Genomic DNA, 55,058 nt, shown 5'->3' with positions numbered 1-55,058 from the left:
TTGACGAGGGCGTCGAGCACGCGCTGGGTGGCGTCGATATCGACCGAGAAATCTTCATGGAATTGAGTCGTTGCGGCGGGGAAAACGCCGTGCCAGCCGGTGGTCATGGGAAGCTCCTTTTGATGTGGTGACATCACAGTATACAGTTTGTCGACAAAATCAAGCAACGTCATTCAACACCCGCTGAAATGGGCGTGACAGGACTTCAGATGTCGGGAAGTTCGGCGGCAGCGGCGATGTTGCGGGCCACGTAGTCCTGGATCTGGCGGACGATCTGGTCGGCATGGGCGACCGAAAGCCGGTCGGCCTCCTCGATATCGCCTGAACGGATCGCCTCGATGATCTTCTCGTGCTCCTCGACATAGCGGCGCGGCAGGCGGTCATCGAAGGTCTGATAATAGAGCCGGAGAATGCGCCGCCCCTCGTCGAGGAGCCGGGCGAAGAAGGTCGTGTAATAGGGATTGCCGGCGCGTTCGGCGATCGCGACGTGGAATTCCCTGTTGGCCTCGATCATGGCGAAGGCGTCCTGGGCTTCGACGGCACGGGCAAAGGCCTGCTGCTGCCTTATGATCTCGGCCATCCAGGCATCGCCGGAACGCTTTGCTGCGCCACGGGTCGTCACCCGATACATCAGGCAGAGTGCTTCGAAATAGGTGGGCAGGCTGGAGAAATCGATGACCGCGACGATCGTGTTGCGGTTGGGCAGGCTGGTGACCAGGCCATCCGAGGTCAGCCGCAGCAGGGCCTCGCGAATCGGGGTGCGCGACATGCCGAAATGTTCGGAGAGGCGCGTCTCATCGAGCGGGCTGCCCGGTGCGCGCTCCATGGTCAGGATTTCGTGGCGCAGCGCCTTGTAGACCGATTCGGAGCCGGAGCCGCGGGTGCGTGCCCCCTCGCCCTTGCCATTGTCGGCATCCGTGCCGCCCGTCTCGTTCACGCCCATGCATCGACCTGTATGCTGCCTCGGTTGCAGGCCAGCACAGCGACGAACGGCGGGCAAAGTCAAGTCCGGCCGGAAAACCTCGAAGGTCGGTCAGTGGTCAGGCGAGCTGGCCCGTCGGTGTCTCGTCGCCTCAAAGCAGCGGGTTCCAGGCCAGTTCGGGCGGAACGGCATGGAAAAGGGTGCGCGCCGGATAGGCCGAGCGGGGACGCTTGCCGAGCGGCACGAGTTGGAAGCCGTGGCCGATCATCTCGTCTTCGTCGAAGACATTGCGCAGATCGACCACGACCGGCGATTTCATCAGATCTTTCAGGCGCGGCAGATCGAGTGACTTGAACTGATCCCATTCGGTCACGAGGACGATGGCATCAGCACCTTCGGCGACCTCGTAGGCGTTGCGCCGGTATTTGACCGCGCCGAGAACCGCCCTTGCCGCCTCCATGCCTGCGGGATCGTAGACATGCACATCCGCGCCGCCATCGAGCAGGGTTCTGATGATAGCGATCGAGGGCGCCTCGCGCATGTCGTCGGTATTGGGCTTGAAGGTCAGGCCGAGGACACCGATTCGCTTGCCGCGCACGCTGCCGTCACAGGCGGCAATGACCCGGCGGCCCATGGCCCGCTTGCGGTTTTCGTTGATCGCGACCGTGGTCTCGATCAGTTTCAAGGGCCGATCGTAATCCTGGGCCGTCTTTACCAGCGCCAGCGTATCCTTCGGGAAGCAGGAGCCACCGAACCCCGGACCGGCCTGTAGGAACTTGTCGCCGATACGGCGATCCATGCCCATGCCCTTGGCGACCTTCTGCACGTCGGCACCGAGTTCCTCGCAGAGATCGGCCATTTCGTTGATGAAGGTGATCTTCATCGCGAGGAAGGCGTTCGAAGCATATTTTATCAGTTCGGCTGTGCGGCGCTCGCAGAAATAGAGCGGCATCTCCTTGAGATCGAGGGCCTCATAGATGTCGCGCATGAGCTCGGTGGAGCGTTCGTCATCGGAGCCCACCACGATTCGGTCCGGGCGGCGGAAATCGGAAATGGCCGCACCTTCCCGCAGGAATTCGGGATTGGAGACGACGGCGATGTCCTTTTGCGGGAATTCCTCCCGGAAGATGCGTTCGATCTCGTCGCCCGTGCCGACGGGCACGGTGGACTTGGTGACCACGACGGTGAAACCGGTGGCAGCGGCAGCAATCTCGCGGGCGGCGGCATAGACGTGGCTGAGGTCGGCGTGACCATCGACCAGACGCGACGGCGTGCCGACCGCGATGAAGACGGCATCCGCGGCCGCCACGGGCCCCACGAGATCGCCGGAGAAGCTCAGGCGACCAGCCGCACAATTGTCGGCGATAACCATTTCAAGGCCGGGCTCGTAGATCGGAACCTTCCCCGCCTGCAGCGCCTCGATCTTGTCGCGGCTCTTGTCGACGCAGACCACGTCATGACCCAGCGCCGCGAGGCAAGCCCCGGAGACAAGACCCACATATCCCGAACCGATCATCACAATGCGCATCCGTGACCCTTCCCGAAGAGAATCGCGCTTGAACTTCACGCCGTCACATTTGACCGAAAGAGACGACGACTGGATGACAGCCTCTCGCCAGGTCGCAGCGACGGGTGGTCGGATAGCGGATCGTCTTTCTTCAGGCGCCGAGGCTTGCGCGCAATTTCTGATGGGCCGCCTCGTCGAGGGAGAAGTTCCACATGAGCGCGATGGCTGCGAGCTTGGGGAGGATCGGCAGGAAGGCGTAGAGGGCAGAAAGTGCGGTCAGCGCCTCCGGGGACTGGCTGGCCGTCTGACTGCCGATGAAGCCGGCGAGATCGAGGAGCGGGAAGACAACGCCTGCAGAGAGTGCCACTGCAAGCTTTGTCGTGAAGCTCCAGGCGGCGAAGTAAAGGCCGGAGCGCTGCTCACCGGATGAAACCGTGTCGTTGTCGATCACGTCGGCCTGGATCGCGGGCGGAAGGGTGAGATCGAAGCCGAGCAGCAGGCCGGTGACGACACAGACGACGGTGAAGGCGAGCACATCGCCCTCCCGCAGAAAGCCGGCTACCGAGAAGACGGCACAGGCGAGCATCATCGCGTAGCACCAGGCGCGATGCTTGCCGAGGCGCTTGGCGGTGGCAACCGCCAGCGGAACGCCGGCGATGGCGCAGAGGAAATAGGTGAAGAGCAGCGGCCCCTGCATGGCGGGCGCATCGAGACGCTGGCCGACGAAATAGATGAAGAGCGAGGCGGGGATCGCATTCGCGAAGCTGTTCAAGAGGAAGGCGCTGACCAGTCGCAGGAAGGGACCGTTGGCGCGCAGATGGCGGAAGCCTTCCCGCAGAGAGAGCTTGCGTTGCGAGAGATCGACCGGTTCCGGCACCACGGCCACCGCCAGCAAGCCCGCGAGCGGTAGCGCGACGGCAATGAAGACGGCAACCCAGGCAAGGCCGTGAAAACCGGCTGCCGTGTCCAAGCCGCCGACGAATGGCAGGGTGATCGCGATCAGCGAGCCGATCAGGGTGGCGCCCTCGCGCCAGGCCGACAGCTTGACCCGCGCCTGATAACCGGTCGCGAGCTCCGCACCCCAGGCGGTATAGGGCAGAAGCGACCAGGTGGCGCCGATCGAGAGCGCCACGCCCCAGAAGGCGAGATAGCCGACACCGGCATCTTCCGGTGGCCAGAAGAGCATGAAGGCGGCGAGCGCCGTCAGCGGCGTGGAGATGACGAAGAAGAAGCGGCGGCGGCCATAGCGGGAGCGAACGCGGTCGGACAGCCAGCCGAACAGAGGATCGGTGATCGCGTCGATCAGCCGGATGGCCAGCAGAAGCGTGCCGATGGTCGCAAGCGACAGGGCGAAGTGATCGGCGTAGAAAGTCGGCACCACGATGTAGAAGGGCAGCGCGACGGCGGCCATCGGGATTGCGGGAAGCGCGTAGAATGCAAGGCGCTTCGACGACGGGGCCTGGTCTGTCATGGGGATCCGATCACTTAACTCTCTGAAAAGGTCTACGGCTTGTCGGCGTTAGCGGTTTTGCCCGTGCGACGGCAGCGCTCCGAACAGTAGATGACATTGTCCCAGTCCCGCTCCCACTTCTTGCGCCAGGCAAAGGGTTTGCGGCAGACGGGGCAGGTCTTTTGAGGCAGATCGCCCTTGCGGATCATCTTCGGCATGCGGGGGCTCTTGGCTGATTTCACCTCCCACTTCGCATGGGCGGTGACCGTGGATCACTTCGAGGCGGCGAGGCAGTTGAAGCTTGCCACCCCCTGCCCCACTTGCTAGCTCGAAACCGCAATCACGGGAGAGACATGACGATGCGAGAACATAAATTCGGCCGGACGGAATTCACCGTCAGCGATATCGGCTTTGGCGCCTGGCAGATCGGCGGATCCTGGGGCGAAGTATCGGAGGCCGACGGCCGGGCGGCGCTCAATGCAGCCCTTGATGCCGGCATGACCTTCATCGATACGGCGGACGTCTATGGCGACGGTCGTTCGGAAAAGATCATCGCCGAGGTTCTGAAGGCGCGCGGCGGCGCGCGGCCGATGGTGGCGTCCAAGGCCGGTCGGAGGCTCAACCCGCATGTGGCCGATGGTTACACCAAGGCCAACATCGAAGCTTTCATCGACCGTTCCTTGAAGAACCTCGAGATCGACAGCCTCGATCTCGTGCAGCTGCATTGCCCGCCAACTGAGGTCTACTATCGTCAGGAGATGTTCGAGGGGCTTGCGGAGATCCGCAAGGCCGGCAAGATCAAGCATTACGGCGTGTCGGTCGAAAAGGTTGAGGAAGCGCTGAAGGCGATCGAGTATCCGGGCGTCGTCTCGGTCCAGATCATCTTCAATATGTTCCGCCAGCGCCCGGCTGCCCTCTTCTTCCAGGAAGCCAAGCGCCGTAACGTCGCGGTCATCGCGCGCGTGCCGCTGGCAAGCGGCCTGCTTTCGGGCAAGATCACCGCGAGCACCCAGTTTGCTGCCGAAGACCACCGCAACTTCAACCGCAATGGCGAGGCCTTCGACGTGGGCGAGACCTTTGCCGGCGTGCCTTTCGAGACGGGTCTCGCAGCCGTCGAGGAAGTTCGCAAGCTGGTGCCGGCAGGTGCCTCCATGGCGCAATTCGCACTGCGCTGGATCCTGATGCATGAGGCGGTCACGGTCGTCATTCCCGGTGCCCGCAATGGCGAGCAGGCCAAGGCAAACGCTGCGGCGTCTGATCTCGCGGCGCTGTCGGCGGACGTCATGGCGGCATCGCGCGAGGTTTACGAGCGGCTGATCGCGCCGCATGTGCATCATCGCTGGTAATCCGCACCAGTGACGATATGAAAAAGAGGCCGGGTGATCGCTCATCCGGCCTCTTCTGTTTCGGCTGCCCTGATCTTTCGATCAGTTGGTGCCCTGCAGGTTGACTTCCCAGAACAGGGTCTCGCCAGATGAGTCATCCACGCCGTCGTTGTCGGTGACGGCGAAGGCCTTGCCCGAGGCGTCGAAGGCGAAGCCTTCGAGCTTGTCGACGACGTAGCCGTTTGTGGCGGCCTTCAGGTCCGGGATGAAGTCATGGACTTCTTCCTTGACGACAGTCGGAAGTTCTTCGCCGAGCTTGGCGGGCTTCAGATCGGCGATGGCAACGCGGTAGAGCTTCTTCAGCTTGGCATTGTCACCGACCTGGTTGTCGCGCTCGACGATGTAGACATGGTCGCCATGGGCGGTGATTTCGGAAAGACCGACCCAGCCGGCATCCGCCTTTTCGAGCGGATAACGAACGGCACCCCATTCCTTGGACTTCGGGTTGTAGGAGAGGAGCTTGACCGAGCCCTTTTCGTCATCGCCCCATTCGCGCTGCACAGCCATCCAGAGCGTCATGTCGTCACCGGTGCCGACACTGGTGATGCCTTCGAGACCGAAGCGGGTCTGGCCGGCGAGGAGTTCCACGGGGAAGCCGACTTCAGCCTTGATCTCGCCCTTGGCATCGACATTGTAGAGGCCATGGCCGACGAGCTTGGCCGGATCGCCTTCGGAGGCGACCCAGAAGCCGCCCTTGCCGTCCAGCGTGATACCTTCCAGGTCGAGCTTCTGAGCTGCAGCGCCGCCACGGGTGATCGGCAGGGCCGTGGTGATGACGGCCGGCTTCTGCGTTGCGTCGATCGTGAAGATCGTCGGCTGCATGGCGTAGAAGCTGTCGTTGACGGCATAGAGGGTGCCAGCCTTTTCGGCATCGCCGACGAGACCGGAAAGCGCGCCCCAACCGATCGGTGCCCCATCGACCATTGCCGACTGGATCATCGGATAGGCCGGCGTGCCTTCAGCCAGTTCGTAGAGCATGACATGCGAGCGGGGGCCGCCGTCTTCGCCCAGATCTACCTCGTTGGCGGTGGCCAGAAGGTTGCGCGAGGGAATGGCAACTGCGCCTTCCGGTGACACGCCAGACGGCAGAAGCTGCGTCAGTTCAGGCTCGGCACCGGTGTCCTTGTAGACGCCAACCACCGAGGCGCGCTCGGCGAGCACGAAGAAGTAGTCCTGGTCGCCAAAGGTCGCGGCTTCCAGGCCTTCCGGCTCGACGCCCTTTGAGCGGGCACGCTTGTCGGGGAAATGACCGATCTGGGCGATGGCCTGCTCGAGCGAAGCACCCGATTCGTAAGCCACCTTGCCGGTCTTGTCGAAGATGGTGAAGCCACGAGAACCGCCGTTCCAGTCGCCTTCATTGGCGATGACGAGACGGTTGTCGTCCAGCCACTTGACGGCGTCAGGCTCGCGCAGCACGCCTTCCTTGGTACCGGTGAACTTGAGCGCCCCGTCCGACTTGGTGTCGATGCCGGTGAGGTCGACCGTGCCGGCGGAGAAGTGGCTCTTCACTTCGCCGGTCTTGCCGTCGACGATGGCGATGTGGTTGTTTTCCTGCAGCGTGACGGCGATCTCGCCGAGGCTGTTGATCGCAACGAATTCAGGCTCCGGATCTTCGGGCGCGATCTCTGCCAGACCGGTCAGGGCCACGCGCTTGATCGAACCGCAATCCGCAACGCCGTTGTTCAGGGACAGGATGACGAGATCGCCGGCCGGCATCTGCGGCAGGGCGCCATCGTTGACGTCCTCGTCACGCTCGTTCTCGATGGCGATTGCGACGAAGGAGTTGTCCTTGGCCACGGCAACGGAGTCAGGCTGACCGCCGATGTCGCAGGTCGCCTCGATGGCCTTGGTGGCGATGTCGACGACGGCGAGCTTGCCCGACGGGCTGGTGAAGCTTTCCGACGTGTTGACGCCGACGAGAACCTTGGCGCCGGCAACCGCAACCGAGGTGGGCTCGCCGTCCATCATCAGGGCGCCTGCAGCTTTCGGCGCCTTGGCGTCGGTGATGTCAATGAAACCGATGCCACCGAGCGGGCTGTCGGAATAGATCAGCGTGTTGCCGTCTTCCGAGGCCGTGATGATTTCGGCAGAGGTAGTGGAAAGCTTATCCTTGTCGGCCGGAAGGTTGGTGGCGACCGGGAAAGTGGCGATGCGATTGAAAACCTGTTCGGCCGTGGCCGGCAGGGCCACGGATGCAAAGAGCGCCGCCGTGAGGGCGACGCGGGAGAGACCATGGGTCATCGGGAAACCTCCAGTATCCTGAAATGGAACAAGAGGGTTCTGAGGCAGTCCGGTGACAGTCGGATGACAGTTTCCGAACTCTTCCCCATTCAAGCGATCAGGATGCCACTGTTGTTTCCTTGCCTGCTTCTCGCAGCATCAGGAAGAGCGATGCGCCGAGGATGAGAAGAGCACCAAGCCAGAGATAACCGCTCGGCGCGTAGCCGAAGACGAGCCAGCCGGCAAAGACGTTGAGCGGCAGTTTGAGGTCGTCGAAGGGCTGCACATAGGCGGCATCCGCCGCATTGTAGGCGAGCGTCAGCAGATACTGGCCGATGGCCGTCAGAAGCCCGGCTGCGAGCAGCAGCCACAGGGCCAGCCCCTCCGGAACAATGAAGCCGCCGGCAACCGCGAGACCGGCATTGATCGGCGTCAGCAGCACGAGGAGCCAAACGGTTACCGTCTCCGGCGCCTCATAGTGGGTGAGGTTCTTCATGATCAGCGACGAGCCACCCCAGAGCAGCGCTGAGAGCACCGGCAAAAGGGCCGCGAGCGTGAAGCTGTCCGACCAGGGCTGCAGGATGATCATCGCGCCGACGAAGCCGGTGAGCGTTGCGAACCAGCGATCACGGCCGACGGTTTCACCGAGGAAGAGGCGCGCGCCGATGATGATGAAGAAGGGCGAGGTCATGACGAGCGCGATCGCCTGCCAGATCGGAACGGTGGCCAATCCGGTGATCCAGGCCTGAACGCCGAAGGCGGCGAGCAGGACGCGCAGGATGTGGCGGACCGGATAGGCGGTCTTCATGGCGCGGAGGCCAAGACGGAAGAGCAGCGGCAGCGAGAGGATGAGGGCAAAGCCATATTGCCAGAAGGCGGTCGATGCCGGCGGGAAGCCGAGCGTCATGGCAAGCCATTGGGTGACGACATTGAGGATGGCAAAGGCAATACCTGCCAAGACCATAAAACCGGCACCGACAACGGCCCGGGAGCGCAGAACTGAAACGGAGCTCTGATTCATGTCATGTTTCCTTGTCCAAAGGACCAACACAAATCAGGACAGATGAGGACGACGAAAAGCCGCTCCAGGACGGAGACGGCACCGCGCAGCCGCGCCGCCCGATCCGCGTCAAACGGACAGAAGCGCAGCCTGACCTCATTCTCTTTCATCCGGACTTTAACCGTCGGCTCCGGAGTTACACCGGATCTGCTGACCCTGCCCTCCCCTTCGGAAGACCAGGCGCTCGCGGGCTTGGAGTTTCCTCCTTACCGCCGGTGGGGAGTTTCACCCCGCCCTGAGAACGAATGCCGGACATCCGGCACAACAGAAATATGACAGGTTTTGCTGCAGCGCAAGATGGACAAAAAGAAAGCCCGGCACAGAGGCCGGGCTAACCAGGGTGTCAGCTGACCATCGGCACCGAAGGGTGGCGACGGTCACGACGGATCAGCTGTTGACAGCGTCCTTCAGGCCCTTGCCGGCCGTGAACTTCGGTACGTTGCGAGCCGGGATATCGACTTCAGCGCCGGTGGACGGGTTGCGGCCCTTGGAGGCTTCGCGACGGGCGACGGTGAAGGCGCCGAAGCCAGCGAGACGAATGTCGCCGCCGTTCTTCAGTTCAGCCTGGACCGTTTCAAAAACGGCATCAACGGCAGAGGCAGCGTCAGCCTTGGTGAGGCCAGCCTTCTCGGCGACCGCGGATACGAGTTCGTTCTTGTTCATGTTTCCACCCTTTCTGATTGGTATGAAACGACTCAAAAGATTAAGTCGGGCGGAGAATACGAAAGCTTCTGCCCTTCGCAACTCAAAAGCACCCGAAAGCCCCGGAAAACAAGCCTTTTAAGCGGCTTTTCACAAAAAAGGCTGGCAAAAATGCCAGCCTTTTTGTCGGTTTTGGAGCTTTGTGGCTCACTTATGGCAGAATTGCCTCAGTGAGCGATGGTTGCACCGGTTTCATCGGCCCCATCGACGACGCCGATGGCCGGCGTTTCAACGGTTCCATCCCACTCGATCGGCTCCGGCACGCGCACCAGAGCATGTCTGATGACCTCGCCCATGCGGGACACCGGAACGATCTCCATGTTGTTCTTCACGTTGTCCGGAATGTCGGCCAGATCCTTGGCGTTCTCTTCCGGAATGAGCACCTTCTTGATGCCGCCGCGAAGTGCTGCGAGCAGCTTTTCCTTCAGGCCACCGATCGGCAGGACGCGACCACGCAGGGTCACTTCGCCCGTCATCGCGATATCCTTCGAGACCGGAATGCCGGTCATGATGGAGACGATGGCGGTTGCCATGGCGATACCGGCAGACGGACCGTCCTTCGGGGTAGCGCCCTCGGGAACGTGGACGTGGATGTCGGACTTGTCGAAGCGCGGCGGCTCGACGCCGAAATCGACGGCTCTGCTGCGGACGTAGGACGCCGCGGCCGAAATCGATTCCTTCATCACTTCCTTCAGGTTGCCCGTGACGGTCATGCGGCCCTTGCCGGGCATCATCACGCCTTCGATGGTCAGCAGTTCGCCACCGACTTCCGTCCAGGCCAATCCCGTGACAACGCCGACCTGGTCCTCGCCCTCGGCTTCGCCGTGGCGGAAGCGCGGGACGCCCAGGTATTCGTTGATGTTCTCACCGGTCACGGCGACCGAGGTCACCTTGCCCTTGATGATTTCGGTCACGGCCTTGCGGGCGAGCTTCATCAGTTCGCGTTCAAAGGAGCGCACACCGGCTTCGCGGGTATACTGCTGAATGATCGCCAGGATCGCCGAGTCTGCCACGGAGAACTCCTCCGGACGCAGGGCATGTTCCTTGATCGCCTTCGGCAGCAGGTGCCGCTTGGCGATTTCAAGCTTCTCATCCTCGGTATAGCCGGCGATCCGGATGATCTCCATGCGGTCCATCAGCGGACCCGGGATGTTCAGCGTGTTGGCGGTCGTCACGAACATGACGTTCGACAGATCATATTCCACTTCGAGATAGTGGTCCATGAAGGTCGAGTTCTGTTCGGGATCGAGCACCTCAAGCAGAGCCGAAGACGGATCGCCGCGGAAATCCATGCCCATCTTGTCGATCTCGTCGAGCAGGAAGAGCGGGTTGGACTTCTTGGCCTTCTTCATCGACTGGACGATCTTGCCAGGCATGGAGCCGATATAGGTGCGGCGGTGACCGCGGATTTCCGCTTCGTCACGCACACCACCGAGTGCCATGCGCACGTATTCGCGGCCGGTCGCCTTTGCGATCGACTTGGCAAGCGAAGTCTTGCCGACGCCCGGAGGGCCGACGAGGCAGAGGATCGGGCCTTTCAGCTTCGTCGCGCGTGCCTGGACGGCGAGATATTCGACGATGCGCTCCTTGACCTTGTCGAGGCCGAAATGATCCTCGTCGAGAACCTTCTCCGCCGCGTTCAGGTCGATCTTGACCTTGGACTTCTTGCCCCAGGGCAGACCGAGCAGCCAGTCGAGATAGTTGCGCACGACGGTGGCTTCTGCCGACATCGGGCTCATGTGGCGCAGCTTCTTCAGCTCCGCATCGGCCTTTTCCTTGGCTTCCTTGGAAAGCTTGGTCTTGGCGATGCGCTCTTCCAGTTCGGCCATCTCGTCACGGCCGTCTTCGCCGTCGCCGAGTTCCTTCTGGATCGCCTTCATCTGTTCGTTAAGATAATACTCGCGCTGGGTCTTCTCCATCTGGCGTTTGACGCGCGAACGGATACGCTTCTCGACCTGGAGAACCGAAATCTCGCCTTCCATGAAGCCGAGCGCCTTTTCGAGGCGCGTCTTCACGCTCACCGTTTCCAGCATTTCCTGCTTTTCGGTGATCTTGATGGAGAGGTGCGACGCGACCGTATCTGCCAGCTTCGAGTAATCCTCGATCTGGCTTGCGGCGCCGACAACCTCGGGCGAGATCTTCTTGTTCAGCTTGACGTAGTTTTCAAACTCGGAAACCACGGAGCGCGACAGAGCCTCGATCTCGACGGCATCTTCCGCCGGCTCGGCCAGAATGCTGGCCTTGGCTTCGTAGTAGTCTTCGCGGCCGGTATAGCTTTCGACCTTGGCGCGCGCACGGCCTTCGATCAGCACCTTCACGGTGCCGTCGGGCAGCTTCAGGAGCTGGAGGACATTGGCGACGGTGCCGACTTCGTAGATGGCATCCGGGGCCGGATCGTCATCACTCGCATTGATCTGCGTGGCCAGCATGATCTGCTTGTCGGAACCCATCACCTCTTCCAGAGCGCGAATGGACTTCTCACGACCGACGAACAGCGGAACGATCATGTGAGGAAACACCACGATGTCGCGCAGAGGAAGCACCGGATAGGTGTTTACCTCGTTTGCAGCTGACGTATTCGTCATTTCACTTCCTTTCAAACGTCCCGGGGAAACCGGGACTCCATGCCGACCCAAAAGAGGCATCAGGCATATTTTTCGATCCTCCAACAAGTGGAGTGGCGCTCCCGCCAATTCAAGCCTGCCGCCTGTGCCCGCACCGAATCTGTGACATCAGCATGACACACCCTGCCCGCTTTGACAGTAGATTGCGGACCTGATGCGAACCATGCGCGTCACTTCGTCGCCCGAGGGGCAGCCGGTCGTCGCATGGATGATCGGGGGACGCGGATACGCGGTAACGGCGACGCAGCACTCGAGCGTTCACTCGCCTCTGTTCTAGCCCAATCGACGGGCCTGACAACAGCTGAATACGGTAAATGGACAAGGGCTCCGGAGATAACCACAGGCAGCACCAAAAAAGATCGCCTGAAACGGAAAAGCCCGCCACAAGGGCGGGCTCTTCGCAGCAATCGATCCGAGCCGGTCAGGCGGAGGCGTTGGCCTTCTCTTCCTGGCGATCGGCATAAATGTAGAGCGGCCGGGAATTGCCGTTGACGACGTCGTCGGAGATGACGACTTCGCGGACGCCTTCCAGTTCCGGCAGTTCGAACATCGTGTCGAGCAGGATCTTTTCCATGATCGAGCGCAGACCACGAGCACCTGTCTTGCGGGTGATTGCCTTGCGGGCGATCTCGCGAAGCGCGTCCTCGTGGAAGGTCAGTTCGACATCTTCCATCTCGAACAGGCGCTGGTACTGCTTGACGAGCGCGTTCTTCGGCTCGGACAGGATCTGGATCAGGGCATCCTCATCGAGATCCTCGAGCGTCGCCAGGACCGGCAGACGACCGATGAATTCCGGGATGAGGCCGAACTTGACCAGATCTTCCGGCTCCAGCTCACGCAGGACTTCGCCAACGCGGCGATCGTCTTCCGCCTTGACCGTCGCGCCGAAACCGATCGAGGTCTTCTCGCCACGGGCCGAGATGATCTTGTCGAGGCCGGCAAAGGCGCCGCCGCAGATGAACAGGATGTTCGTCGTGTCGACCTGCAGGAATTCCTGCTGCGGATGCTTGCGGCCACCCTGCGGCGGAACCGAAGCGACCGTGCCTTCCATGATCTTCAGCAGAGCCTGCTGGACGCCTTCGCCCGACACGTCGCGGGTGATCGAAGGATTGTCCGACTTGCGGGAGATCTTGTCGACTTCGTCGATGTAGACGATGCCGCGCTGGGCGCGCTCGACGTTGTAGTCGGCAGCCTGGAGCAGCTTCAGGATGATGTTTTCGACGTCTTCACCGACATAACCGGCTTCGGTCAGGGTCGTGGCGTCCGCCATGGTGAAGGGAACGTCGATGATGCGGGCGAGCGTCTGGGCAAGATAGGTCTTGCCGCAACCGGTCGGGCCGACGAGCATGATATTCGACTTCGCCAGCTCAACATCGCCGCCCTTGGAGGCGTGCGACAGGCGCTTGTAGTGGTTGTGCACGGCCACCGACAGGATCTTCTTCGCCTGCTTCTGACCAATCACGTATTCGTCGAGGATCTTGATGATGTCCTGCGGTGTGGGAACACCGTCGCGGGACTTGACCATCGAAGACTTGTTCTCTTCGCGGATGATGTCCATGCAGAGTTCGACGCATTCATCGCAGATGAACACCGTCGGTCCGGCAATCAGCTTGCGGACCTCGTGCTGGCTCTTGCCGCAGAAGGAACAATAAAGGGTATTCTTGGAGTCACCGCCGTTGCTTCCGCTGACTTTGCTCATGTCTTTATCCTTCCAGCACGCCGCGCCACCGCAGTCACGGCAGGGCGGTCACTCACACTGTCCGGCTTCCACCGCCGCCTTTGGTGGAAACCTCTTCCGATCCGGAGCTACTAGCCGACCCGACCCTGTCGGAGCGGCGGCAACGAAAACTCTCAGTCTCGGCAGACTATGTCACAAAGATTCAACATAGCCTTAATCCTACTATTAGCGCTTTTGCGCCGACTTTAAACCCCGGTTGCCATCACGTCTGCCGGCATCGACCCGATACCGGCATGCGCAACGAGGGTCAGGCCGACGATGCCACGCCTTCCATTTCGGCGCGCGAGGTCAGGATGCGATCGATCAGACCCCATTCCTTGGCTTCGCTCGATTCCATGAAGTGGTCGCGATCGAGCGTGTTTTCCACTTCGTCATAGGTGCGGCCCGTATGCTTGACATAGACCTCGTTCAGGCGACGCTTCATCTTAATGATGTCACGAGCATGGCGCTCGATGTCCGAGGCCTGGCCCTGGAAGCCGCCGGAAGGCTGGTGAACCATGATCCGCGAGTTCGGCGTTGCGAAGCGCATGCCCTTTTCGCCGGCAGCGAGAAGCAGCGAGCCCATCGAAGCGGCCTGACCGATGCAGAGCGTCGACACGGCCGGACGGATGAACTGCATCGTGTCGTAGATCGCCATGCCCGAAGTGACGACGCCACCCGGAGAATTGATGTAGATGGCGATTTCCTTCTTCGGGTTCTCGGCCTCGAGGAAGAGAAGCTGGGCGCAGACGAGCGACGCCATCGTGTCTTCGACCGGGCCCGTCAGGAAGATGATCCGTTCCTTCAGCAGGCGCGAGAAGATGTCGTAGGAGCGCTCGCCACGATTGGTCTGTTCGACGACCATCGGCACCAGAGCGAGAGCGGTATCAACGGGATTTCTCATGTCGGTCCTTTTCAGCCTCTCCCCGGCACATGCCGTGGCGGGAATCACGTAATCTTTGTCAATCCCTACATAGAGTGTCCGCACCCCGACATTCAAGACACGAGGACGGGATATCCTTAATGGTCGAGACGCGCTCCGCGCTGGAGAACCTGCGTTTCCGGAAGACGACGTCCCGCTGGAGACCGACCATGTCGCATCGATGCACAAGAAATAGCTAACATGGTGAAATTTCGGTAAGTCTCGCAACCGGTCGCGCCGGGAGCGACCCTTAGATCCTGCGGGTTTTCATAGTGACTGTTTAACCGGCTTGCGCCATTCTTGGGCGATTGTTTGCCGAACTCATTTCAGGAATTGTTTCGTGATCGACGTGAAGACCGCGTTTTTGCTGTGGGTCATCCAGGCTAACACGCTTGCGATTCTGCTTCTGGCCATCTGGCTGCATGGCCGCGAGCAGAAACATTTCCTCTGGTTCGGCCTCGGGTTTCTGCTGCATGCAAGCGGGCTCGGCCTTGTCGGGCTACGCGATCAGATCCCCGACGCCCTTTCGATCCAGGTGGCAAACGCCGTCTCGCTTCTGGGCTTCAGCCTTTGGGCGAAGGGACTTGCAGCGCTCGACCACCGCCCCGCCCCTCGCCTGGTCTGGTTGCCGCCGCTGGTGTGGCTCGTTGGCATCCTCGTTCCGGTCATCCGCGATGAATTCGCCCTGCGGGTCTCGCTCTATCATGTCGGCGCGTCGATCGGCTTTGCCATGCTTGCGATGATCGCGGCGCGTGCGCGCTTCAGCACCGGTCGGTACCGCACCTTCCTGACCGTGACCTGGGGCAGCCAGGCCTGCGCCGGATTGGCCTATGGCATTTTTGTCCTCTTCCAGCGCCCGGCGAGCTTTGCCGACAATATCTTCGGCGTGTGGATGGGCACCATTGCCGTGATCGGCTTCATTACCTCGGTCATCATTCTCGCCAAGATCACCATGGATCGCTCGCAGGAGCAGTTGCAGACGCTTGTCAGGACCGATCCGCTGACCGGGGCGCTCAACCGACGCGGTTTTGCCGAGGCCTATCAGGGACTGGTCGAGAGTTCGCCGCTGGACGCACTCGGGGTGCTGATCTTCGACCTCGACCACTTCAAGCAGATCAACGACCGGCACGGGCATTCGATCGGCGACCGGGTCCTGCAGGAATTCGCCGATGTCTGCCGCTCGCTTCTGCCGCAACGGGCGGTCTTTGCCCGCACCGGCGGGGAGGAGTTCGCAGCCGTGCTGGCGATATCCGAGCCGAGGGATGCAGCGCTGTTCGCCGAGACAGTGCGCCTCGCGCTCGTGGACCGCACCATTTCAACAGGCGAGGAGATGATCTCGGTGACGACGAGTGTCGGCATCTCGGTCAGCCCGCGACACAGGGCCGATCTCGAGCAACTCCTGTCGGAAGCCGATATCGCGCTCTACACGGCAAAGGCGCAAGGGCGAAACCGGACCTCGCTGCGTTCGGGCGACCGGACGGTGACCGTACCTCCGACCCGCGAGGACAGCCCGCAAGAGGAGGTCGACCGCCAGGCGGATCGCCAGGTGGCCATTCTGAAACGCATCTCCGCCGTTGCCCACAAGCTGGACGACTGAGCGCACCCGCCTCCCCTTGCGTGCGGGAATGCAAAGGATAAACAGAACGCATGACACAGACATCCTTCCTTTCCATCGACCCCGCCACCCGCCGGGTCTCCCTCGATGCTCGCGACCCCGCCTTCTACAGTGATCCGAACAGGACCTATGCGGCCCTGCACGCCAGCTGTCCGACCTTCTACTGGGAGGAACAGAAGCAATGGTTCTTCACCGGCTATGATCATGTGAACGCGCTTCTGCGCGATCGGCGCTTCGGCCGGCAAATCCTGCATATCGCGACGCGTGAGGAACTCGGCATGCCGGAACCGGCCGAGCACACCCGCCACTTCGACAAGGCCGAAGAGCATTCGCTGCTCGAGATCGAACCGCCGGAACACACGCGGCTTCGCACGCTGGTCAATCGCGCCTTCGTTTCGCGCCATGTCGAGAAGATGACGCCCGAGATCGAAGAGCTTGCGAACCGGTTGATCGACGGCTTCGAGACGGATGGAAAGACAGAGCTTCTGTCGACCTTTGCCGACATCATCCCTGTCACCATGATCGCGCGGATGATCGGCATCCCGGAAGAGATGGGCCCGCAGCTCCTCAAATGGAGCCACGACTATGTCGGCATGTATTTGTTCAAGCGGACCCGGGCCGACGAAGAGGCCGCGGATCGCTCGGCAAAGGAATTCGCGGACTATGTGCGGACGGTGATTGCCGAACGCCGCGCCAATCCGCGCGACGATCTCCTGAGCCGCATGATCCACACCGAGCACAAGGGCCAGTTCCTCACCGAGGACGAACTGATCTCGACGACCATCGTGCTCTTGAATGCAGGCCACGAGGCGACCGTGCATCAGATCGGCAATTCGGTTCGCGTGATCCTCGACAGCGGCATCGATCCCTCGACGCTGTTTTCCGATGAGAAGACGACCGAACGGACCGTCGAGGAGACGCTCCGAATCTGCGCGCCGGTACATATCTTCCAGCGCTGGTGCCTGGAGCCCTGCGAAATCGACGGCGTGTCTTTCAAGCGCGGCGACAAGGTGAGCCTGATTCTGGCTGCGGCCAATCTCGATCCGCAGAAGTTCCCGGAACCGCTCGCCTTCAAGCCCTCGCGGGATGAAGGGGCCAACCTCTCCTTCGGCGCCGGCATTCATTTCTGCATCGGTGCGCCGCTCGCGCGTCTCGAACTCAACATCGTGCTGCCGCTGCTCTTCAGACGGCTGCCGGGGCTGAAGATCGCAGCGACGCCCACGGTCAAGGACGTCTATCACTTCCACGGACTGGAACGGCTGGATCTCACCTGGTGAGGGCAGCCGGCTCGGCGTAGCGGGCCACCAGGGTTTCAACGGCCCGCCGCATGGCATGCTTGAGCTCCGGCGGGTCGATGACCTCGACCTCCGTTGCGAGCTTCAGCATTTCGGACACGGCCATGCGCTCATGGGCGACCGGCAGGCGGACCGTCTGCCAGCCCTCCTCGTCCGGCTCTCCGATGAATTCGAGATTGGCGCGCACATAGGGCGGCGCCATGTGCTCGATTTCCTTCAGTCCCCAGGGCGAGAGCCGGATGGTTGCCCAGTTGGGGTAGAGCTCCAGTTCGAGACGTTGCGTGTTTTCGGTCCAATAGGCTGCGAGGTCGAAATCCCTCGGCCAGTCGAAGCGCTCTTCGGTGACGATCAGGTCGAGGACACGGGAAGTGCGATAGGTGCGGACGGTGCCGTCGACGCGAGCGGCGAGATACCAGGCTCCGCCCTTCATGACGATACCGAGCGGTTCGGCAACTCGGTTCTTTTCCGCCTTCCAGGAGCGGTAGCGCATGCGGATGCGCTTGGAATTCCAGACAGCATCGGCGATCGCCTGCAAATAGACGGGCTGTTCACCCTCGGCGAGCCAGGCCGGCGCATCGAGGTGGAACTTCTGCTGCATGCGCCGGGCGTTTTCGCGCAGATCTTCCGGTAGCGCGGCTGTCAGCTTCTTCTGGGCGCCGGCCATCAGCGAACCGAGACCGAGATCGGCGGCAGCACCGGGAATGCCGGACAGGAACATGGCCTCGGCCTCCGCTGGCGTCAGGCCATTCAGCCGCACGCGATAGCCATCCAGTAGCCGATAGCCGCCATCCGAGCCCCGCTCGCTGTAGACGGGGATGCCAGACAGCGAGAGCGCGTCGATATCCCGGTAAATGGTGCGGACGGACACGGCATTTTCCGCGGCCAGCGCCTCGGCGGTCACCAATCCCTTCGCCTGAAGGGTGGTGAGGATGTTGATCAGCCGGCTTGCTCGCATGGGGAAAATCCTCGCTCCGGCGATTATTCTAAACAAACCTGACACAATCTGACAGGTAGGGTGGCGCAGTCTCCTGCCATCGCCTCTCGGCGCAGTTCATCTCAAAAGGGAGACTTCCGATGACCAGAGACCTGCCAATCACCCTCTTCTACTCGCCGCAGACCCGCGCCACCGGTGCGCGTGTGCTGCTGGAAGAACTGAAGGTGCCCTACGAATTGCATGGGCTCAACATGAAGGCAGGCGAGCAGCGCCAGCCGGCCTACCTTGCCATCAATCCGCTCGGCAAGGTGCCGGCGGTGCGCGTCGGCGACACACTCGTCACCGAACAGGGCGCGATTTATCTCTATATGGCCGATCTCTTCCCCGAAACGGGTCTCGCCCCTGCCCTCTCGGATCCGGATCGCGGTGCCTATCTTCGCTGGCTCTTCATCTATGGCAGTTGCTTCGAACCGGCGGTCGTCGATCGCTTCATGCAGCGCGAGCCGGGCTCGATGAACGAGACGCCCTATGCCAGCTATGAGTCTCTGATCGACATGCTGGAGGACACGCTGAAAACAGGTCCTTACCTGCTCGGTGAGCGCTTCACCGCGGCCGATCTTTTGTGGGGCATCGCACTGAACTGGACGACGATGTTCGGCCTCGTCGAAGCCCGCCCTGCCTTTAAGGCCTACATGGAACGGATCAACAGCCGGGCGAGCATCCAGAAGGTATCCGCCGAGGATGTGGCCATGGCCGCAGAACACGAGGCCGCAGCGGCCCGTCTGAAAACGGGCTGATGACCTCGCCGGCGCGCAGCCGGTCAGATCCAGCTTCGGCTATCCGGGGCGCCACAACCATAGGGCGGGACACTGTTCGGGAAGGACTGCTCCAACCGATCGCATCCCCATTTGCGGAGAACATGCGGAAGGCGGCTGTTGATCTCGATTCCGACTTCGTCATAAGGGCTGCTGGTATTGCTGACATAGACATACCAGCGGCCACCGACGACAACGGACAGGCCGATGATGAAGATGAGGGCGAAGCGTAACATGTTCATTCTGGGGACCCGGCGCTGATCGATGACGGGGCCTCCTAGCGCGTCAGTTGCTCGGCCGTCAGTGATCTTCGGCACATATGACGCCAGGAACTGCCATCCCCCTAGAGCCTGATCACGTAATCCTTGCGAGTCGTTTCAAGGACTTCCCAGGTTCCCTTGAAGCCGGGTCTGAGGATCAGGCGGTCGCCAGCCTTCAGCTGGATCGGTTCGCCGCCATGCTCGGTGACGACTGAGTGGCCTTCGAGAATGTGGAAATACTCCCATTCATCATAGGAGATTCGCCACTTGCCCGGCGTCGATTGCCAGATGCCGGCATAGATGCCGCCGTCTGCTTCCTCGATATTCCAAGTGGTGAAGCGCGGGTCGCCGGAAATCAGGCGATCCGGCGCAGGCGCGCCCTCTTCCGGCGTGACGGTCGAAGGATCGAATGGCAGGGACAGGCTCATCATGCTCTCCAGGTAAACGAGCGGCGGTGCTTTGCACCGCCGCTGGAAGGTCGATCAGGCGGAAGCCAGCGCCTGATCGAGATCGGCGATGATGTCGTCGGCGTCTTCGATACCGATGGACAGACGCACGACGTCAGGCCCGGCACCGGCTGCGATCTGCTGTTCCTCGGAAAGCTGCGCATGGGTCGTCGAGGCCGGGTGGATGATCAGCGAGCGGGTGTCGCCGATGTTCGCCAGGTGCGAGAAGAGCTTCAACCCGCCGACCAGCGCTTTGCCGGCTTCAAGCCCGCCCTTGATGCCGAAGGTGAAGACCGACCCGGCGCCCTTCGGCGAGTAGCGCTTCTGGAGCGCATTATTGGGATCGTCAGGCAGGCCAGCATAGTTGACCCAGGCGACCTTGGGATGGCTCTTCAGCCAGGTGGCAACCTTCATGGCGTTGTCGCAGTGGCGCTGCATGCGAAGGGGCAGGGTTTCGATGCCGGTCAGCAACAGGAAAGCGTTCATAGGCGCAATCGCGGGCCCGAGGTCACGCAGGCCGAGGACGCGGCAGGCGATGGCGAAGGCGAAGTTGCCGAAGGCCTGATGCAACACGGCGCCGTTATATTCCGGGCGCGGCTCCGACAGCATCGGATACTTGCCCGGCTTGGCCGACCAGTCGAAGGTGCCGCCATCGACGATCACGCCGCCCATCGAATTGCCGTGACCGCCGAGGAACTTGGTGACGGAATGCACGATGATGTCGGCGCCGTGTTCGAGCGGGCGAATGAGGTAGGGGCTCGCCATGGTGTTGTCGACGATCAGCGGCAGGCCGTGGCGATGGGCGACTTCGGCAATGGCTGCGATGTCGACGAAGGTGCCGCCGGGATTTGCCAGGCTCTCGATGTAGACGGCCTTGGTCTTGTCATCGATCTGGGCTGCGAAGCTCTCCGGATCGGCGGGATCTGCCCAGCGGACCTGCCAGCCGAAATTCTTGAAGGCATGGCCGAACTGGTTGATCGAGCCGCCATAAAGCTTCTTCGCCGCGACGAAGTTGTCACCTGGCTGCATCAGCGAGTGGAAAATGAGGAGCTGGGCAGCGTGACCGGAGGCAACTGCAAGCGCTGCCGTGCCGCCTTCGAGGGCTGCGATCCGCTCTTCCAGAACACCCTGGGTGGGGTTCATGATGCGGGTGTAGATATTGCCGAACTCCTTGAGAGCAAAGAGATTTGCGGCATGGTCGCTATCGTTGAAGACGTAGGCCGTGGTCTGGTAGATCGGCGTGATGCGCGCGCCGGTGGTTGGGTCCGGCTGGGCACCGGCATGAATGGCGAGCGTTGCGAAACCCGGATTCTTCTCCGACATTGTCTGGTCCTCCCTTGATGACGTCGGGCCGGATCATAATCAGTCGCCGACCGATGTCAGCCCCGGATTATTCCAAAGAAAGCGCCCGCTTGAGGAAATTCCTGCTTGATCGAGGTCAATGCGGCCAAGTGCCATGCTGGCATGCTGCTTTCCAGTCGAAGGAGAGCCCCCATGACACTGACGATCGCCGATCCGGTCCGCCATACCGTGCAGCACATCCTCTCCTGGTTCGCCCAGGGGTTCGAACATGCCACCGAGAGCGACATGCTCGCCGGTCTTTCCGATGCCGAAGTCGAGGCACTCGCAGAGGATTGCGGGATCAGCGCGCATCAGTTGCTGGCTCTGGTCAAGGCCGGCCCGCATGCCGCCGACGAGATGCCGGCCATAATGCGGGCGCTGAATATTGATCCAGCCGAGGTCGAATATCGCATGCGCCGCGTCTTCCGCGACATGCAGATCACCTGCGCCCAGTGCTTGTCGAAGGAAACCTGCCGCAATCATCTGCAGCAGGGCAAGGCCGATCGGACATTCGTCGAATACTGCGCCAATGCGGATACGCTGAATGCCTTGAGAGCCAATCCCGATCTGCTCATCGAGGCCTGAGCCTTCAAAGCCCGAGCCGCGGGATCTCGATCGCCGGGCAACGATCCATCACCACCCGGATGCCGGCCGCTTCGGCTGGCTTCACCGCTTCGTCGTCGCGCACCGTAAGCTGACCCCAGATGACTTTGGGACGGTTCGGCAAGGCAAGCGCTTCAGCGACGACCTCGCCCAGGTATTCTGGTGCCCTGAAGACATCGACCATGTCGATCGGTTCTGGGATATCGGCCATGCTCGCATAAACGGTCTGACCGAGAATTTCCTTGCCGGCCTGACCTGGATTGACCGGATAGACCGTGTAGCCCTTCGACAAAAGGAAACGCATGACGCCGAAACTCGGGCGATCCGGCTTCGGAGACGCGCCGAGCAACGCGATCGTTCGGACGCTTCCGAGTATGTCCCGCAGGTCCTCTGCGCTGTAGTGATCGTGATCGGCCATCTAAGTCTCCTCATCTTGCTCGATCAGGATTAAATGGTGTGCCCGCCGTCGACAACAAGGCGGAACCGCCCTGCCCGGCCACACGTTGATCTGCCGTCTGAAGGAGGACCACCATGCGCCCGAAACAGCTTGCCATCACGACCATCGCAGCCCTGCTGCTGGCTCAGCCGGCGCTTGCAATTTCGCGCTACAATTCCACCACGCTGACCTGTGACCAGGTGCGCCAACGCGTCCTGAACGAGGGCGCGGTCATTCTGCGCTATCCGTCGACGCGCGTGCAGGGCATGACGCTTTACGACCGCTATGTCACCCGGAACGCCATGTGCGATCCGCATGAGTATGCAGAGCGTGCCTATGTACCGACGCGCGACACGGCCCGCTGCCCGGTGCTCAACTGCCAGGACTACGATCCGGAGACGCGTCGTTTCGGATTCGGCAAACCGATCATCCGCTTCTGACTTGCCAGGCTTGCATCAGGCCGCATGACCTTGCGCCGAGCCCGGATGCAGCCGCTCATAGACCAGCGGATATTCGGAAACCAGCGCGCGGTTCATGACCATCCGGATGCCTGCCGCTTCTGCCTTTTCGGCCGCTGCATCGTCCCGGATGCCCAACTGACACCAGATCGCGAAGGGCCGCGGCGACATTGCCAGAACCTCGTCGACGATCTCAGACAGGCATTCCGTGCGGCGGAAGACATCCACAAGGTGAACCGGTTCCGGGATCTCCGCCAACGATCCGTAGACCTGCTGCCCAAGGATGGTTTCTCCGCGGTGCAGCGGATTGACGGGGAAGACGTGATAGCCCTTTCCGAGCAGAAAGCCGGAGATCCAGTGACTGGGGCGCTTGTCATCAGGCGAGGCGCCGACGACGGCCACGTTCTTGGCCGTCGCAAGGATATCGGCGAGATAGCTGTTGAGGTAGGTGTCATGGTTCATGGACGTTCCTCCCGGCCCGTGAAGGCCTTTGGTTTACCCGTCCATCTTGTCCCGACAACAGCTTAGCGCGGACCGCTTAACGAGCGGGTACCGATATCGGTCAAATGCCGGAGATCATTCCGGCAAAACGACATGGCCGTGTTCGTCCTGCGGGAAGAAGGGATTGAAGGCGATCTCCCACAAATGACCATCGGGATCGGCCACATAGCCGGAGTAGCCACCCCAGAAGACCTTTTCCGGCGACTTGACCAGACTTGCCCCGCAGGACACGGCAAATTTCACCACGGCATCGACGCCGATCTCGCTTGAGACGTTGTAGGCGAGGGTAATGCCGGAAAAGCCTTGCGGCGTGTCGGCGACATGCGCATCTTCCGCCAGGCTGGCACGCGAAAACAGCCCGAGGGCCGTGCCCTTCAGCTGGATGAAAGTCACCTGGTCGTTGGATGCGGAGGATTTTGTCCAACCCAGCCTCGCATAGAATTCGGTGCTGCGAGCGACGTCGGCAACGCCGAGCGTGATGAGCGAAATTCGGCGTTCGAGCGACATGGCGTTCTCCGTTGACGACCTCCGCCGTTACGTTCGGTTTATGTTTTCATTATGTTCATGCGCATATTAGCAAAATCATGGGTTGCGATGAATAATTCTGACACGTCCGTTCCATTCGCACGGCTCTCTGGAATGCAGAATTCGGCCCGACCTAATGGGTTGCCTCGACCACACAAACTGCGGCCGGAAGGCTCTTGCGTGGGGTAAAATATTACCACAAACCCAAGCCATTGTTTTTCCTTACATTTCTCCTGCGCCCTACTCGCGCTGCGATCTTGACCTCCAACGGCTCTCCCTCTATACCCCTCCTCGGAATGCGGCCCTTCGGGACCGCTTTCTTTTTTGCGTCGAAACGGCGCGAAACAAGCAACAAGAAACGCCTGCCGCTCCCTCACTCGGGAAACGCAGGATCACACTGAAAGAGACCTCAATGTCTACCTTCGTTCAGAAGCCTGCAGAGGTGGAGAAGAAGTGGATCCTCATCGACGCCGAAGGGCTCGTTGTCGGCCGCCTCGCCACCATCATCGCCATGCACCTGCGTGGCAAGCACAAGGCCACCTACACCCCCCATGTTGACGACGGCGACAACGTCATCGTCATCAATGCCGAAAAGGTCGTCTTCACCGGCAAGAAGTATGCCGACAAGAAGTACTACTGGCACACCGGTTATCCGGGCGGCATCAAGGAGCGTACGGCTCGCCAGATCATCGAAGGCCGCTTCCCGGAGCGCGTTCTCGAAAAGGCCGTCGAGCGCATGATCCCGCGTGGTCCGCTCGGTCGTCGCCAGATGAAGAACCTGCGCGTCTATCCTGGCACGAACCACCCGCATGAAGCTCAGCAGCCCGTCGTTCTCGACGTTGCCAAGCTGAACGCCAAGAACACAAGGAGCGCCTAAGTATGGCCGATCTTTCTTCCCTGAAGGACCTTGCCCCGGCACAGGACGCAGCTCCGGCTCACGTCCGCAAGGTCGACTCGCTGGGTCGCTCCTACGCCACCGGCAAGCGTAAGAACGCCGTTGCCCGCGTATGGGTCAAGCCGGGCTCCGGCAAGATCACCATCAACGGCCGCGAGTTCTCCACCTACTTCGCACGCCCGGTCCTGCAGATGATCCTGCAGCAGCCGATCGTCGCAGTTGCCCGTGACGGCCAGTTCGACATCATCGCAACCGTTCACGGCGGCGGTCTCTCCGGCCAGGCCGGTGCCGTTCGTCACGGTCTCTCGAAGGCCCTCACCTACTTCGAACCGGGCCTGCGTCCGGTCCTGAAGAAGGGTGGCTTCCTGACCCGCGACAGCCGCGTTGTCGAGCGTAAGAAGTACGGCAAGGCGAAGGCCCGTCGTTCGTTCCAGTTCTCCAAGCGTTAATCGCTGGATTACCGGAAACGGAAATCAAGGCGGGGCTTCGGCTCCGCCTTTTTTCGTTTGTAGCCAGCATCCAATGCTCGATTTTGATGGGCTTGACCGCCACGGGCGACCTTATAATTTGATCAAATTGAAAATCCGGAGCAGCAGCATGGCCAGCAAATCGATCGATAATTCCTTCACGGCGAAGACCCTGCGCAGTGCTGCGACCGATCCGACCTATGCGGGCGCGCTCTCCTTCATGCGGCGGAAGTATTCGAAGGACCTGACCGATGTCGACGCCGTCGTGCTCGGCATTCCCTTCGATGCCGCCGTCTCCAACCGCCCCGGCGCGCGTTTCGGGCCACAGGCGATCCGGCGCGCATCCGCCATCTTCGACAACGACCCGCAATATCCCTTCGCCCGGGATCTCTTCGAGCAGATGGCGGTCATCGACTATGGTGACGTGCTGCTCGATTACGGCAACCATCAGAAGACTCCTGCCCTCATCGAACAACAGGCGGCCGAGATCATCGCCTCCGGCGCCTATCTGCTCGGGCTTGGCGGCGACCATTTCGTCACCTGGCCCCTGCTGAAAGCCCATGCCGCGAAGCACGGGCCGCTGGCGCTCGTGCATTTCGACGCGCATCAGGACACCTGGGACGATGACGGACAACGGATCGACCACGGCTCCTTCGTCTGCCGTGCGGTGCGCGAAGGCGTGATCGATCCGACGAAGTCGATCCAGATCGGTATCCGCACAGAAGCGCCCGAAGATTTCGGCATCCGGATCATCCCGGGCTACGAGGTCGAGGATATGGGCGCGCAGCCCATCGCCGACGCGATCCTCTCGCATGTCGGCTCCGTTCCGACCTACATGACCTTCGACATCGACTGCCTCGACCCGGCCTATGCTCCGGGCACGGGGACACCGGTCGCGGGCGGCCCCTCCTCGGCCAAAATGCTCTCGGTCCTGCGCAAACTTGGCCCCCTCGACATCCGCGGTTCTGATGTGGTCGAGGTGGCGCCCGCCTATGACCATGCCGATATCACCGCAATTGCCGGTGCGACGGTTGCGATGTATATGCTGGGCCAGCGCGCGGAGAAGCTTGCGACACGCGCCTGACACATTGATTCAACACACTCACAATCAGATTCCGCATTTTCATCCAAACCTCTGACAGGACTAGACAAATGGCAGCGAAGATCTTCATCGACGGCGAACATGGCACAACGGGTCTGCAGATCCGCACGCGCCTGGCCGACCGCCGCGATCTGGAGCTCTTGTCGATCCCGGAAGCCGAGCGGCGGAACGAGAAGATGCGCGAGGACATGCTCAACAGCGCCGACATCGCCATCCTCTGCCTACCCGACGATGCGTCGAAGCAGGCCTATGAGATGACAGCAGCGAACAACAATGTCCGCTTGCTCGATGCCTCCACGGCGTTTCGTGTGCATCCGGACTGGGCCTATGGCTTTGCCGAAATGGACAAGGCGCAGAAGGCAAAGATCCAGGCTGCGCGCTACGTCTCGAATCCGGGCTGCTATCCGACCGGTGCGATCGGGCTCATCCGTCCGCTGCGCGCTGCCGGCATCCTGCCGGACGGCTATCCGGTCTCGGTCAATGCCGTCTCGGGCTATACCGGCGGCGGCAAGCAGATGATCGCGCAGATGGAGGATGTTGGTCATCCCGAGCATCTCGCGGCAAACAACTTCCTCTATGGGCTCACTCTGAAGCACAAGCATGTGCCGGAGATGCAGACGCATGGCCTTCTCGACCGCGCGCCGCTCTTTGCGCCTTCGGTCGGACGCTTCCCCCAGGGCATGAGCGTCCAGGTGCCGCTCTTCCTCGACAATCTCGCTGAGGGCACGACGGTCGAGAGCATCCATGCGGCACTCGTCGCCCACTATGCGGGCCAGGATATCGTCAGTGTGGTTCCGCTGACGGACAGTGCCAAACTGCCGCGCGTCGATGCAGAAGAACTGGTCGGAAAAGACACGATGAAGCTCTTCGTCTTCGGCACGCCCGGTGGTGCGCATGTCAATCTGGTGGCGCTGCTCGACAATCTCGGCAAGGGCGCCTCGGGGGCTGCCGTGCAGAACATGGACCTGATGCTGTCGGCGTAAGCCATTGTCCGCAGCGTTTGCGCTCCCCGCAGCGACGATTGAAGCCTGGAGCATCGATTCGGCGGAACTGATCGCTGACACGCCGTCGAGTCTGGTTTTCCGGGTTCGCCGTCTTTGCTCGACGAACATCGTGAAGAGCCTCAAGCCGGCCGGGCTCGGCGAACTGCCGGGCCTGGACTTTCTCGAGTGGCGGCAGGGTCTGGGTGCGGTGCGTCTCATCGACCGTATCGGCGTCTCATGCCTGCTGGAAGACGGCGGCACGCAGACACTGCGGCAGCATCTGGATCTACGTGGCGACACCGAAGCAACGGATATCGCGCTTCGTGTCCTCAATAAGCTGCATGCTCCAAGCGACAGAACGGCTCCTGCGGCGCTCGTGCCTCTTGAGCGACATTTCAGCTCCCTGTTTTGTCTTGCTGAAACGGCAAGGTCTTCAGATCTCGAGGGGCTCCCCGGCTGGGCCGCGGATACCGCACGCGGGTTGCTCAGCGCGCAACAAGACCAAAGACCGCTGCATGGTGACTTTCATCACGAGAACATCGTCCAGGATGCGTCCGGGGAGTGGCGGGCGATCGATCCGCAAGGGCTTTATGGCGACCCCGTCTATGACGTCGCCAATCTCTTCGGAAATCCCCTGGGCTACAAGACGCTCATCCTGGATCCGGCACGGATAATACGTCTTGCGGAGACCTTCTCCTCCCATTTCGGCTGCAGGCCTCAGAAGGTCCTGAGCTATGGGGCTATTCATGCCATGCTCTCTGCCGCCTGGATGCTGGAAGACGGATATGCGCTGCCAGGCGATACCAGACTGACGGAGCGCCTGGCCTTCGCCCGGATTGCAAAATCGCTGCTTGTCGAACAATTTGTCGACTGACTGACGGATCGCCAGCCTTGGCCCGCTTTGATAAGACGGGGCAATCCAGCGAGGTCGCCATGAACAACGAAGCAACACACGGTTATCGTTTTCCCGTCTATTTCATCCCCCATGGCGGTGGGCCCTGGCCATTCATGGAATTCCCGGGGGATGCGGAGGGCAAGGCGCCGTGGGACGATCTGCGCGCCTTTCTGCAGGGCCTCGATGCGGAAATCGGGCGGCGGCCGAAAGCCGTGCTCGTCGTCTCCGGCCATTGGGAGAAGGAACCGGTGCCGACGGTGAGCACGGCTCTAAAGCCTGGCATGCTCTTCGACTATTACAATTTTCCGCCGCATACCTATGAGCTCTCCTACCCTGCTCCCGGTTCGCCCGAGCTTGCGGCCCGCGCCAGAGCATTGCTTGCGGATGCGGGTATCGAAAGCGCACAGGATGACACACGCGGCTTCGACCACGGCGTCTTCATTCCCTTCATGCTGGTCTATCCGGATGCGGACGTGCCGATCACCATGATCTCGCTCAAGAACACGCTCGATGTCGACAGCCATGTGGCGATCGGCAAGGCGCTTGCGCCGCTGCGTGACGAGGATGTGCTGATCATCGCATCCGGCATGAGCTATCACAATATGCGGATGTTCCGGCAGGCCGAACCGAACCATGTGCAGCAGGCGATCCGCTTCGACGATTGGCTGAGCGAGGCGGTCGCCGATCCGGACAGCGAGACGCGGGCGAAGGTGCTTTCGACCTGGGACCAGAATCCGGATGCGCTGGCCTGCCATGTGCCAGACCACGACCACCTTGTGCCGCTCTTCGTGGCATCGGGTGCGGCAGGCTCCGATGCTGGACGGCAGGTCTTCCGGGGAGAATTCCTCGGAAAACCCTACTCCGCCTATCGCTTCGGCTAGTCCGGCTCAGTCGCGGATTTCGACCAGCACCGGCTTCGGGCGTTCGCCATAGAAGGCGCGCAGATGGGCGACCGCAAAGGCGAGCACCACCAGCGCCATGCCCTGGTGCGCGACGCCGGCATGCAGTGGAACCTGCGTCACGAGCGTGACGATGCCGATCACCGCCTGGAGGCTGATGAGGACGAACAGCACCACGCTGCGGCGGGCATGGGTGGTCGCTGCGTCCCCGCGAAGGCACTGGATCATGTGCAGCAGCGCGGCAGCCCAGAGCACATAGGCGCCGATGCGGTGAATATACTGCACCGTCTTCGGGTTCTCGAAAATGTTGATCCAGGCCGGCGCCTGAAGGAAGAGCCCGTCGGGCACCCAGGCACCGTCCATCAGTGGCCAGGTGTTGTAGGTGAAACCGGCATCGAGACCCGCGACGAGCGCGCCGAGATAGATCTGGACGAAGGTCATGATCAGCAGAACGCCCGCGAAGAGACGGCTCCTCTCAGTCGGCGCCGCATCGTCCGTGTGTGGGCAGAGGCTGCGATAGATCCAGACGCAGCTGGCGAAGATGAAACAGGCCATCATCAGATGCACGGCCAGACGATACTGGCTGACGTCAGTCCGCTCGCTCAGGCCCGAGGAAACCATCCACCAGCCAATGAAGCCCTGGAGACCGCCAAGCGCCAGGAGACCGACAAGCGGCGCGCGAAGGCTGGGCTCGACCTTGCCGCGGATCCAGAAATAGGCGAGCGGCAGGGCAAAGATCACGCCGATCATGCGGGCCAGCAAGCGATGCGCCCATTCCCACCAGAAGATGAACTTGAACTCGTCGAGGCTCATGCCCTTGTTGATCTGCTGATATTGCGGGATCTGGCGATAGAGTTCGAGCTCCTCTTCCCATTCCTGGGTGGAGAGAGGCGGAATGACACCATGGATCGGCTTCCACTGCGTGATCGAAAGCCCTGAGTCGGTAAGGCGCGTGGCGCCGCCCACCAGCACGAGACAGAAGAGCGTGAAGATCACCACGCCAAGCCAGATGCGGATCGTCTTACGATCGGCGTCCACTCGGGCGATATCCTTGCGCACCTGCAACTCGGTTCCGGTCAGTACAGCTGTCATTCGTCAATCCTCTTTTCGCCCGTTGATTTGCATCAGTCAGGCGTGCAAAACAAGCCCGCCGGTTTGCGGCAAGCGGTCGCGTCGCTGAAGACGGCGACTTCGAATAGGAAGAAGGCATGACACGGCGCCCGAAACTGAGATCCTTTGTCGGTACGATCCTGATCATCCTGATCGTGTCGATCTATGCGCTGCTTGCCACGACGATCGCAACAGCGACGCTCGCCACGGCTCCGTGGTGGGCCCATCTGCTTTACTTCCTGTTGACCGGACTGCTCTGGGTCATCCCCGCCATGCTGGTGATCAAGTGGATGGCTGGCCCCTTCAAGAAGAAGGACGCGGATTAACTCCGCCTTTACCCTCGCACGGTGTCGGGCGATCCATATCCGAAGCCGATAACCGTTTGTTCGCAGTGTCCGCCTTAAGCTCCGGCGCGTCAGTGAAACGGGACGGGATAGGGTACATGCGGGCCCAGATACGCCATGATGCAATGGCATTTGCCGAAGATCTGCCAGATGGCGGCGTCGCCGCCGAACACGATCGCGCAGCTGTCGACACCCCGGTCGGGCGGCTCTCGCTGAGGGTTCACCCGCGCATGGCGCCCGTCGAACGGGCCTGGCGGCAGCTCGAGTCCGATCCGTGGAACTCTCTTCATCAAGGCTATGACTGGTGCCGCGCCTGGGTCGAGACCCATGGTCATCCGCTTGCCATCGTCGAAGGACGCCTGAACGACGAGATCGCCTTTCTCTTGCCGCTCGAAATCGAACGGCACTACCTCGTGCGCAATGCCCGCTTCATCGGATCCGCCTTCACCAACTTCAACAGTGGCTTGTTCAGCGCCGCATTCCGGACGGCCGCACAGGCCCTTCCCGGCCCCACCCTGGAAACAGTGCTGGTCGAAGCACTGCGCGATCATGCCGACCTGCTCAGTCTGACGAACATCCCCTTCGACTGGCGCGGCGAACGGCATCCCCTCTCTGTTCTGTCGCATATCCGCAATCAGAACGCATCCTTCCAGCTGCCGCTGCGTGCGACCATGGAAGAAACGATTGCGCCGCTGAATGCCAAGAGCCGGCGAAAGAAATATCGCGCACAGGTCCGCAAGCTGGAAGCGGCGGGCGGCTTCGACCATATCCGCCCGGCCAGGCTTGCCGATCAGCAAGCCCTGCTCGAGCGCTTCTTCCAGCAGAAAGCCGCCCGCTTCGCCGCAGGCGGGTTGCCGAATGTCTTCCAGCCCGCGGAGACACAGGCCTTCTTTCGCATGCTTCTCGAATTCGATCGCGGCGGAAGCGACGTGCCCCTCGAACTGCATGCGATCAGCCTGAAGGGCGAGCATGACGGCAAGATCGCCGCCATCACTGGCCTTTCCCGCAAGGGCGACCACGTCATCTGCCAGTTCGGCTCGATCGACGACAGTCTCATGGCGGAGGCAAGTCCTGGCGAACTCCTGTTCTGGCTGGTGATCGAGCGCAGCGCCTTGAACGGTGCCACCCTGTTCGACTTCGGCATCGGCGACCAGGACTACAAGCGCCGCTGGTGCTCAGTGGAGACGGTGCATCACGACGTCTTGCTGCCTCTGCGCCCCGCCGGTCGCCTCGCGGCCATGACCCATCGCAGCCTGACCCGGACGAAGTCCTTCATCAAGGGCAATCCACATCTCTACACGCTGATCCAGAGGCTCAGGGCGCAGAGCACGGCTTCCCCGGCGGCGAAGTCGGAAGACTGATCGTTCCCCATCCGGAAACTGTCGATATCAGGCTGCGTCTCTCGCGTGACGGGTCGGCGGCGTCTTCACCGAGAGCAGGACGAGGTCGGCGTAGCCGACATCTTCGAAGGTGACCATTATCTCGGCAAGTTCGTTTGGCTTGGGATCCGGGGCCGAAAGGATGATCTCGTGGCGGCCATTGCGGCTGAGACGCGCAACGCTTTCGGCATTGGCAGGGCCGCATTCGACCAGAACCAGATCGTAGACGTCGGCAAGCGCGTCAACGATCATCGAAAGACGGTTGGCACCACGCATGGCCTGGCGGATATCCGCATTGCCCTGCGGGACGATATCGGCCGTTGAGGAACGATCCGGATGGATGCAATCGGCAAAGGCAGCTTCGCCGGTCAACAGATCGGTGATCCCCGGAAGGTCGCGCCACGACGCCATCAGACGCGTCGGGTAGGCCGATCCCGTCATATCGACGAGTACCATGCGCTTGCCGCGATCGGCCAGTTCGCGGGCGAGAGCGACCGTGCCGAGCGAGCCATCGTCGCCGGACGGCGAGATTGCAAAGGCGATCCGCGTCTCCTGCTCGACGAGAAAGTTGGCGACAGACGTGATCGAGAATTCGTCATGCTCCTCGGCTATCTCCCCAACCGGAATCTCGGCGGTGACCACCTGCTCCATCTCCTCGACCAGATCGGCATCCGGGGCAACGTTCAGCAGGCTCGCAGGCGTATCGGCCGAGCGTTCAGGCTCGCCCGGATCAGACGCGGCTTCCTGGCGGGGCAGCGCCTCTTCCTCCCGGCGGGCGAGAGCGGGGACCACGGCCCCTGTCGGACGCAATGCCCGCCCGCTGAACAGTTCAGCCAACATCACGGCAACAGCCGCGAGGATCATGGTCGAGAGCGTGGCAACGATCGTGATCGGCAGGACCTTTGGGAAGTTCGGCTGCTGCGGCTCGATCGCGGTGGAGATGACGCGCGCATCGGCAGGGCTCGAATCCTTGTCGAGGCGTGAGGACGCCTCGCGGTAGCGCGCCAGATAGGTTTCGAGCAGCTGACGCTGGGCTGTCGCCTCACGTTCCAGCGACTTCAAGCCGACTTCGTCCTCGCCGGCACGGGCCGTGTCTGCCTTCAACGTGTTCAACTGGGCGAGCAACTGCGTCTCGCGTTCCCGGGCAACGGCTGCTTCATTTTCCAGGCCAGCCGCGACCTTCAGCGACTCGGCCTGAACTTGCTCTCGAATACCGGCGAGCTGCGCCCGCAGCGCCTTCATCTGCGGATGACCGTCGAGGAGGCGCGTGGAGAGATCGGAAATCTGGGCGCGCAGCTGTGATTCCGTCGCCTTCAGGCGCTGGATCGATTCCGAACGGGCAACCGCATCCAGCGTCTCGGTCGACTTTCCAGCTTTAATGCTGGCGCGCAGGTTCTCGGCGGTCGCTTCCGCATTTGCCCGTTCGCCACGGACACGGGCGAGTTCTGTCGAGATATCGGAAAGCTGCTTGCTGCTGAACGAGCTCTGATCGGAGCCGAGCGACATCAGGCCCGCCGAGGAGCGATATTCAGCGACCTTCTGCTCGGCCTCGCGAACTTTCTCGCGCAGGTTGGCGATCTCTGTCTCCAGCCAGCGGACGGCGTCGGAATTGCTGTCGAGCTTGGCACCGCTCTGCAACGAGCGATAAACTTCCATCATGGTGTTCGGGACAGCTGCCGCGAGCTTCGGATCCTGCGATGTGAACTCGATCCCGATCACCCGCGACTTGTCGACCTGGTAGACGGCGAGCTTTTCCTTGAAGGCGTTGATGACGCGCTCCTCGGGCGGCAGCTCCAGCGGATTGCTCTTCAGGCCGAAGAGCACGAGGAAATCGGTGATGACGGACGGGCTGGAGTCCGGATCGAATTCGGTGCGCTCGTTGAGTTTAAGCTCGCGCGCCACCTGCTTGATCAGATCGACGGACTGCAGCAATTGCACCTGGCTTGCGACGTTCAGTTCGTCGGGCATGGGCTCGACGGTCGAGGAGTTGGCTCCGGATGCAGAGAAAGTCGCCTGGCGCGGCTCGATCAGAAGTTTGGCATCGCTCTTGTAGGTGGGTGAGATCGAATTGGCCCCGACAAAGGCCAGAACTCCGACAAGAGCGGTCGCGCCCAAAATCCTCTCCTTCCGCTGCCAAACGGCGCGAAAGAGCTGGGCTAGGTCGATATCGACATCATGTTGATCGCGGTCCACACTCGGCATCACAGACTCCCGGAACTTCTTGCCCGCGAAAGTAAAGGATCATGGTAACTCAAGGGTTAACCGTGATGCTCCCAGTTTTGGCGGCTGGATGAGCCAAGCTACCCCCGGTCGTTTACCCGGCATTAACCCTAATCATTCGATAACAGACTAACGAATGTGGTTCAGTGGGAGCGCAGCAGCGCATGGCGATGGTCGGCAAACAGGCGATGGTTCTGATCGCAAGCGTGGTCCTGTCGATCGGCGTGTCGGGCTGCGCGAGCTATAGCCCCGCTCCGAAGGTCTTTCACGAAGCCACCATCCAGCCCTATCGGCTCGACAGCGGCGACCGTCTGCGCGTCACCGTCTTCGAACAATCGAGCCTCACCAATACCTATACCGTTGACCAGGCAGGCTACATCGCCTTCCCGCTCGTCGGTCAGGTTGCCGCCCGCGGTGCGACCCTCACCCAGCTTGAAGGCGCGATCGCCCAGAAGCTCAAACAGGGATACCTGCGGGACCCTGACGTCTCGATCGAAGTCGATCGCTACAGGTCCATCTTCGTCATGGGTCAGGTGGGGCAGCCGGGCCAATATGCCTATGTGCCGGGCATGACGATCTTGAACGCCATCGCTGTCTCCGGCGGCTTCAACAGCCGGGCCAATCAGCGAGATGTCGACGTGACCCGCAAGATCAACGGTCAGATCATCACCGGTCGCGTGCCGATCACCGACCCGATCCTTGCCGGAGATACCGTCTACGTGCGCGAACGGCTGTTCTAATCGATGGCCGAAGCCCAGTCCCTGCGCATCGTGCATTGCTTTCGGTCGCCGATCGGCGGGATCTTCCGCCACGTCCGTGACCTCGCGGAGCTGCACAGCGCGGCCGGACATGAAGTCGGCATCCTCTGCGACAGCTCGACGGGCGGCGCCCATGAGGACCGCCTCTTCGAGCAGATCATGCCGCATCTTTCGCTCGGCGTCACACGCTTCCCGATCCGACGTTCCGTCAGCTTGAAGGACATGGCGGCACTCGCCGAAGCTTATAAACTCATCAAGGAATTGCAGCCGGATGTTCTGCATGGTCATGGCGCCAAGGGCGGTGTGATCGCGCGGATGATCGGCTCACTGCTGCGGGTTCGAAGGTATCGCGTCGCCCGCCTCTATTCACCCCACGGCGGCAGTCTGCATTTCTCGCGCGCAAAGCCGTCGGGACAGGCCGTCTTCATGGCAGAACGGATTCTGGAGCGGATGACGGAATCGATCTCCTTCGTCTGCGACTACGAGCGCCTGACCTATGAGACGAAGATCGGCAAGCCGCACTGCCAGGCGACTAGGGTCTATAACGGCATCAGCGAACGAGACTTCGGGCGTATCCCGGTCGAAGCCGAGGGCGTGGATTTCGCCTATATCGGGATGCTGCGCGACCTCAAGGGGCCTGATGTCTTTATCAATGCCTTCGCCGAAGCAGAGCGACTGGTCGGTCGACCGTTGAGCGGCGTCATTGTCGGGGACGGCCCCGACCTCGAGCGCTATCGCCAAATGGTGGAACAGAAGGGCCTCAGCCGCCGGATCGGCTTCAGACCCGCCATGCCCATCGCCGAGGCCTTTGCGCTCTCCGACATCATCGTCGTTCCCTCGCGCGCCGAGGCCATGCCTTATATCGTTCTGGAGGCGCTGGCCGCCGAAAAGACCATCATCGCTTCGCGGGTCGGCGGCATCCCCGAGATTCTCGGCCCTGACAGCGAGGCCCTCATCGAGGCCGGCCGCGCCGATCTCTTCGGTGTCGTTATGGCCAGGGCACTGACCGATCCGGACTGGTCGAGACGAAGCATGCCGAGCCCTCAGAGCTTCCGCTCCCGCTTTTCGGCAACCGTGATGGCGAGAGACATCGAAGCGCTTTATCGGGCGCAACTCGCACGGATTTGACCGCGGCTTGCACTGATACGGCACAGATCACGCCATTTCTGAGGGGATCCTAAAGCGTTTCTTAGGACCTTCGCCGTAGTCTTCCCGCACACACGTGCGAGATCCAGAGATGAACAAGGTCGACAAACCCGAGGCATTCGATCTTGACGCATTGCGTCGCGGTCAGACGACCGGCGACGATCCCCTGCACAAGGTGGAAGGGGAGCGCAAGGCCGAAATCAGCGCACTGGCACGCCAGATCGCCTCCCAATATGCCGTTGCCAACTATTCGCCGTCGATCGTGATTGGCCAGCTTCGGTTTCTGGAATTCGTCAGCCTGTTCGGGATTGCGCTCGCCGCGAACTTCTTCGTCGCCGTCGATCCGGGCGCTCATTTCCTCGACACCAGCGTCAGTGCCTTTGTCGGCTCGCTGCTCGCATTGCTCTTCATGCAGGCCAGTGATTGCTACCACGTCTCGATCCTGCGCTCGCCGATGGGCTCCATGGCTCGGGTGCTCGGAAGCTGGATGGCGTCCCTTGGTCTCGTTGCTCTGACAAACTTTCTGTTCATCGACTATGACCCCAATTACCGCAGCATACTGGCCGCATGGTTCGTGCTCGGTGCGTTGTATCTCCTGATCGAGCGCAATCTGATCGGATTCGGCATTCGTCGTTGGGGGCGCAACGGCGTGATGGAGCGCCGCGCCGTGATCGTCGGCGGCGGCAAACCTGCCAAGGACCTGATCCGGGCCCTGGAACAGCAGCCGGAAAACGACATCCGCATCTGCGGCATTTTCGACGACCGCGGCGCCGCCCGATCTCCGGACGTGGTCGCCGGTTACCCGAAGCTCGGGACCGTTGCCGAGCTCGTCGAATTCGCGCGCCTCGCGCATATCGACATGCTGATCATCTCGCTGCCGCTTAGCGCTGAAGCCCGCATCATGCAGCTATTGAAGATGCTTTGGGTCTTGCCGGTCGATATCCGCCTGGCCGCCCATTCCAACAATCTGCGCTTCCGTCCGCGCGCCTATTCGCATGTCGGTGCGGTCCCGCTTCTCGATATTCTCGACAAGCCGATCCGCGACTGGGATTCGGTTGCCAAGCGCGCCTTCGACATTTTCTTCAGCGTTCTCGCCCTCATCCTGTTGTGGCCGGTGTTCATTGCCACGGCGATTGCCGTCAAGACGACATCCAAGGGACCGGTTCTCTTCGTGCAGAAGCGGCATGGCTTCAACAACGAGGTGATCAACGTTTTGAAATTCCGGTCGATGTATACGGAGATGAGCGACCCCTCGGCGAAGAATGCGGTCACGAAGAACGATCCGCGCGTGACGCCGGTCGGCCGGTTCATCCGCAAGACATCGATCGACGAGTTGCCGCAGATCTTCAACGTGCTGCGCGGCGACCTTTCGCTGGTCGGCCCGCGTCCCCATGCCGTCCTCGGCCAGACCCGCGACAAGACCTTCGGCGAGATCGTCGAGGGTTACTTCGCCCGCCACCGGGTCAAGCCCGGAGTCACGGGCTGGGCACAGATCAACGGCTGGCGCGGCGAAATCGACACCGACGATAAGATCAAGTTCCGCACGGCCTATGACCTCTATTACATCGAGAACTGGTCTCTCTGGTTCGATCTGAAGATCCTGTTCCTGACACCTCTCAGGCTGCTCAATACCGAGAACGCCTATTGAGTGCCGTCGTCAATCAAGCCAGGCCCTTCAACCCACAGGCGGCGGCCGTTCAGCTGATGATCTCCTGGATCATGGCACTCGGCGTCTTCCTGTCCGGTTTCGTCATATCCGAACCCGCTCCTTACGAACTTCTCATGGTCGGCCAGGTCGCTCTCTGGTTCCTCTTCGGCCTGAAGATTTCGCGGGTCGTGGCCCCCCTGCTCGCCCTTCTGCTCGTCTTCAATGTCGGCGGATTGCTGGCGCTCACCATGCTGCGGAATATCCTGACGGAGCAGGTTCTCTATGTTGCGGTGTCGATCTTCCTGGCGCTGACTGCTGTGTTCTATGCAGCCGTCATCGAGGACAGGCCGCAAAGGTTGAAATTGATCTTCCAGGCCTGGGTGGCTGCGGCCATCATCACGGGCATGCTCGGGATCCTCGGCTACTTCCACGCCTTTCCCGGGGCGGAGATGTTCACCCGCTATGACCGCGCCATGGGGGCCTTCCAGGATCCCAACGTCTTCGGCCCGTTCCTCGTCGCGCCGACCCTCTACCTCATGCATGGCATGCTGAAAGGCCGGCTGCTGGAATCACCGCTGCGGATTGTCGGCATCCTGATCCTTGCCTTTGCTGTGTTTCTCTCCTTCTCGCGCGCCGCCTGGGGACTGTTTCTCTTCTGCACGGTCGCCCTCGTCTTCGTCATGCTCCTCAAGGAGCGGACCAACGCCTTTCGCCTGAAGATCCTGGTCCTGTCGCTTGCCGCCGTAATCTCCATGGTCTTGGCGCTCTCCGTCGCTTTGCAGTTCGAGAAGGTGCGAGCGCTGTTCGAGACACGAACCCAGCTGGTGCAGGAATATGACGGCGGTCACCTGGGGCGGTTTGCCCGCCACCGTCTGGGTTTTGAACTGGCGATGGAGAGGCCACTCGGGATCGGGCCGATGATGTTCGGTCGGATCTTCCCGGAGGACGAACACAATATCTGGCTGAAATCCCTGATGGCCTATGGCTGGATCGGCTTCGTGTCTTACGTGACCCTGATGATCTGGACCGTGTCGATGGGCTTCCGCTACTTGCTGCGCGAGCGACCATGGCAACCCTATCTCATGGTCGCCTGGATTGTCCTTGTCGGCCATATCCTGATCGGCAACGTTATCGATACAGACCACTGGCGGCATTTCTATCTGGTGCTCGGCATCGTCTGGGGCTGCGGAGCTGCCGAATGGCGTCATCAGCGGGCCTTGCGGAACTGACGCAGATAGTGCCGATTGAGGCCGCTGCATTGAATTCTTGCCGGCGCACCCCATACTTTACTTATGATCACACCTGCTCAGATACGCGCCGCGCGCGCCATGCTCGACGTCACCATCGACCGATTGTCCCAGGAAAGCGGCGTGCCCGCGCTCCTGATCCTGCAGATCGAAGCCGGGAATGGCTATGACGCCACACCTCAGCATTACACGGCGCTGAAGACTGCGCTCACGGAAATGGGTGTCGTCTTTCTGGAGGCGGGCGAAGGCGGCCAGGGTGCAGAAGGACTTCGTCTTGCCGCGCGCGGCGGTGACGACGGCATGCGTCCCGAGGAACTGACCGCCGCCAACGACGATTGAGTTTTTCCAATATGGCGATGGAACAATAACCGGCGCCCAGGCTTTCCCTGTCCGAAATCATCAGACAGGAGAATTTCATGAGCCGGAACAATGGCCTTTACCTCATCATCGGCGCCCTCGTGGTCGCCGTCATCGGCCTCGGTATCTATGTCTACCAGGAAGAGCAGAAGCCGGATGGCGTGGAACTCCGGATCGGCGAGAGCGGCGTCTCGATCGAGGAAAACTGAGCCATCGCTTCAGACAGCTCACGTTCGGCGTGGCCGGATGAATGTTTCATAGAACTGCTGGGGGGCGCCGATGGCGCCCTCAAGCATGTACGCCTGGCGCTCAGAGCCAGCACGTCGCGTGATGACGGGCAGGCCATGGTCCAAGGCATCGAGCAGGCGATACTCGACCAGCCTTCTGCCTTTGGCATCCTTCCAGACGATCATCGAACCCTCGAGCCGTGCCTCACTCTCACCGGCTAGTTCGTCGAGCCCGTGGAGATCGAGCCATTGGGCGAGCAGCGCTTCGGCATTGCCCGGCGACACCACCCGATCTGCCCTGCCCTGCCAGATCGCGACGGCCGGCTTTTGGCTGGACGCGTCTGCTGCCGCACTCCGCGCAAGATCGCCCCATTCCCGCCGTTGGCGGCGAGGACCGGACTTCATCACTGAAAGAGCCGACATGGCGTCACGCGCAGCGCCGAATGCAAGCCCACCCACCACTTGGCCTGCAGCGAAGAGATGCGGATAGGTGACCAGGAGCGCATTGGCCATGGCACCGCCGGCCGACAGGCCCTGGATAAACACTCTGTCCTCGGCGATCCCATGGCGTTCCATCGCATGCTCGATCATCTGGCGGATCGACATCAGCTCACCGCGGTCACGCGCCACCATGCTCGGGCGAAACCAGTTGAAGCAGAGGTTGTGATTGTTTTCCTTGGTTTGCTCCGGATAGAGCAGAACGAACCCCTTGTCCCGCGCCATGCGGCTCCAGCCGCTGCCACGATCATACTGTTTTGCAGTCTGCAGACAGCCATGCAGGACCACCACGAGCGTGGCTGGGTCCCGGCGGGTGGAGGGCACATATTCAAACATTCGCAGTCGTCCGGGATTGCTGCCAAAGGCATGCACCTGCACAAGGCCGGAACGCGGCGCACGGGGCTTAGAAACTTTCGGCGGCTCCGACACCCTGAGCTTGGGCATCGCCTTCTCCAGCCTGCGCTGCAGACGTTTCTGGCTACGGAGCAGCGCGGAGAGCGGAGACATGGAGAACTTGAAGCGCATCGGATTTCGGCCCCTTTCGAACCTCCACCCCATATAATGCTGCATTGCAGCAAACATAGGACAGAATCCAAAAGAAGCCGAGTCTCTTGTCTGTATGCCAAATCAACTGCGGCCTGACAGGGAGCACGAAAAAACCGGGCACCTTGCGGTACCCGGTCTCTCTAACCATGCGTTGAAATCAAGTGATTGATCCCTGAGCATAAAATGGTCGGAATGGCGGGATTCGAACCCACGACCCCTTGACCCCCAGTCAAGTGCGCTACCGGGCTGCGCTACATTCCGTCATCTGCCAGTCGTGCATGTTGGGTCACGCGTGACCCGCTCGACAGCAAGTTCCCTTTAGACAGTCAGCCATTTCTGCGCAAGGGGAAACTCCAGGGCGGATGAAAAAATGCGAGGGTGATCAATCCAGGCGCTGCATCAGCGCCCTCACCTCTTCGAAGCGGCGGCGCTCTTCGGGCTCTTCGCTGTTTGCGGCGTAGCAGGTGCGGTCCATGCAGAAGCGGGTCACCTGCAACGGTTCGGCACCCGGTTCGAACTGGCATTCGATCTCGTCGGAGATGTCCTGGGGTTCGCTGTCCATGCGGGTGGAATAGGTAAGCCTTGCGCCCGGCGGATCGAGCTCTGGGAAGGCCTGGACAACGCCGACCTTCAGATCTTTGACCATCAGCATGTTTTTCGCCACGAAGATGCAGGCATCCTGGACGGTGGTCGGTCTGGGTTCGGCGGCGTCAGACGACGGAGCCGCCTGCTGTGCCAGCACCGGGGCGGCAAGCAGGGAGAGAACTGGGAGTGTGATGAAAAGCCGTTTCATGGAGCCTCGCGCGGGTTGCGTGTCGGTCCTTCAACGCCTCAAGGTCAAGTGGTGTTCCGCACAAGGGAACCGAGCGTCGTCACCTGACCTGATCAAGCAGGCGCTTGCATTCAAGCAGGTCGAACAGCGCCTCCTGCAAGAGCGCGCGGTCTTCCTTGCCAATGGAGCCCTTGCCGACCGAGATTTCCGGTGCGTCGTCACCGGCGTTGCCACCGAAGCCGAAGAAGCGACCACTGGTGCGCACCTTGGGTCGGCCGACGACCTGGTCCTCGTCGACATTGACCTTCGGCTCGTCGCTCTTAGAGGCATTGGCAGCAACAAGCGCTTCCATGGTGGCGACATCGCCGGTCGCGACCGCCATGACGAACTTGTTGCCATTGGTCTTCAGAAGCTTCTGCACGCCCTTGATCGTATACCCCTGATCGTAGAGCAGATGGCGGATACCCTTCAGCAGTTCGACGTCATCAGGACGATAGTAACGTCGTCCGCCGCCGCGCTTCAGCGGCTTGATCTGCGGGAAACGGGTTTCCCAAAAGCGCAGGACGTGTTGCGGCAGGTCGAGATCGTCAGCCACTTCACTGATCGTGCGGAAAGCATCCGGGCTCTTGTCCAACTGCATCACAGCGCTCCTCGACGATCGCGCGGACGCGCGACTCGGATCACATTTCAACGGGGTGAGGGCTGGTTTTCAAGCGCTCGATGATCGGCGGCGAGATGCTCCACCGATTTTGGTCTTTCTCAGGCCGCAGGATTGGCCGGCTTCTGCTTCGCCTTGCGGGCGATATGAGCCCGCAAGATGCGCTGCTTCAGCACATTCGACGCCTTGAAGGTCATGACACGACGCGGAGAGATCGGCACTTCCTCGCCGGTCTTCGGATTGCGGCCGATGCGCTCGTTCTTGCTGCGCACCTGGAAGGTTGCAAACGAGGAGAGCTTCACGGATTCACCGCGCACAATGGCGTTGCAAATCTCGTCGATCACGGTTTCCACGAGCTCGGCGGATTCCGTCCGGGAAAGACCGACCTTGCGAAAGACTGATTCTGCCAAATCCGCACGCGTCACTGTCTTTCCGGCCATTGTTCTCGCCCGCCTAAATCAATGATCTTGTTGAATTGGGCAGAGACTATTGCCCTTGGCCGCAACGGTCAAGTGCTTGTCGATGCGCAATTTTTAGGGTTTCAAATGCTACCAGCGCACCAGCACGGCGCCCCAGGTGAAGCCGCCGCCCATCGCCTCGAGCATCACCAGATCGCCCTGCTTGATCCGGCCGTCGCCGGCCGCCGTCGCAAGTGCCAGCGGAATGGATGCCGCGGACGTATTTCCATGCTTGTCGACGGTGATCACGACCTTCTCGTCGGGGATGCCGAGCTTCTTGGCCGAGGCGTCGATGATGCGCTTGTTGGCCTGATGCGGCACCAGCCAGTCGATGTCGTCAGCCGTCGTGCCAGTCGCGGTGAAGGCCCCCTCGATGACGTCGGTGATCATGCCGACGGCATGTTTGAAGACTTCGCGGCCTTCCATGCGCAGGTGGCCGACCGTGCCTGTGGTCGATGGTCCGCCGTCCACATAGAGCTTTTCGCGATGGACGCCGTCGGAACGGAGATTCGACGTCAGAATGCCGCGATCCGTAACCGCTCCCTCGCCTTCCGCCGCCTCGAGCACCAGTGCGCCGGCACCATCGCCGAAGAGAACGCAGGTCGTGCGGTCGGTCCAGTCGAGGATGCGCGAGAAGGTCTCGGCGCCGATGACCAGCACGCGCTTGGCCATGCCGCCGCGGATATAGAGATCAGCGGTTGCCATGGCATAGACGAAGCCCGAACAGACGGCCTGGACATCGAAGGCGAAGCCGTGATGCATGCCGAGACGGTTCTGGATGTTGACGGCCGTCGCGGGGAAGGTGTTGTCGGGCGTGGAGGTGGCACAAATGATCAGATCGATGTCGGCGACTGTCAGACCAGCGCGATCGAGCGCTTCTTGGGCGGCGGCGGCGCCGAGCGATGCCGTCGTCTCGCCCTCGCTGGCGATGTAGCGCTGCTTGATGCCGGTACGCTGAACAATCCACTCGTCGGAGGTTTCAACCAGGCTTTCGAGGTCGCCATTGGTCATAACCCGTTTCGGGAGCGATGCTCCGAAACCGCGAACTACAGAACGGATCATTGGAGTTTCCTACCTTTCACGCCGCTTCGGGGCCGGCCGGAGACGGGTGCCGCGCGTGATATTTTTTCAAGTCGTTTTCGATCTTCTGGGTGAGACCGTTTCGGGCCATGTCATAGCCCACATCGAGTGCTGCCGCAAAGCCTTCGGCATCGGTGCCGCCATGGCTCTTGATGACGATGCCGTTCAAGCCGAGGAAGACGCCGCCGTTGACCTTGCGCGGGTCCATCTTCTCGCGCAGTCGATCAAAGGCGCCCTTTGCCAGGATGTAACCGAGCTTGGCCATCCAGGTGCGCGACATGGCCGAGCGCAGATATTCGGCGATCTGCTTGGCCGTGCCTTCGGCGGTCTTCAACGCGATATTGCCGGTGAAGCCTTCGGTGACGACGACATCCACCGTACCCTTGCCCAGATCATCACCTTCGACAAAGCCGTAATAATCGATCGTGTCGAGGCCGGCCTCACGAATGAGACGTCCGGCTTCCTTGACCTCTTCCTGGCCCTTGATCTCTTCCACGCCGACATTGAGAAGACCGACCATGGGCTTCTCGATTTCGAACAGCGCGCGCGCCATGGCGCCGCCCATGACGGCGAAGTCGAGCAGTTGCTGGGCGTCTGCACCGATGCCGGCACCGACGTCGAGCACGATGCTTTCGCCAGAGAGCGTCGGCCAGATCGCGGCAATCGCCGGGCGCTCGATGGTCGCCATGGTGCGCAGGCAGAACTTCGCCATGGCCATCAATGCGCCGGTATTGCCGGCCGACACGGCGACATCGGCCTGGCCGGACTTCACGGCCTCGATCGAGCGCCACATGCTGGAGACGTAGCGGCCACGGCGAAGCGCCTGGCTCGGCTTTTCGTCCATGGTGACGGAGACTTCGCAGTGATGGAAGGTCGATTTTTCCTTCAGCTTCGGAAACTGCGCCAGGATCGGCAGGCAGCGCTCCTGCTGGCCGAAGAGAAGGAAGGTGACATCGGGATGACGCTCGAGTGCCTTCGCGGCTCCGGGGATGACGACCTCGGGACCGAAGTCTCCACCCATGACGTCGACAGAAATTCTGATCACTTAGACCTGACCCTTCTTCATCGCTGGCAAGCGATATTTTCGGCCAAAATAGCGCTTTTCATTCGGCACACAACCCACCCGCAGGTGCAGATGGGGGATGATCAATCCTTTTTCCAGTCTTTCAGGACCGCAAAGGGCGACGGCTTCTTGACTTCTTCGACCTTGCTTTCGATGTGTCCGGAGAAGGCGACGCCTTCCTTTTTCGGATAGGGATCGATGTCGAGAGCGGCAAATTCAGCCACCAATGCGCCCGCATCGATGGTGTCGCCTGTGAAGGTCTCCGGAAGATCGGGACCTTCTGGATCGAGCACCATTTCGCCCGCTCCATCGAGCACGATGCGCGCGAGTTTCGAGCCCTCTGGCACGAAGATCTGGTCGATTTCCTGGTCGATCGTGGAGACCACCGGTTCCAGGGTCACGACGCAGGCCTGCACTAGTTCTCCCGCAACATGACCCTTGATGCGTACACCGTCCTTTTTCCAGCGGGCGATCTGCAGGTCGGCAGAGAGACGATTGACCGCCTCGACGTTCCACAACTCTGCAAGACCCTGACGCTCGCGCTCGTCGGCCTCCACATGGACCTGCACCGGGTTGGCGGAAATATGGGCGACCTTCACCAGGTAGGTGAACTCGCGAGGGTCCCTTGCATTGCTGCCTGTCATGTCATCAATCCTTGTTCTACCGTCCGGCGCGACCTCTGCGCTTCTGGCGCTTGCCGCTGCTCAGTTTTCCGGGACGGCCAAGCGGGCCATGCCCGTCTCGATTTCGTTCTCATCCAGCGCCGCCAGCGCCTGCTCGGCTGCAAACATCCAGTCGGCCAGCGCCTGCATGGAGGGTGCAGCCTCGCCTTCTTCGGGATGAATGTTGCGCTTCAGCGCGGCCGCGAGCGCCTCGCGATCGTTTTTGTCCAGGGCCGCGGCATAGGATTCCAGTCGCCCGTAATACATGCCGGCGAGTTTCTTCATGCGCTTCGGCACGCCGGGATCGCCGACACCAAGTTCGCGGATGGAGTGATCGACATCCTCGAAGAAGGCGTCGATGATGTTCTGCGCGATCTCCTGGCCGCTGCGCGGAGATTTTGCCGTGCGGCGAAAATAGAGAATCAGCATGATCGTCAACATCTCGAACCGGCCGATCACGGTGTCCGGAACATTCATGTCGAGATAGAAGGCAGGCGTGCGCGCAGCCGCCGTCAGCGCCCCATACTGGCGCTCGACGATCACTTGATTGTTTCTTTTCTGCCGAAAGAAGCCGAATACCATCCAATTCCACCAAAAAGAGCCGACCGAAGTGGTGAGCCCGGACGTGGTCGTGTTGCATGATTGCGAAAGCTGGTTTACCGAAGCAGGCGTGAATTGCAATGCCGATATCCGGCACGGATGCCGCATCTCGCGGCAGATTGACCGGCAAATCGGCGGCGCAGGCTTTGCGGCGGCTTTCCCCGGAAAGGCCACAATGCTATGCGCAGAAGCGATCCGGCACCGAAAGGTGCCATCGACAGTCATGGGAGACGTTTGAGTGGATATCAGGATTTTCAAGTCGGACAGGAAGCTCCTGAGCACGACCGCACTTGCTCTTGCCGTCACCATCGGCCTCTCCGCCTGCCAGACATCAGAGGTCTTCCACAACGGTTACGTCGTTGACCAGGCCGCACTCGATCTGGTGCCGGTCGGCTCCAGCCGCGAACAGGTCCTTCTTTCGCTCGGCACGCCGTCGACCACGGCTACCTTCGACGGCGAGGTCTTCTACTACATCTCCCAGAAGCGTACCCGCCCGGTGGCCTTCATGAAGCAGCAACTCGTCGACCAGCAGATCCTCGCGATCTACTTCGACAAGGATGGCGTCGTCGCGCAGCGCGCGAACTACACCCTGCAGGACGGCAAAGTGTTCGACACGATTTCCCGCACGACGCCGACCGGCGGTCGCGATCTCACCTTCCTGCAGCAGCTGCTGGCCGGTGGTGGTGGCGCAGCCAACAGCGTCCGCAACATTCTGGGTGGCAACTAAGGCCATCCGCCGAGGGGGCTCCCCTCCTCGCCCATCGAGACATGAAAAAGACCGCGGAAGTTGCCTTCCGCGGTCTTTTTGTTTCACCTCGTCGCCTCAGCCTGCGAGCACGGCGAGCAGCAGCAGCGCGACGATGTTGGTGATCTTGATCGCCGGATTGACGGCAGGGCCTGCGGTATCCTTGTAGGGATCACCGACCGTATCACCGGTGACAGAGGCCTTGTGGGCGTCCGAGCCCTTCAGGTGCTTCACGCCATCCTTGTCGATGAAGCCGTCTTCGAAGCTTTTCTTGGCATTGTCCCAGGCGCCACCGCCGGAGGTCATGGAGATGGCGACGAAGAGGCCGTTGACGATGACGCCGAGCAGCGAGGCGCCGAGGGCAGCAAAGGCGGACGCCTTGGAGCCGGAGATCAGGAGCACGCCAAAATAGACGACGAGAGGTGCCAGAACCGGCAGCAGCGAGGGAATGATCATTTCCTTGATCGCCGCGCGGGTCAGGATGTCGACCGCCCGGCCATAGTCCGGCTTTTCGGTCCCCTGCATGATACCCGGCTTGTCGCGGAACTGTTGGCGGACTTCCTCGACGATCGAGCCGGCCGCACGACCGACGGCGGTCATGGCGATGCCACCGAAGAGGTAGGGGATCAGACCGCCGAAGATGAGGCCGGCAACGACATAGGGGTTGGAGAGATCAAAGGAGATCGACCCCATGTCCGCGAAATAAGGATACTGGGCGCTGTTTGCGGCAAAGTAAGCCAGGTCGTTGGAATAGGCCGCGAAAAGGACCAGAGCGCCGAGGCCGGCCGAGCCGATGGCATAGCCCTTGGTGACGGCCTTGGTGGTGTTGCCGACGGCATCGAGCGCGTCGGTCGACTTGCGCACCTCAGGCGGCAGATGGGACATTTCGGCGATGCCGCCGGCATTGTCGGTCACCGGGCCGAAGGCATCAAGCGCGACGATCATGCCGGCGAGGCCGAGCATGGTGGTGACAGCGATCGCTGTGCCGAAAAGTCCGGCGAGCTGGAAGGTCGCGATGATACCGCCGACGATGACGATGGCGGGAAGTGCGGTGGATTCCAGCGAGACCGCGAGGCCCTGGATGACGTTGGTGCCATGACCGGTGACCGAGGCCTGAGCGATCGAGTTCACCGGACGCTTGTTGGTGCCCGTGTAGTATTCGGTGATCACGACGATCAGCGCGGTCACCACGAGGCCGAGAATGCCGCAGATGAACAGGTTCATCCCGGTGATGTCGGTGCCTGCGACGGTGCCGATCGAACCCCAACCGATGGTCAGAGAGGTTGCGATCGCGAGGCCAGCCACCGACAGGAGGCCGGTGACGATCAGACCCTTGTAAAGAGCGCCCATGATCGAGCCGCTGGTGCCGAGCTTGACGAAGAAGGTGCCGATGATCGAGGTGATGATGCAGGCGCCGCAGATGGCGAGCGGATAGATCATCGCAATATCGAGCACGGCCGAACCGGCAAAGAAGATCGCAGCCAGAACCATGGTGGCAACTACCGAGACCGCATAGGTCTCGAACAGGTCGGCGGCCATGCCGGCGCAGTCGCCGACATTATCACCGACATTGTCAGCGATGGTCGCCGGGTTGCGTGGATCGTCTTCGGGAATGCCGGCTTCCACCTTGCCGACGAGGTCCCCACCGACGTCGGCGCCCTTGGTGAAGATACCGCCGCCCAGACGGGCGAAGATCGAAATTAGCGAGGCGCCGAAGCCGAGCGCGACGAGCGCATCGATAACGGCACGTGAGCCGCTTTCATGACCGAGGATTGCGGTCAGGATATAGAAGTAGATGGAAACGCCCAGCAAAGCGAGGCCCGCGACCAGCATGCCGGTGATGGCGCCGGACTTGAAAGCGATGTCGAGACCGGCCGCCAGACTATGCGAGGCGGCCTGAGCGGTGCGCACATTGGCGCGGACCGAGACATGCATGCCGATGAAGCCGGCAGCGCCGGACAAGACGGCGCCGATCAGAAAGCCGATGGCAGCCGTTCCGGACAGAAGAAGCCAGGTAGCGACGAATACGACGGCGCCGACGATCGCGATGGTCAGGTATTGCCGAGTGAGGTAAGCCTGAGCACCCTCGCGAATATAGCCTGCAATTTCCTGCATTCGGGCATTGCCCTGGTCAGCGGCCAGAACCGAGCGCGTCGCCCAGACCGCGTAGACCACAGACAGCAACCCGCATAAAATTACGCCTAGAAGAACCGTCATTCGCAATACCCTCCCGTATTGCCCGCGCCTCACTCATCGCGGGCCGTGACTCGCAGACTCAGGCCCCCTCCTCTGAGACCTCGTCAACGCGTGGCGAGATTGCGTCGCGCTTTTAGCGACGTCAAGTACGCATATTTTCCAGTGGGGTGGGAACTCAGGCGGCTTTGCGGGCCGCCGCGCGAAGCTGGAGAACGACCAGCAGGAGGCAGGTGATCGTGATCGGCCAGATGACCAGATTCATCACGGACCAACCGAAGGCGGTGAAGACCTTGCCCGAGGAGAAAGACGAAAGTGCTACCGTCGAGAAGAGAATGATGTCGTGGAAACCCTGCACCTTGTCGGCTTCGGCCGGACGATAGCTCGAGGCGACGATGGCGGTGGCGCCGATGAAGCCGAAGTTCCAGCCGATGCCCAGGAGTACGAGCGCCCCCCAGAAGTTCCAGAGCGCAATGCCCATATGGGCGACAACAGCGCAGGCCATGAGGATCAGCAGGCCGCCTGCAACCACCTTCTCAGCGCCGAAGCGGGTGATCAACATGCCGGTGAAGAAGCTCGGCGCGAACATCGCAATGACGTGCCATTGTATGCCGAGCGTCGCGAGGTCCGACGAGAAGCCGCAGCCGACGACCATCGCCAGCGGAGCACCGGTCATCATGAAGGTCATAAGGGCATAGGAACTGATGCCGCAGATCATGCCGGTCATGAAGCGCTGCGTCATGACGATCTCGCGCAGCGGTCGCGTGGGGCCTGAGGCTTCCGCTTTCTTGTCGGCAATGCTCGGCAGCTTCAAGAAGAACAGGACACCGATTGCGCAGAGCAGCAGCGGGACCAAGCCGAGGAAGGCACCGGCGAAGGTCACAGGCGCGAGCGCATCCTTAAACCAGATGGCGATCTGCGGTCCGGCAATGGCAGAGATGATCCCCGCAGCAAGGATCCACGAAATCGCCTTGCCCTTGTAGAAGCTCGGCGATGCGTCGGCGGCCGCGAAGCGGATCTTCTGGGTGAAGCCCCCGGATATGCCCATGAGCAGCAGAGAGAAGGCGAAGAGCCAGAAGTTCGACTGGATGAGCGCGAAGGCGGCCAGTGCGCTTCCGAGCGCGCCCATCAGCGCGCCGACCATGAAGCTTTCACGGCGGCCAAGAACGCGGGAGGCCGCGGCCACCACGATCGCGCCGACGGCCACGCCGATGTTGAAGCCCGTCAGCGGAGCGGTCGACAGCGACTTGTCAGCACCCAGCATCTGGAAACCAGCGAGACCACCGACGGCAAAGGCGAGCGGCGGTGCGGAGCCGAGGATTGCCTGCGCTACGGCGAGCAACCCGACGTTACGCTTGGCTGTCGAAAGTTGTCCGTCCAGCCCTGCCTCAGTCGCGATGCTCATCCGTCTGTTCCTACTTTTGCGCTGGAGCGCGAACCTGCTTTGCAATCCGGTCGAGAACGGCGTTGACCAGCTTCGGCTCGTCTTCAGTAAAGAAGGCCTGAGCGATCTCGACATATTCCGTTACGATGACCGCGATGGGTACATCCTTGCGCTCGATCAATTCGAAGGTGCCGGAACGCAGAATGGCGCGCACGGTGCTATCCATGCGCGACAAAGACCAGTCGTCCTGCAGGGCGCCACGGATCAACGGGTCGATCTTCGTCTGGTCGCGAACGACGCCCGCAACGATCGAGCGGAACCACGAAGCGTCCGCCTTCAGATAGGTCTCGCCGTCGACTTCCTGGCCCAGACGGTGCGCCTCGTATTCCGCCACGACCTCAAGCACGCCGGAGCCGGCGATATCCATCTGGTAGAGCGCCTGTACGGCCGCGAGGCGGGCGGCGCCGCGCTGGTTTGCCGGCTTTACCGGATGCTTGCCTTCGCCCGTCATCACTCAGCCACCCAGCTTCTTCTTCAGTTCGATCATGGACAGCGCCGCGCGCGCAGCAAAGCCGCCCTTGTCCTTTCCGCTGCGCTTGACGCGCGCCCAGGCCTGCTCTTCGTTCTCGACGGTCATGATGCCGTTGCCGATCGGCAGCGATTCCGAGACAGCGAGATCCATCAGCGCACGCGAGGATTCGTTGGCGACAATGTCGAAATGATAGGTCTCGCCGCGGATGACCATGCCGAGCGCGACAAAGCCGTCATACTGCGTCCCCTCGTCGTCCATGGCATCCAGCGCCATGGCGATCGCCGGCGGGATCTCCAGGGCACCCGGCACGGTGATGACGTCGAAGGTTGCGCCGGCTTCGGTCAAGGCGTGCTTGGCGCCATCCAGGAGAGCGTCCGACATGTCGTCATAGAAGCGTGCCTCGACGATCAGCAAATGCGGCGATGCCGTCTTGTTTCCCATGGGTCTGATCCGATCTTGAATGTGATTGCGGCCCCTGGCCGAACAGAAACGCGGTCAAACCACGCCGTTTCCCGGAAGGCAAGTGTTTTTGCTGATGGCCGGACCTGCGCTCCTGGCAAGGCTTATTGCGTCAGGCCGATCTTCGCCCGGGACGGATTGTTCCACTCTCGCTAATGCAGGCGGAAATCGGGCAGCCAGCGTGACAAATGTTTAATGGAATTCAGGGGCTTAGAGCCAGGATTTCGCCACAAACCGACACCACCTTCAGTCCTGCAAGCGAGCGACGGAATCCCCCGCCATCGCGAACATCCTCGAAAGGAACAGGACCATGAATCGCTTTGCAACCGTTCTGAGTGCCTCCGCATTGTCGGCCATCGCCTTCGGCGCCGAGAGCTATGCCGCCATGCCTTCTGCCGCCGGTATGCCCGATAGCAGCATCGAGACCACCATTCAGACCATGTCGCCCAAGGACTTCAACGTCATCCGCCTCGACTCGTTGAAAACCCATGACACGGCGCATGAACGCTTCTCCGGGGTCTCTCCCACATCGCCGGAAGCGCGACAGCTGCAGGCGGCTGTTATCGCCAACCGCTCTCTCGCCCAGAAGCTCGAAGGCGAGAAGGTCGAGCTCACCAATATCGTCGGTGCCGAGCAGGCCGCCGATGGCGGCATGACCTTCTACGTCCGCTGATTACCCTCTGCCTCCCCTCCATGCCCCACCTTGACCCCCGTGTCCTCGGACACGGGGCTTTTCGGGTATGATGGAACCTTTGATGGTGCCCACGTGTTTCCGCTCATGAAAGGCGCCCGGAGGAGGTTGCCTCACAACACGAAAGACGGAGGCACCCCATGGGTCGCGGCATTCTTCTCTGGCTGATCGGCGTACCGATCCCCCTTATCATTCTTTTCCTGCTGTTCTTCCGTTAAACCCAGGCAGACGCAGGCAGTCTCTCGAAGATCTGCAGCCGGTCGCTCCCGACCTGTCTTTCGTCGATCTTGACGAAACCCGCAGGCAGGCGGCCGGCTGAAATCGGCGAAGGAATACCGCCTTCCCCGATGGTTACCGGAGAGTCGTAGAGTTCGATCCGGTCGACTATTCCGCGCGCCAGCATGTCGGTCGCGACACGCGCGCCACCTTCCACCATCAGTGACGACACACCCCGCTGCGCGAGCGCGCCGAGCAACTCCTCTACCCCGGGGACCTCCAGCACTTCGACGCCCATGCTGGCCAGCTCTGCACGATTGCCGACCGCGCCAGGTGCTACGGCGACGAGAACCGGGACGTCTTTTGCCGTCTTGGCAAGCTTGGATGTCACCGGCATCTCCGCCTTGCGATCGAGCACGATCCTCAACGGGGAAGCGCTTTCGAGACCCGCCAAGCGGACCGTCAGTTCGGGATCATCGGCGAGTGCAGTGCCGATGCCGACCAGGATCGCATCGCTCTGCGCCCGCAGACGATGCACGGCTTCGCGTGCCTCGGCACCCGTGATCGCCACCTGGCCTGCGCCAACGCGCCCCAGCATCCCATCAGAAGAAACGGCAAGTTTCAGAATTACTTGCGGACGTCCCTTCGTCTGCCGGGTGAGATAACCCGCCATGGCCCGACGCGCCTCCTTCTGCAGGATGCCGATGGTCACTTCTATATCGGCATCCGCAAGGATCTTCAGACCCCGGCCGGAGACACGCGGATCGGGATCAGCCACCGCGACCACGACGCGGGCAATGCCGGCGGCGACGATGGCATTGGCACAAGGTGGCGTCTTGCCATGATGCGAGCAGGGTTCGAGCGTGACATAGGCGGTCGCCCCCCTCGCCTTCTCGCCGGCTTCGGCGAGTGCCTGTGGTTCTGCATGGGGGCGTCCACCGAGCGCGGTGACACCACGACCGACGACCTCGCCATCCTTGACGATCACGCATCCGACGGAAGGATTGGGGCCGGTGCGACCGACATGCTTCAGAGAGAGCTCGATTGCCTCCCGCATATGCCGTTCGTCGCGGGCGGTAATGGACACGTCGTCAATCCGCCGTGCTGTCTCTGGAGATCTTGGCGTTGATCTCGGCAATGACGTTCTCGAAATCCTCGGCGTGACTGAAGTCGCGATAGACCGAGGCGTAGCGCACGAAGGCCACGTCATCGAGGGTCTTCAGGGCTTCGAGCACCTGCAGACCGATTTCTTCCGAGGAGATCTCGGTCTCCCCAGAGCTTTCAAGGCGGCGCACAATGCCCGAGACGGCGCGCTCAATGCGGTCCGCATCAACAGGGCGCTTGCGCAGTGCGATCTGGAAGGACCGCACCAGCTTGTCGCGCGCGAAAGGTGCCTTGCGGCCGGTCTTCTTCAAGACCATCAGCTCGCGCAGCTGCACCCGTTCGAAGGTGGTGAAGCGCCCCCCGCAATCCGGACAGATACGCCGCCGGCGGATGGAGGTGTTATCCTCCGCCGGTCGCGAGTCCTTGACCTGGGTTTCATCCGATCCGCAGAAGGGGCAGCGCATCAGCCTAATGCCTTACATGTAGGGGTACATCGGGAATCGGTCGGTGAGAGCCACGACCTTCTCGCGAACGGCACCTTCGACGGCGGCATTGCCTTCATCCGAGTTGGCGACCTTCAGGCCATCGAGAACTTCGACGATCAGGTTGCCGATTTCCGTGAATTCCGCCTCCTTGAAGCCGCGGGTCGTACCGGCCGGTGTGCCGAGACGGATACCCGAGGTGACGAAGGGCTTTTCCGGGTCGAAGGGAATGCCGTTCTTGTTGCAGGTGATGTAAGCGCGGCCGAGGCCGGCTTCCGCCCGCTTGCCAGTAGCGTTCTTCTTGCGAAGATCGACCAGCATCAGGTGGTTGTCGGTGCCGCCGGAGACGATGTCGAGATTGTGCTTGATGAGCGTGTCGGCCAGAACCTTGGCGTTCTTCACGACCTGAGCGGCGTAATCCTTGAATTCCGGCTTCAGCGCTTCACCGAAGGCAACGGCCTTTGCGGCGATGACATGCATCAGCGGGCCGCCCTGGAGACCCGGGAAGACGGCCGAGTTGAACTTCTTCGCCAGATCTTCGTCGTTCGTCAGGATCATGCCGCCGCGCGGACCGCGGAGCGACTTGTGGGTCGTGGAGGTCGCAACATGGCAATGCGGGAACGGCGACGGATGCTGGCCACCGGCAACGAGACCGGCGATGTGGGCCATGTCGACCATGAGATAGGCGCCGACCGAGTCTGCGATCTCGCGGAAACGCTTCCAGTCCCAGGTGCGGGAATAGGCAGTGCCGCCGGCGATGATCAACTTCGGCTTGTGCTGCTCGGCCTTCTTTGCAACGTCTTCCATATCGAGCTGGTGGTCGTCTTCACGCACACCGTAGGAGACGACATTGAACCACTTGCCGGACATGTTGACCGGCGAACCGTGGGTCAGGTGACCGCCCGAGTTCAGGTCGAGGCCCATGAAGGTATCGCCCGGCTGCAGGAGCGCCAGGAACACGGCCTGGTTCATCTGGCTACCGGAGTTCGGCTGAACGTTGGCGAAGTTGACACCGAAGAGCTTCTTGGCGCGATCGATCGCGAGTTCTTCCGCGATATCGACGAACTGGCAGCCGCCGTAGTAGCGCTTGCCCGGATAGCCTTCCGCATACTTGTTCGTCATGATCGAGCCCTGGGCTTCGAGCACGGCACGAGAGACGATGTTCTCAGAGGCGATCAGCTCGATCTCGTGACGTTGACGACCGAGTTCCTTCTCGATCGCACCGAAAATTTCCGGGTCGGTATCGGCGAGAGAACGAGAAAAGAAGGCATCGTTGTTCGACATGATCGCTGGCTCCTCAAAAGCGTTTGATGCTGTGGGGTCTTAAACTTCCGCAGTCACGAGAGCAATACGGAGAGCGACATTTGCAGATCAATTGACGCGCGGGGGCGAATGGCCGCAGCCCCGAAAAAAGAAAAGCCGCGCACGAGGCGCGGCTTGGGATCTTTCGCGTGCGGCAGAGGCCCTTATTGCAGCGGAACGAAGTCCTCTTCCACGGAG

The 55,058-nt window shown here is 61.4% G+C and carries 58 protein-coding genes, 1 tRNA gene and 1 riboswitch (2 of these 60 only partly in view); of the genes, 22 read left to right on the top strand and 37 right to left on the bottom strand.

Annotated elements, in window-relative coordinates; genetic code table 11:
• The 5 genes from QWE_RS17815 to QWE_RS24820 form a co-directional block, all read right to left on the bottom strand.
• A protein-coding gene (locus tag QWE_RS17815) for a dihydrodipicolinate synthase family protein (protein ID WP_006727566.1) crosses the window boundary here: on the bottom strand, positions 1–107 show its 5' end (the start). Its footprint begins 796 nt before the window's first position; 107 of the gene's 903 nt are visible here — the first part of the coding sequence; its start codon is at positions 105–107; the stop codon falls past the left edge of the window.
• 98 nt (positions 108–205) lie between these two features.
• Positions 206–943, bottom strand: coding sequence for a GntR family transcriptional regulator (locus tag QWE_RS17810; RefSeq protein ID WP_006727565.1), 738 nt, complete (start codon positions 941–943; stop codon positions 206–208).
• A gap of 130 nt (positions 944–1,073) precedes the next feature.
• Entirely contained in the window at positions 1,074–2,450 is a 1,377-nt protein-coding gene (locus QWE_RS17805; RefSeq protein WP_006727564.1) for a UDP-glucose dehydrogenase family protein, read from the bottom strand.
• A gap of 130 nt (positions 2,451–2,580) precedes the next feature.
• Entirely contained in the window at positions 2,581–3,900 is a 1,320-nt protein-coding gene (locus tag QWE_RS17800) for an MFS transporter (RefSeq protein WP_006727563.1), read from the bottom strand.
• Positions 3,901–3,932: 32 nt separating this feature from the next.
• On the bottom strand, positions 3,933–4,097 hold the full coding sequence (locus tag QWE_RS24820; protein WP_006727562.1) for a DUF2256 domain-containing protein: 165 nt from the start codon (positions 4,095–4,097) through the stop codon (positions 3,933–3,935).
• A gap of 141 nt (positions 4,098–4,238) precedes the next feature.
• On the opposite strand from QWE_RS24820, the gene QWE_RS17795 reads away from it, so the two are divergent.
• Complete coding sequence (locus QWE_RS17795) at positions 4,239–5,225, top strand: aldo/keto reductase (protein WP_006727561.1); 987 nt, start codon at positions 4,239–4,241, stop codon at positions 5,223–5,225.
• A gap of 81 nt (positions 5,226–5,306) precedes the next feature.
• Here QWE_RS17795 and QWE_RS17790 read toward each other — a convergent pair whose 3' ends face one another.
• The 6 genes from QWE_RS17790 to QWE_RS17765 all read right to left on the bottom strand — a co-directional run bounded on the left by QWE_RS17790 (position 5,307) and on the right by QWE_RS17765 (position 14,491).
• Positions 5,307–7,505, bottom strand: a complete 2,199-nt coding sequence (locus QWE_RS17790) for an esterase-like activity of phytase family protein (RefSeq protein WP_006727560.1) — start codon at positions 7,503–7,505, stop codon at positions 5,307–5,309.
• Positions 7,506–7,602: 97 nt separating this feature from the next.
• Complete coding sequence (locus QWE_RS17785; RefSeq protein WP_006727559.1) at positions 7,603–8,505, bottom strand: DMT family transporter; 903 nt, start codon at positions 8,503–8,505, stop codon at positions 7,603–7,605.
• Between the two features lie 133 nt (positions 8,506–8,638).
• A riboswitch (FMN riboswitch) is annotated at positions 8,639–8,791 on the bottom strand.
• 140 nt (positions 8,792–8,931) lie between these two features.
• Entirely contained in the window at positions 8,932–9,207 is a 276-nt protein-coding gene (gene hupB, locus QWE_RS17780) for a DNA-binding protein HupB (protein ID WP_006727558.1), read from the bottom strand.
• A gap of 206 nt (positions 9,208–9,413) precedes the next feature.
• A complete protein-coding gene (lon, locus tag QWE_RS17775; protein ID WP_006727557.1) occupies positions 9,414–11,831 on the bottom strand; it encodes an endopeptidase La in 2,418 nt (805 codons plus the stop codon).
• A 460-nt stretch (positions 11,832–12,291) separates the two neighbouring features.
• Positions 12,292–13,569, bottom strand: a complete 1,278-nt coding sequence (gene clpX / locus QWE_RS17770; RefSeq protein WP_006727556.1) for an ATP-dependent Clp protease ATP-binding subunit ClpX — start codon at positions 13,567–13,569, stop codon at positions 12,292–12,294.
• 286 nt (positions 13,570–13,855) lie between these two features.
• Complete coding sequence (locus QWE_RS17765; protein ID WP_006727555.1) at positions 13,856–14,491, bottom strand: ATP-dependent Clp protease proteolytic subunit; 636 nt, start codon at positions 14,489–14,491, stop codon at positions 13,856–13,858.
• A gap of 358 nt (positions 14,492–14,849) precedes the next feature.
• On the opposite strand from QWE_RS17765, the gene QWE_RS17760 reads away from it, so the two are divergent.
• Entirely contained in the window at positions 14,850–16,106 is a 1,257-nt protein-coding gene (locus tag QWE_RS17760; protein ID WP_006727554.1) for a GGDEF domain-containing protein, read from the top strand.
• Between the two features lie 50 nt (positions 16,107–16,156).
• Complete coding sequence (locus tag QWE_RS17755) at positions 16,157–17,401, top strand: cytochrome P450 (protein ID WP_006727553.1); 1,245 nt, start codon at positions 16,157–16,159, stop codon at positions 17,399–17,401.
• Here the strand turns inward: QWE_RS17755 and QWE_RS17750 are convergent.
• The gene (locus QWE_RS17750; protein ID WP_006727552.1) at positions 17,391–18,374 is read right to left on the bottom strand and encodes a helix-turn-helix transcriptional regulator; all 984 of its coding nucleotides are present in this window, start codon (positions 18,372–18,374) and stop codon (positions 17,391–17,393) included. The genes QWE_RS17755 and QWE_RS17750 overlap by 11 nt on opposite strands.
• Before the next feature lie 119 nt (positions 18,375–18,493).
• On the opposite strand from QWE_RS17750, the gene QWE_RS17745 reads away from it, so the two are divergent.
• A complete protein-coding gene (locus tag QWE_RS17745; protein ID WP_006727551.1) occupies positions 18,494–19,150 on the top strand; it encodes a glutathione S-transferase family protein in 657 nt (218 codons plus the stop codon).
• Positions 19,151–19,173: 23 nt separating this feature from the next.
• Here QWE_RS17745 and QWE_RS17740 read toward each other — a convergent pair whose 3' ends face one another.
• The 3 genes from QWE_RS17740 to QWE_RS17730 form a co-directional block, all read right to left on the bottom strand.
• Positions 19,174–19,410, bottom strand: coding sequence for a hypothetical protein (locus QWE_RS17740; protein ID WP_100220936.1), 237 nt, complete (start codon positions 19,408–19,410; stop codon positions 19,174–19,176).
• A 101-nt stretch (positions 19,411–19,511) separates the two neighbouring features.
• The gene (locus QWE_RS17735; protein WP_006727549.1) at positions 19,512–19,856 is read right to left on the bottom strand and encodes a cupin domain-containing protein; all 345 of its coding nucleotides are present in this window, start codon (positions 19,854–19,856) and stop codon (positions 19,512–19,514) included.
• A 54-nt stretch (positions 19,857–19,910) separates the two neighbouring features.
• A complete protein-coding gene (locus QWE_RS17730; protein ID WP_006727548.1) occupies positions 19,911–21,197 on the bottom strand; it encodes an O-acetylhomoserine aminocarboxypropyltransferase in 1,287 nt (428 codons plus the stop codon).
• A gap of 171 nt (positions 21,198–21,368) precedes the next feature.
• On the opposite strand from QWE_RS17730, the gene QWE_RS17725 reads away from it, so the two are divergent.
• Positions 21,369–21,800, top strand: a complete 432-nt coding sequence (locus tag QWE_RS17725) for a DUF6455 family protein (RefSeq protein ID WP_006727547.1) — start codon at positions 21,369–21,371, stop codon at positions 21,798–21,800.
• Between the two features lie 4 nt (positions 21,801–21,804).
• Here the strand turns inward: QWE_RS17725 and QWE_RS17720 are convergent, their stop codons facing one another.
• A complete protein-coding gene (locus tag QWE_RS17720; RefSeq protein WP_006727546.1) occupies positions 21,805–22,236 on the bottom strand; it encodes a CoA-binding protein in 432 nt (143 codons plus the stop codon).
• Positions 22,237–22,349: 113 nt separating this feature from the next.
• Between QWE_RS17720 and QWE_RS17715 the strand changes: the two genes are divergently transcribed.
• On the top strand, positions 22,350–22,694 hold the full coding sequence (locus tag QWE_RS17715) for a hypothetical protein (protein WP_006727545.1): 345 nt from the start codon (positions 22,350–22,352) through the stop codon (positions 22,692–22,694).
• A gap of 15 nt (positions 22,695–22,709) precedes the next feature.
• On the opposite strand, the gene QWE_RS17710 is transcribed toward QWE_RS17715, so the two are convergent.
• On the bottom strand, positions 22,710–23,174 hold the full coding sequence (locus QWE_RS17710; protein WP_006727544.1) for a CoA-binding protein: 465 nt from the start codon (positions 23,172–23,174) through the stop codon (positions 22,710–22,712).
• Between the two features lie 114 nt (positions 23,175–23,288).
• On the bottom strand, positions 23,289–23,720 hold the full coding sequence (locus tag QWE_RS17705) for a VOC family protein (protein ID WP_006727543.1): 432 nt from the start codon (positions 23,718–23,720) through the stop codon (positions 23,289–23,291).
• Positions 23,721–24,150: 430 nt separating this feature from the next.
• On the opposite strand from QWE_RS17705, the gene rplM reads away from it, so the two are divergent.
• From rplM to QWE_RS17675, 6 genes are all read left to right on the top strand, one after another.
• Positions 24,151–24,615 carry a 50S ribosomal protein L13 gene (rplM, locus tag QWE_RS17700; RefSeq protein ID WP_006727542.1) on the top strand — a complete coding sequence of 155 codons (465 nt, stop codon included), beginning with the start codon at positions 24,151–24,153 and terminating at the stop codon, positions 24,613–24,615.
• 2 nt (positions 24,616–24,617) lie between these two features.
• Complete coding sequence (gene rpsI, locus QWE_RS17695; RefSeq protein WP_006727541.1) at positions 24,618–25,082, top strand: 30S ribosomal protein S9; 465 nt, start codon at positions 24,618–24,620, stop codon at positions 25,080–25,082.
• 148 nt (positions 25,083–25,230) lie between these two features.
• Positions 25,231–26,184 (top strand): agmatinase, encoded by a 954-nt coding sequence (gene speB, locus QWE_RS17690; RefSeq protein WP_006727540.1) that lies wholly within the window; start codon positions 25,231–25,233, stop codon positions 26,182–26,184.
• A 68-nt stretch (positions 26,185–26,252) separates the two neighbouring features.
• Positions 26,253–27,185, top strand: coding sequence for an N-acetyl-gamma-glutamyl-phosphate reductase (gene argC / locus QWE_RS17685; RefSeq protein WP_006727538.1), 933 nt, complete (start codon positions 26,253–26,255; stop codon positions 27,183–27,185).
• Positions 27,186–27,189: 4 nt separating this feature from the next.
• Positions 27,190–28,059, top strand: a complete 870-nt coding sequence (locus QWE_RS17680; protein ID WP_006727537.1) for an aminoglycoside phosphotransferase family protein — start codon at positions 27,190–27,192, stop codon at positions 28,057–28,059.
• Between the two features lie 59 nt (positions 28,060–28,118).
• Entirely contained in the window at positions 28,119–28,961 is an 843-nt protein-coding gene (locus QWE_RS17675; RefSeq protein WP_040300469.1) for a DODA-type extradiol aromatic ring-opening family dioxygenase, read from the top strand.
• A gap of 6 nt (positions 28,962–28,967) precedes the next feature.
• On the opposite strand, the gene QWE_RS17670 is transcribed toward QWE_RS17675, so the two are convergent.
• Positions 28,968–30,071 (bottom strand): COX15/CtaA family protein, encoded by a 1,104-nt coding sequence (locus tag QWE_RS17670; protein ID WP_006727535.1) that lies wholly within the window; start codon positions 30,069–30,071, stop codon positions 28,968–28,970.
• Positions 30,072–30,187: 116 nt separating this feature from the next.
• Here QWE_RS17670 and QWE_RS17665 point away from each other — a divergent pair, with 116 nt between their 5' ends.
• Positions 30,188–30,415: a DUF2842 domain-containing protein gene (locus QWE_RS17665; protein WP_006727534.1), complete on the top strand. Its 228-nt coding sequence runs from the start codon at positions 30,188–30,190 to the stop codon at positions 30,413–30,415.
• A 116-nt stretch (positions 30,416–30,531) separates the two neighbouring features.
• On the top strand, positions 30,532–31,794 hold the full coding sequence (locus QWE_RS17660; protein ID WP_006727533.1) for a GNAT family N-acetyltransferase: 1,263 nt from the start codon (positions 30,532–30,534) through the stop codon (positions 31,792–31,794).
• Positions 31,795–31,821: 27 nt separating this feature from the next.
• On the opposite strand, the gene QWE_RS17655 is transcribed toward QWE_RS17660, so the two are convergent.
• Entirely contained in the window at positions 31,822–34,014 is a 2,193-nt protein-coding gene (locus tag QWE_RS17655) for a Wzz/FepE/Etk N-terminal domain-containing protein (RefSeq protein WP_006727532.1), read from the bottom strand.
• Positions 34,015–34,202: 188 nt separating this feature from the next.
• Between QWE_RS17655 and QWE_RS17650 the strand changes: the two genes are divergently transcribed.
• The 6 genes from QWE_RS17650 (at position 34,203) to QWE_RS25490 (ending at position 39,397) form a co-directional block, all read left to right on the top strand.
• Positions 34,203–34,772 (top strand): polysaccharide biosynthesis/export family protein, encoded by a 570-nt coding sequence (locus QWE_RS17650; protein WP_420804565.1) that lies wholly within the window; start codon positions 34,203–34,205, stop codon positions 34,770–34,772.
• 3 nt (positions 34,773–34,775) lie between these two features.
• Complete coding sequence (locus tag QWE_RS17645; RefSeq protein ID WP_006727530.1) at positions 34,776–35,918, top strand: glycosyltransferase family 4 protein; 1,143 nt, start codon at positions 34,776–34,778, stop codon at positions 35,916–35,918.
• Positions 35,919–36,027: 109 nt separating this feature from the next.
• Positions 36,028–37,584, top strand: coding sequence for an undecaprenyl-phosphate glucose phosphotransferase (locus QWE_RS17640; RefSeq protein WP_006727529.1), 1,557 nt, complete (start codon positions 36,028–36,030; stop codon positions 37,582–37,584).
• A complete protein-coding gene (locus tag QWE_RS17635; protein WP_006727528.1) occupies positions 37,581–38,813 on the top strand; it encodes an O-antigen ligase family protein in 1,233 nt (410 codons plus the stop codon). The genes QWE_RS17640 and QWE_RS17635 overlap by 4 nt, the downstream gene beginning before the upstream one ends.
• Before the next feature lie 63 nt (positions 38,814–38,876).
• Positions 38,877–39,170 carry a hypothetical protein gene (locus QWE_RS17630; protein WP_006727527.1) on the top strand — a complete coding sequence of 98 codons (294 nt, stop codon included), beginning with the start codon at positions 38,877–38,879 and terminating at the stop codon, positions 39,168–39,170.
• 77 nt (positions 39,171–39,247) lie between these two features.
• Positions 39,248–39,397, top strand: a complete 150-nt coding sequence (locus tag QWE_RS25490) for a hypothetical protein (protein ID WP_006727526.1) — start codon at positions 39,248–39,250, stop codon at positions 39,395–39,397.
• A gap of 18 nt (positions 39,398–39,415) precedes the next feature.
• Here the strand turns inward: QWE_RS25490 and QWE_RS17620 are convergent, their stop codons facing one another.
• From QWE_RS17620 to QWE_RS17580, 9 genes are all read right to left on the bottom strand, one after another.
• On the bottom strand, positions 39,416–40,438 hold the full coding sequence (locus tag QWE_RS17620; protein ID WP_006727525.1) for an extracellular catalytic domain type 1 short-chain-length polyhydroxyalkanoate depolymerase: 1,023 nt from the start codon (positions 40,436–40,438) through the stop codon (positions 39,416–39,418).
• A 205-nt stretch (positions 40,439–40,643) separates the two neighbouring features.
• Positions 40,644–40,720, bottom strand: a tRNA-Pro gene (locus QWE_RS17615).
• A gap of 121 nt (positions 40,721–40,841) precedes the next feature.
• The gene (locus QWE_RS17610) at positions 40,842–41,252 is read right to left on the bottom strand and encodes a hypothetical protein (RefSeq protein WP_006727524.1); all 411 of its coding nucleotides are present in this window, start codon (positions 41,250–41,252) and stop codon (positions 40,842–40,844) included.
• Positions 41,253–41,331: 79 nt separating this feature from the next.
• Positions 41,332–41,865 carry a MerR family transcriptional regulator gene (locus tag QWE_RS17605; protein ID WP_006727523.1) on the bottom strand — a complete coding sequence of 178 codons (534 nt, stop codon included), beginning with the start codon at positions 41,863–41,865 and terminating at the stop codon, positions 41,332–41,334.
• Between the two features lie 125 nt (positions 41,866–41,990).
• The gene (locus tag QWE_RS17600) at positions 41,991–42,329 is read right to left on the bottom strand and encodes an integration host factor subunit alpha (RefSeq protein WP_006727522.1); all 339 of its coding nucleotides are present in this window, start codon (positions 42,327–42,329) and stop codon (positions 41,991–41,993) included.
• Between the two features lie 108 nt (positions 42,330–42,437).
• Complete coding sequence (locus tag QWE_RS17595) at positions 42,438–43,409, bottom strand: beta-ketoacyl-ACP synthase III (RefSeq protein WP_006727521.1); 972 nt, start codon at positions 43,407–43,409, stop codon at positions 42,438–42,440.
• A gap of 16 nt (positions 43,410–43,425) precedes the next feature.
• The gene (gene plsX, locus QWE_RS17590; RefSeq protein WP_006727520.1) at positions 43,426–44,472 is read right to left on the bottom strand and encodes a phosphate acyltransferase PlsX; all 1,047 of its coding nucleotides are present in this window, start codon (positions 44,470–44,472) and stop codon (positions 43,426–43,428) included.
• A gap of 101 nt (positions 44,473–44,573) precedes the next feature.
• Positions 44,574–45,134: a YceD family protein gene (locus QWE_RS17585; RefSeq protein ID WP_006727519.1), complete on the bottom strand. Its 561-nt coding sequence runs from the start codon at positions 45,132–45,134 to the stop codon at positions 44,574–44,576.
• Between the two features lie 60 nt (positions 45,135–45,194).
• Positions 45,195–45,734 (bottom strand): ubiquinol-cytochrome C chaperone family protein, encoded by a 540-nt coding sequence (locus QWE_RS17580; RefSeq protein ID WP_040300467.1) that lies wholly within the window; start codon positions 45,732–45,734, stop codon positions 45,195–45,197.
• A 256-nt stretch (positions 45,735–45,990) separates the two neighbouring features.
• Between QWE_RS17580 and QWE_RS17575 the strand changes: the two genes are divergently transcribed.
• A complete protein-coding gene (locus QWE_RS17575) occupies positions 45,991–46,479 on the top strand; it encodes an outer membrane protein assembly factor BamE (RefSeq protein ID WP_006727516.1) in 489 nt (162 codons plus the stop codon).
• Between the two features lie 96 nt (positions 46,480–46,575).
• On the opposite strand, the gene QWE_RS17570 is transcribed toward QWE_RS17575, so the two are convergent.
• From QWE_RS17570 to ribH, 4 genes are all read right to left on the bottom strand, one after another.
• Positions 46,576–48,714, bottom strand: a complete 2,139-nt coding sequence (locus tag QWE_RS17570) for a sodium-translocating pyrophosphatase (RefSeq protein ID WP_040300466.1) — start codon at positions 48,712–48,714, stop codon at positions 46,576–46,578.
• A gap of 154 nt (positions 48,715–48,868) precedes the next feature.
• Positions 48,869–50,095 carry an MFS transporter gene (locus QWE_RS17565; RefSeq protein WP_006727514.1) on the bottom strand — a complete coding sequence of 409 codons (1,227 nt, stop codon included), beginning with the start codon at positions 50,093–50,095 and terminating at the stop codon, positions 48,869–48,871.
• Positions 50,096–50,105: 10 nt separating this feature from the next.
• On the bottom strand, positions 50,106–50,585 hold the full coding sequence (gene nusB / locus QWE_RS17560; RefSeq protein WP_006727513.1) for a transcription antitermination factor NusB: 480 nt from the start codon (positions 50,583–50,585) through the stop codon (positions 50,106–50,108).
• Between the two features lie 3 nt (positions 50,586–50,588).
• Positions 50,589–51,047 (bottom strand): 6,7-dimethyl-8-ribityllumazine synthase, encoded by a 459-nt coding sequence (gene ribH / locus QWE_RS17555; protein ID WP_006727512.1) that lies wholly within the window; start codon positions 51,045–51,047, stop codon positions 50,589–50,591.
• Positions 51,048–51,375: 328 nt separating this feature from the next.
• Between ribH and QWE_RS17550 the strand changes: the two genes are divergently transcribed.
• A complete protein-coding gene (locus QWE_RS17550) occupies positions 51,376–51,738 on the top strand; it encodes a hypothetical protein (protein WP_006727511.1) in 363 nt (120 codons plus the stop codon).
• A gap of 232 nt (positions 51,739–51,970) precedes the next feature.
• Here the strand turns inward: QWE_RS17550 and ribD are convergent, their stop codons facing one another.
• The 4 genes from ribD to QWE_RS17530 form a co-directional block, all read right to left on the bottom strand.
• Entirely contained in the window at positions 51,971–53,059 is a 1,089-nt protein-coding gene (ribD, locus tag QWE_RS17545) for a bifunctional diaminohydroxyphosphoribosylaminopyrimidine deaminase/5-amino-6-(5-phosphoribosylamino)uracil reductase RibD (protein WP_040300465.1), read from the bottom strand.
• A gap of 4 nt (positions 53,060–53,063) precedes the next feature.
• The gene (gene nrdR, locus QWE_RS17540; RefSeq protein ID WP_006727509.1) at positions 53,064–53,540 is read right to left on the bottom strand and encodes a transcriptional regulator NrdR; all 477 of its coding nucleotides are present in this window, start codon (positions 53,538–53,540) and stop codon (positions 53,064–53,066) included.
• 12 nt (positions 53,541–53,552) lie between these two features.
• Positions 53,553–54,842, bottom strand: coding sequence for a serine hydroxymethyltransferase (gene glyA / locus QWE_RS17535; protein ID WP_006727508.1), 1,290 nt, complete (start codon positions 54,840–54,842; stop codon positions 53,553–53,555).
• A 182-nt stretch (positions 54,843–55,024) separates the two neighbouring features.
• Positions 55,025–55,058, bottom strand: the final stretch of a protein-coding gene (locus tag QWE_RS17530; protein ID WP_006727507.1) for a L,D-transpeptidase family protein. 1,295 nt of this gene lie beyond the right edge of the window; the window shows 34 of its 1,329 coding nt (coding positions 1,296–1,329); its start codon lies off the right edge, out of view — the gene reads right to left on this strand; it ends in the stop codon at positions 55,025–55,027.

The organism is Agrobacterium albertimagni AOL15 (genome assembly GCF_000300855.1).
Taxonomy (GTDB): domain Bacteria; phylum Pseudomonadota; class Alphaproteobacteria; order Rhizobiales; family Rhizobiaceae; genus Allorhizobium; species Allorhizobium albertimagni.
Note: the sequence above shows the minus strand (reverse complement) of the source record. Positions and strands in the feature narration are given on the sequence as shown.

Excerpts from the sequence above, each read along its gene's own strand:
- QWE_RS17675 (WP_040300469.1), top strand. The coding sequence starts at position 28,119 with ATGAACAACGAAGCAACACACGGTTATCGTTTTCCCGTCTATTTCATC.
- QWE_RS17800 (WP_006727563.1), bottom strand. The coding sequence starts at position 3,900 with ATGACAGACCAGGCCCCGTCGTCGAAGCGCCTTGCATTCTACGCGCTT.
- QWE_RS17645 (WP_006727530.1), top strand. The coding sequence starts at position 34,776 with ATGGCCGAAGCCCAGTCCCTGCGCATCGTGCATTGCTTTCGGTCGCCG.
- QWE_RS17725 (WP_006727547.1), top strand. The coding sequence starts at position 21,369 with ATGACACTGACGATCGCCGATCCGGTCCGCCATACCGTGCAGCACATC.
- glyA (WP_006727508.1), bottom strand. The coding sequence starts at position 54,842 with ATGTCGAACAACGATGCCTTCTTTTCTCGTTCTCTCGCCGATACCGAC.
- QWE_RS17630 (WP_006727527.1), top strand. The coding sequence starts at position 38,877 with ATGATCACACCTGCTCAGATACGCGCCGCGCGCGCCATGCTCGACGTC.
- QWE_RS17600 (WP_006727522.1), bottom strand. The coding sequence starts at position 42,329 with ATGGCCGGAAAGACAGTGACGCGTGCGGATTTGGCAGAATCAGTCTTT.
- QWE_RS17805 (WP_006727564.1), bottom strand. The coding sequence starts at position 2,450 with ATGCGCATTGTGATGATCGGTTCGGGATATGTGGGTCTTGTCTCCGGG.
- QWE_RS17710 (WP_006727544.1), bottom strand. The coding sequence starts at position 23,174 with ATGAACCATGACACCTACCTCAACAGCTATCTCGCCGATATCCTTGCG.
- nusB (WP_006727513.1), bottom strand. The coding sequence starts at position 50,585 with ATGACGGGCGAAGGCAAGCATCCGGTAAAGCCGGCAAACCAGCGCGGC.
- QWE_RS17740 (WP_100220936.1), bottom strand. The coding sequence starts at position 19,410 with ATGAACATGTTACGCTTCGCCCTCATCTTCATCATCGGCCTGTCCGTT.
- rpsI (WP_006727541.1), top strand. The coding sequence starts at position 24,618 with ATGGCCGATCTTTCTTCCCTGAAGGACCTTGCCCCGGCACAGGACGCA.
- QWE_RS17595 (WP_006727521.1), bottom strand. The coding sequence starts at position 43,409 with ATGATCCGTTCTGTAGTTCGCGGTTTCGGAGCATCGCTCCCGAAACGG.
- QWE_RS17715 (WP_006727545.1), top strand. The coding sequence starts at position 22,350 with ATGCGCCCGAAACAGCTTGCCATCACGACCATCGCAGCCCTGCTGCTG.
- nrdR (WP_006727509.1), bottom strand. The coding sequence starts at position 53,540 with ATGCGCTGCCCCTTCTGCGGATCGGATGAAACCCAGGTCAAGGACTCG.
- QWE_RS17735 (WP_006727549.1), bottom strand. The coding sequence starts at position 19,856 with ATGAGCCTGTCCCTGCCATTCGATCCTTCGACCGTCACGCCGGAAGAG.
- rplM (WP_006727542.1), top strand. The coding sequence starts at position 24,151 with ATGTCTACCTTCGTTCAGAAGCCTGCAGAGGTGGAGAAGAAGTGGATC.
- QWE_RS17660 (WP_006727533.1), top strand. The coding sequence starts at position 30,532 with ATGCGGGCCCAGATACGCCATGATGCAATGGCATTTGCCGAAGATCTG.
- QWE_RS17810 (WP_006727565.1), bottom strand. The coding sequence starts at position 943 with ATGGGCGTGAACGAGACGGGCGGCACGGATGCCGACAATGGCAAGGGC.
- QWE_RS17665 (WP_006727534.1), top strand. The coding sequence starts at position 30,188 with ATGACACGGCGCCCGAAACTGAGATCCTTTGTCGGTACGATCCTGATC.
- QWE_RS17785 (WP_006727559.1), bottom strand. The coding sequence starts at position 8,505 with ATGAATCAGAGCTCCGTTTCAGTTCTGCGCTCCCGGGCCGTTGTCGGT.
- QWE_RS17745 (WP_006727551.1), top strand. The coding sequence starts at position 18,494 with ATGACCAGAGACCTGCCAATCACCCTCTTCTACTCGCCGCAGACCCGC.
- QWE_RS17750 (WP_006727552.1), bottom strand. The coding sequence starts at position 18,374 with ATGCGAGCAAGCCGGCTGATCAACATCCTCACCACCCTTCAGGCGAAG.
- QWE_RS17795 (WP_006727561.1), top strand. The coding sequence starts at position 4,239 with ATGCGAGAACATAAATTCGGCCGGACGGAATTCACCGTCAGCGATATC.
- QWE_RS17730 (WP_006727548.1), bottom strand. The coding sequence starts at position 21,197 with ATGTCGGAGAAGAATCCGGGTTTCGCAACGCTCGCCATTCATGCCGGT.
- QWE_RS17705 (WP_006727543.1), bottom strand. The coding sequence starts at position 23,720 with ATGTCGCTCGAACGCCGAATTTCGCTCATCACGCTCGGCGTTGCCGAC.
- QWE_RS17720 (WP_006727546.1), bottom strand. The coding sequence starts at position 22,236 with ATGGCCGATCACGATCACTACAGCGCAGAGGACCTGCGGGACATACTC.
- QWE_RS25490 (WP_006727526.1), top strand. The coding sequence starts at position 39,248 with ATGAGCCGGAACAATGGCCTTTACCTCATCATCGGCGCCCTCGTGGTC.
- argC (WP_006727538.1), top strand. The coding sequence starts at position 26,253 with ATGGCAGCGAAGATCTTCATCGACGGCGAACATGGCACAACGGGTCTG.
- QWE_RS17620 (WP_006727525.1), bottom strand. The coding sequence starts at position 40,438 with ATGCGCTTCAAGTTCTCCATGTCTCCGCTCTCCGCGCTGCTCCGTAGC.
- clpX (WP_006727556.1), bottom strand. The coding sequence starts at position 13,569 with ATGAGCAAAGTCAGCGGAAGCAACGGCGGTGACTCCAAGAATACCCTT.
- lon (WP_006727557.1), bottom strand. The coding sequence starts at position 11,831 with ATGACGAATACGTCAGCTGCAAACGAGGTAAACACCTATCCGGTGCTT.
- QWE_RS17640 (WP_006727529.1), top strand. The coding sequence starts at position 36,028 with ATGAACAAGGTCGACAAACCCGAGGCATTCGATCTTGACGCATTGCGT.
- speB (WP_006727540.1), top strand. The coding sequence starts at position 25,231 with ATGGCCAGCAAATCGATCGATAATTCCTTCACGGCGAAGACCCTGCGC.
- QWE_RS17610 (WP_006727524.1), bottom strand. The coding sequence starts at position 41,252 with ATGAAACGGCTTTTCATCACACTCCCAGTTCTCTCCCTGCTTGCCGCC.
- hupB (WP_006727558.1), bottom strand. The coding sequence starts at position 9,207 with ATGAACAAGAACGAACTCGTATCCGCGGTCGCCGAGAAGGCTGGCCTC.
- QWE_RS24820 (WP_006727562.1), bottom strand. The coding sequence starts at position 4,097 with ATGCCGAAGATGATCCGCAAGGGCGATCTGCCTCAAAAGACCTGCCCC.
- QWE_RS17550 (WP_006727511.1), top strand. The coding sequence starts at position 51,376 with ATGAATCGCTTTGCAACCGTTCTGAGTGCCTCCGCATTGTCGGCCATC.
- QWE_RS17565 (WP_006727514.1), bottom strand. The coding sequence starts at position 50,095 with ATGAGCATCGCGACTGAGGCAGGGCTGGACGGACAACTTTCGACAGCC.
- QWE_RS17570 (WP_040300466.1), bottom strand. The coding sequence starts at position 48,714 with ATGACGGTTCTTCTAGGCGTAATTTTATGCGGGTTGCTGTCTGTGGTC.
- QWE_RS17585 (WP_006727519.1), bottom strand. The coding sequence starts at position 45,134 with ATGACAGGCAGCAATGCAAGGGACCCTCGCGAGTTCACCTACCTGGTG.
- QWE_RS17655 (WP_006727532.1), bottom strand. The coding sequence starts at position 34,014 with ATGCCGAGTGTGGACCGCGATCAACATGATGTCGATATCGACCTAGCC.
- QWE_RS17580 (WP_040300467.1), bottom strand. The coding sequence starts at position 45,734 with ATGGTATTCGGCTTCTTTCGGCAGAAAAGAAACAATCAAGTGATCGTC.
- QWE_RS17650 (WP_420804565.1), top strand. The coding sequence starts at position 34,203 with ATGGTCGGCAAACAGGCGATGGTTCTGATCGCAAGCGTGGTCCTGTCG.
- QWE_RS17670 (WP_006727535.1), bottom strand. The coding sequence starts at position 30,071 with ATGACAGCTGTACTGACCGGAACCGAGTTGCAGGTGCGCAAGGATATC.
- QWE_RS17755 (WP_006727553.1), top strand. The coding sequence starts at position 16,157 with ATGACACAGACATCCTTCCTTTCCATCGACCCCGCCACCCGCCGGGTC.
- QWE_RS17765 (WP_006727555.1), bottom strand. The coding sequence starts at position 14,491 with ATGAGAAATCCCGTTGATACCGCTCTCGCTCTGGTGCCGATGGTCGTC.
- ribH (WP_006727512.1), bottom strand. The coding sequence starts at position 51,047 with ATGGGAAACAAGACGGCATCGCCGCATTTGCTGATCGTCGAGGCACGC.
- QWE_RS17790 (WP_006727560.1), bottom strand. The coding sequence starts at position 7,505 with ATGACCCATGGTCTCTCCCGCGTCGCCCTCACGGCGGCGCTCTTTGCA.